The organism is Anabaena sp. UHCC 0451, assembly GCF_034931405.1.
GTDB lineage: Bacteria > Cyanobacteriota > Cyanobacteriia > Cyanobacteriales > Nostocaceae > RDYJ01.
On sequence record NZ_JAYGHA010000023.1, the window covers coordinates 1 to 52,252 of the forward strand.

Annotated in this window: 50 protein-coding genes and 1 pseudogene; 34 read left to right on the forward strand and 17 right to left on the reverse strand. The window is 37.8% G+C overall.

All coding sequences use genetic code 11. The annotated features are described in order from the left end of the window. Positions 1–406 precede the first annotated feature (406 nt). The 9 genes from VB694_RS16460 (at position 407) to VB694_RS16500 (ending at position 11,358) form a co-directional block, all read left to right on the forward strand. Positions 407–2,383 carry a DICT sensory domain-containing protein gene (locus VB694_RS16460; RefSeq protein ID WP_323361415.1) on the forward strand — a complete coding sequence of 659 codons (1,977 nt, stop codon included), beginning with the start codon at positions 407–409 and terminating at the stop codon, positions 2,381–2,383. Between the two features lie 422 nt (positions 2,384–2,805). Beyond that, positions 2,806–4,014 (forward strand): FHA domain-containing protein, encoded by a 1,209-nt coding sequence (locus VB694_RS16465; RefSeq protein ID WP_323361416.1) that lies wholly within the window; start codon positions 2,806–2,808, stop codon positions 4,012–4,014. 40 nt (positions 4,015–4,054) lie between these two features. Then, positions 4,055–4,327, forward strand: coding sequence for a hypothetical protein (locus VB694_RS16470; RefSeq protein WP_323361417.1), 273 nt, complete (start codon positions 4,055–4,057; stop codon positions 4,325–4,327). Between the two features lie 19 nt (positions 4,328–4,346). Continuing rightward, a complete protein-coding gene (locus tag VB694_RS16475) occupies positions 4,347–4,775 on the forward strand; it encodes a tetratricopeptide repeat protein (protein WP_323361418.1) in 429 nt (142 codons plus the stop codon). A gap of 137 nt (positions 4,776–4,912) precedes the next feature. Beyond that, positions 4,913–5,233, forward strand: a complete 321-nt coding sequence (locus VB694_RS16480; protein ID WP_323361419.1) for a hypothetical protein — start codon at positions 4,913–4,915, stop codon at positions 5,231–5,233. 12 nt (positions 5,234–5,245) lie between these two features. Then, a complete protein-coding gene (locus VB694_RS16485) occupies positions 5,246–5,713 on the forward strand; it encodes a type II toxin-antitoxin system YhaV family toxin (protein WP_323361420.1) in 468 nt (155 codons plus the stop codon). 484 nt (positions 5,714–6,197) lie between these two features. Beyond that, complete coding sequence (locus tag VB694_RS16490) at positions 6,198–7,601, forward strand: SecDF P1 head subdomain-containing protein (protein ID WP_323361421.1); 1,404 nt, start codon at positions 6,198–6,200, stop codon at positions 7,599–7,601. A 29-nt stretch (positions 7,602–7,630) separates the two neighbouring features. Next, on the forward strand, positions 7,631–10,726 hold the full coding sequence (locus tag VB694_RS16495) for an ATP-binding protein (RefSeq protein WP_323361422.1): 3,096 nt from the start codon (positions 7,631–7,633) through the stop codon (positions 10,724–10,726). Between the two features lie 29 nt (positions 10,727–10,755). Next, entirely contained in the window at positions 10,756–11,358 is a 603-nt protein-coding gene (locus tag VB694_RS16500) for a hypothetical protein (RefSeq protein WP_323361423.1), read from the forward strand. 28 nt (positions 11,359–11,386) lie between these two features. On the opposite strand, the gene VB694_RS16505 is transcribed toward VB694_RS16500, so the two are convergent. The 5 genes from VB694_RS16505 to VB694_RS16520 form a co-directional block, all read right to left on the reverse strand. Then, positions 11,387–11,647 (reverse strand): hypothetical protein, encoded by a 261-nt coding sequence (locus VB694_RS16505; protein WP_323361424.1) that lies wholly within the window; start codon positions 11,645–11,647, stop codon positions 11,387–11,389. Further along, positions 11,607–11,720: a DUF6972 family protein gene (locus tag VB694_RS25325; RefSeq protein ID WP_416233487.1), complete on the reverse strand. Its 114-nt coding sequence runs from the start codon at positions 11,718–11,720 to the stop codon at positions 11,607–11,609. The genes VB694_RS16505 and VB694_RS25325 overlap by 41 nt, the downstream gene beginning before the upstream one ends. Before the next feature lie 72 nt (positions 11,721–11,792). Beyond that, positions 11,793–12,053, reverse strand: coding sequence for a hypothetical protein (locus VB694_RS16510; protein ID WP_323361425.1), 261 nt, complete (start codon positions 12,051–12,053; stop codon positions 11,793–11,795). 39 nt (positions 12,054–12,092) lie between these two features. Then, positions 12,093–13,322 (reverse strand): transposase, encoded by a 1,230-nt coding sequence (locus tag VB694_RS16515; protein WP_323361426.1) that lies wholly within the window; start codon positions 13,320–13,322, stop codon positions 12,093–12,095. Between the two features lie 273 nt (positions 13,323–13,595). Continuing rightward, positions 13,596–14,576 carry an OFA family MFS transporter gene (locus tag VB694_RS16520; RefSeq protein ID WP_323361427.1) on the reverse strand — a complete coding sequence of 327 codons (981 nt, stop codon included), beginning with the start codon at positions 14,574–14,576 and terminating at the stop codon, positions 13,596–13,598. A gap of 158 nt (positions 14,577–14,734) precedes the next feature. Here VB694_RS16520 and VB694_RS16525 point away from each other — a divergent pair, with 158 nt between their 5' ends. Continuing rightward, positions 14,735–15,151 carry a photosystem I reaction center subunit II PsaD gene (locus VB694_RS16525; protein ID WP_323361428.1) on the forward strand — a complete coding sequence of 139 codons (417 nt, stop codon included), beginning with the start codon at positions 14,735–14,737 and terminating at the stop codon, positions 15,149–15,151. A gap of 143 nt (positions 15,152–15,294) precedes the next feature. After that, positions 15,295–16,806: an anthranilate synthase component I gene (gene trpE / locus VB694_RS16530; protein ID WP_323361429.1), complete on the forward strand. Its 1,512-nt coding sequence runs from the start codon at positions 15,295–15,297 to the stop codon at positions 16,804–16,806. A 48-nt stretch (positions 16,807–16,854) separates the two neighbouring features. Here trpE and VB694_RS16535 read toward each other — a convergent pair whose 3' ends face one another. From VB694_RS16535 to VB694_RS16560, 6 genes are all read right to left on the reverse strand, one after another. Next, the gene (locus VB694_RS16535; protein WP_323361430.1) at positions 16,855–17,217 is read right to left on the reverse strand and encodes a 2TM domain-containing protein; all 363 of its coding nucleotides are present in this window, start codon (positions 17,215–17,217) and stop codon (positions 16,855–16,857) included. 191 nt (positions 17,218–17,408) lie between these two features. Then, positions 17,409–18,164 carry a dual OB domain-containing protein gene (locus VB694_RS16540; RefSeq protein ID WP_323361431.1) on the reverse strand — a complete coding sequence of 252 codons (756 nt, stop codon included), beginning with the start codon at positions 18,162–18,164 and terminating at the stop codon, positions 17,409–17,411. A gap of 123 nt (positions 18,165–18,287) precedes the next feature. After that, positions 18,288–18,737 carry a DUF488 domain-containing protein gene (locus VB694_RS16545; RefSeq protein ID WP_323361432.1) on the reverse strand — a complete coding sequence of 150 codons (450 nt, stop codon included), beginning with the start codon at positions 18,735–18,737 and terminating at the stop codon, positions 18,288–18,290. Next, positions 18,730–19,386, reverse strand: a complete 657-nt coding sequence (locus tag VB694_RS16550) for a DUF488 family protein (protein ID WP_323361433.1) — start codon at positions 19,384–19,386, stop codon at positions 18,730–18,732. Before VB694_RS16550 ends, VB694_RS16545 begins: the two co-directional genes overlap by 8 nt. A gap of 129 nt (positions 19,387–19,515) precedes the next feature. Then, a complete protein-coding gene (locus tag VB694_RS16555) occupies positions 19,516–19,971 on the reverse strand; it encodes a type II toxin-antitoxin system VapC family toxin (protein WP_323361434.1) in 456 nt (151 codons plus the stop codon). After that, on the reverse strand, positions 19,968–20,240 hold the full coding sequence (locus VB694_RS16560) for a hypothetical protein (protein ID WP_323361435.1): 273 nt from the start codon (positions 20,238–20,240) through the stop codon (positions 19,968–19,970). Before VB694_RS16560 ends, VB694_RS16555 begins: the two co-directional genes overlap by 4 nt. 141 nt (positions 20,241–20,381) lie before the next feature. Here VB694_RS16560 and VB694_RS16565 point away from each other — a divergent pair, with 141 nt between their 5' ends. Further along, positions 20,382–20,651 carry a hypothetical protein gene (locus VB694_RS16565; protein ID WP_416233488.1) on the forward strand — a complete coding sequence of 90 codons (270 nt, stop codon included), beginning with the start codon at positions 20,382–20,384 and terminating at the stop codon, positions 20,649–20,651. 11 nt (positions 20,652–20,662) lie between these two features. Here the strand turns inward: VB694_RS16565 and VB694_RS16570 are convergent, their stop codons facing one another. The 4 genes from VB694_RS16570 to VB694_RS16585 form a co-directional block, all read right to left on the reverse strand. Further along, positions 20,663–22,504 (reverse strand): DUF4209 domain-containing protein, encoded by a 1,842-nt coding sequence (locus VB694_RS16570; protein WP_323361436.1) that lies wholly within the window; start codon positions 22,502–22,504, stop codon positions 20,663–20,665. 155 nt (positions 22,505–22,659) lie between these two features. Then, entirely contained in the window at positions 22,660–23,010 is a 351-nt protein-coding gene (locus tag VB694_RS16575; protein ID WP_015136553.1) for a DUF1257 domain-containing protein, read from the reverse strand. A 146-nt stretch (positions 23,011–23,156) separates the two neighbouring features. Then, complete coding sequence (locus VB694_RS16580; RefSeq protein WP_323361437.1) at positions 23,157–24,668, reverse strand: AAA family ATPase; 1,512 nt, start codon at positions 24,666–24,668, stop codon at positions 23,157–23,159. A gap of 95 nt (positions 24,669–24,763) precedes the next feature. Beyond that, the gene (locus VB694_RS16585) at positions 24,764–25,108 is read right to left on the reverse strand and encodes a hypothetical protein (RefSeq protein WP_323361438.1); all 345 of its coding nucleotides are present in this window, start codon (positions 25,106–25,108) and stop codon (positions 24,764–24,766) included. A gap of 263 nt (positions 25,109–25,371) precedes the next feature. On the opposite strand from VB694_RS16585, the gene VB694_RS16590 reads away from it, so the two are divergent. The 5 genes from VB694_RS16590 (at position 25,372) to VB694_RS16610 (ending at position 31,413) form a co-directional block, all read left to right on the forward strand. Beyond that, positions 25,372–25,878, forward strand: coding sequence for a hypothetical protein (locus tag VB694_RS16590; protein ID WP_323361439.1), 507 nt, complete (start codon positions 25,372–25,374; stop codon positions 25,876–25,878). A gap of 277 nt (positions 25,879–26,155) precedes the next feature. After that, positions 26,156–27,310, forward strand: coding sequence for an NAD-dependent epimerase/dehydratase family protein (locus tag VB694_RS16595; RefSeq protein WP_323361440.1), 1,155 nt, complete (start codon positions 26,156–26,158; stop codon positions 27,308–27,310). Positions 27,311–27,322: 12 nt separating this feature from the next. After that, positions 27,323–27,559: a DUF4291 family protein gene (locus VB694_RS16600; RefSeq protein WP_323361441.1), complete on the forward strand. Its 237-nt coding sequence runs from the start codon at positions 27,323–27,325 to the stop codon at positions 27,557–27,559. Further along, complete coding sequence (locus VB694_RS16605) at positions 27,556–28,689, forward strand: glycosyltransferase family 1 protein (RefSeq protein ID WP_323361442.1); 1,134 nt, start codon at positions 27,556–27,558, stop codon at positions 28,687–28,689. Before VB694_RS16600 ends, VB694_RS16605 begins: the two co-directional genes overlap by 4 nt. A gap of 147 nt (positions 28,690–28,836) precedes the next feature. After that, on the forward strand, positions 28,837–31,413 hold the full coding sequence (locus tag VB694_RS16610; protein WP_323361443.1) for a GAF domain-containing protein: 2,577 nt from the start codon (positions 28,837–28,839) through the stop codon (positions 31,411–31,413). 46 nt (positions 31,414–31,459) lie between these two features. Here VB694_RS16610 and VB694_RS16615 read toward each other — a convergent pair whose 3' ends face one another. Next, positions 31,460–31,747 carry a hypothetical protein gene (locus tag VB694_RS16615; protein WP_323361444.1) on the reverse strand — a complete coding sequence of 96 codons (288 nt, stop codon included), beginning with the start codon at positions 31,745–31,747 and terminating at the stop codon, positions 31,460–31,462. An 850-nt stretch (positions 31,748–32,597) separates the two neighbouring features. Here VB694_RS16615 and purC point away from each other — a divergent pair. The 13 genes and pseudogenes from purC (at position 32,598) to VB694_RS16680 (ending at position 46,779) form a co-directional block, all read left to right on the forward strand. Then, complete coding sequence (purC, locus tag VB694_RS16620) at positions 32,598–33,335, forward strand: phosphoribosylaminoimidazolesuccinocarboxamide synthase (protein ID WP_323361495.1); 738 nt, start codon at positions 32,598–32,600, stop codon at positions 33,333–33,335. Positions 33,336–33,417: 82 nt separating this feature from the next. Beyond that, complete coding sequence (locus tag VB694_RS16625) at positions 33,418–35,865, forward strand: BamA/TamA family outer membrane protein (protein WP_323361445.1); 2,448 nt, start codon at positions 33,418–33,420, stop codon at positions 35,863–35,865. Positions 35,866–36,048: 183 nt separating this feature from the next. Further along, a complete protein-coding gene (lpxC, locus tag VB694_RS16630; protein ID WP_323361446.1) occupies positions 36,049–36,888 on the forward strand; it encodes a UDP-3-O-acyl-N-acetylglucosamine deacetylase in 840 nt (279 codons plus the stop codon). Positions 36,889–36,968: 80 nt separating this feature from the next. Then, positions 36,969–37,484, forward strand: coding sequence for a 3-hydroxyacyl-ACP dehydratase FabZ (fabZ, locus tag VB694_RS16635; RefSeq protein WP_323361447.1), 516 nt, complete (start codon positions 36,969–36,971; stop codon positions 37,482–37,484). A gap of 178 nt (positions 37,485–37,662) precedes the next feature. After that, positions 37,663–38,481 carry an acyl-ACP--UDP-N-acetylglucosamine O-acyltransferase gene (lpxA, locus tag VB694_RS16640; protein ID WP_323361448.1) on the forward strand — a complete coding sequence of 273 codons (819 nt, stop codon included), beginning with the start codon at positions 37,663–37,665 and terminating at the stop codon, positions 38,479–38,481. 193 nt (positions 38,482–38,674) lie between these two features. Then, on the forward strand, positions 38,675–39,829 hold the full coding sequence (gene lpxB / locus VB694_RS16645; RefSeq protein WP_323361449.1) for a lipid-A-disaccharide synthase: 1,155 nt from the start codon (positions 38,675–38,677) through the stop codon (positions 39,827–39,829). A 149-nt stretch (positions 39,830–39,978) separates the two neighbouring features. Continuing rightward, positions 39,979–40,950 (forward strand): annotated as a pseudogene (locus VB694_RS16650) (hypothetical protein). Between the two features lie 89 nt (positions 40,951–41,039). Continuing rightward, the gene (locus tag VB694_RS16655) at positions 41,040–42,311 is read left to right on the forward strand and encodes a DNA cytosine methyltransferase (protein ID WP_323361450.1); all 1,272 of its coding nucleotides are present in this window, start codon (positions 41,040–41,042) and stop codon (positions 42,309–42,311) included. A 66-nt stretch (positions 42,312–42,377) separates the two neighbouring features. Further along, positions 42,378–42,575, forward strand: a complete 198-nt coding sequence (locus VB694_RS16660) for a hypothetical protein (protein ID WP_323361451.1) — start codon at positions 42,378–42,380, stop codon at positions 42,573–42,575. A gap of 153 nt (positions 42,576–42,728) precedes the next feature. Next, complete coding sequence (locus tag VB694_RS16665) at positions 42,729–43,289, forward strand: Uma2 family endonuclease (RefSeq protein ID WP_323361452.1); 561 nt, start codon at positions 42,729–42,731, stop codon at positions 43,287–43,289. A gap of 138 nt (positions 43,290–43,427) precedes the next feature. After that, positions 43,428–44,093, forward strand: coding sequence for a deoxyribonuclease V (nfi, locus tag VB694_RS16670; RefSeq protein ID WP_323361453.1), 666 nt, complete (start codon positions 43,428–43,430; stop codon positions 44,091–44,093). A gap of 124 nt (positions 44,094–44,217) precedes the next feature. Then, on the forward strand, positions 44,218–44,763 hold the full coding sequence (locus VB694_RS16675) for an FHA domain-containing protein (RefSeq protein ID WP_323361454.1): 546 nt from the start codon (positions 44,218–44,220) through the stop codon (positions 44,761–44,763). A 48-nt stretch (positions 44,764–44,811) separates the two neighbouring features. Beyond that, a complete protein-coding gene (locus tag VB694_RS16680; protein WP_323361455.1) occupies positions 44,812–46,779 on the forward strand; it encodes an FHA domain-containing protein in 1,968 nt (655 codons plus the stop codon). A gap of 125 nt (positions 46,780–46,904) precedes the next feature. Here VB694_RS16680 and VB694_RS16685 read toward each other — a convergent pair whose 3' ends face one another. After that, positions 46,905–48,128 (reverse strand): glycoside hydrolase family 10 protein, encoded by a 1,224-nt coding sequence (locus tag VB694_RS16685; RefSeq protein ID WP_323361496.1) that lies wholly within the window; start codon positions 48,126–48,128, stop codon positions 46,905–46,907. 453 nt (positions 48,129–48,581) lie between these two features. Here VB694_RS16685 and VB694_RS16690 point away from each other — a divergent pair, with 453 nt between their 5' ends. The 4 genes from VB694_RS16690 to cobD all read left to right on the forward strand — a co-directional run bounded on the left by VB694_RS16690 (position 48,582) and on the right by cobD (position 52,181). Next, entirely contained in the window at positions 48,582–49,307 is a 726-nt protein-coding gene (locus tag VB694_RS16690; protein ID WP_323361456.1) for a GDSL-type esterase/lipase family protein, read from the forward strand. A 200-nt stretch (positions 49,308–49,507) separates the two neighbouring features. After that, positions 49,508–49,942 (forward strand): hypothetical protein, encoded by a 435-nt coding sequence (locus VB694_RS16695; protein WP_323361457.1) that lies wholly within the window; start codon positions 49,508–49,510, stop codon positions 49,940–49,942. A gap of 848 nt (positions 49,943–50,790) precedes the next feature. Then, positions 50,791–51,075, forward strand: a complete 285-nt coding sequence (locus VB694_RS16700; RefSeq protein WP_323361458.1) for an HU family DNA-binding protein — start codon at positions 50,791–50,793, stop codon at positions 51,073–51,075. A 26-nt stretch (positions 51,076–51,101) separates the two neighbouring features. Beyond that, on the forward strand, positions 51,102–52,181 hold the full coding sequence (gene cobD / locus VB694_RS16705) for a threonine-phosphate decarboxylase CobD (RefSeq protein WP_323361459.1): 1,080 nt from the start codon (positions 51,102–51,104) through the stop codon (positions 52,179–52,181). The last annotated feature ends 71 nt before the right edge of the window (positions 52,182–52,252 follow it).

Sequence of the window (52,252 nt, forward strand, 5' to 3'; positions counted from 1 at the left end):
CCCGTGCGGAATGAACACTTTCTTGGTTTTTTTTTAAATATTTGATATAATTTTAACAAATAGGTGTAACTCAATTAAATGCTGAAAAGCAGCCTATTGCAAAAGTTCAAAATTATCTCCAAAAGTCACTAGGGCATAGGGCTTTAAAGCTCAGTTAATGTCCTCCTAGAGGAGTCCCTGAGAAGCTCACACTCACCTGAAAGGGAGTGTGTGGAGTATGTCACGTTAATATCTGGACAGGCGCTTTCTAACCCTCACCAATTGGGCAGCGGTAATGGGTAATAGTTGTGCCACTAACCACTGACTCCTGACCACTGACCACTGACCACTGACCACCTAACAGTTTTAATTTTTACAATCCTTCTGTGAAGTGGATCTTGTCTAGATTGGGCGTTTAACGATATTCATGAGCATTTCGACTTCTGTACTGAGTGATTTGCTACAGTCACTACCCCACCTGCGTCCCCAGTTATATTTCAAGGCTTCACTGACGGCGCTTTCTCATGCAATGGAAGATCAGGTTTTGGCTGTCACCTTGGATCAGCCCCTGATTATTGCTAGTTTCCAACGAGAGCGATTCTATCGCCAAGAAGCTCATCGCTATCAACGACTTTCGCAGCGGAGTAATCAAATATACGTGCTATCTGCGCCGGAAACAGAGTTTGTCAATAGCTCGGAATACTATGAGAAGGTAGCCTTTGAGCCAGATGATGCTTTGAGTCAAGAATGGCATTTAGTAGTAGTCGCTGATAACTATACTACCTGTTTGGTGTGTCGAGAAAGCGTTGGCTCGATTGCCAAAAATCAGGAGTTACCAGAGATTATCCCCAGTTTAGATATGGACACAGCGCGAAGATTTGAGGGGATTTGGACTTCGGAGAGAGAAGTCAGCCTTAAAGCCGCAGAATTGATCTTAGACAGAATTCAGGTTTACAGACCGGATTTAGCAGACAAAATTAATCAAGCACGTCGCAGGTTTGGCATCGGGAAGGGAAAAAGGAATTCTAAAGCAGTATCACTCAATGAATATGCTTGTGATATTGATACTGACCCTTTTGTACAGCGCTTGGTGACTTACTTACAAGCTAGTCAGTATAAATTGCATAAAGCTTATCGTTCTCTCGCCGCCCAAGCTAGAAAAGAACAGTTGATAAATTCAATTAGCATGGCAATCAGGCGATCGCTTGATCCACACGCAGTTCTCGAAGTAGCTGCTCAAGAATTAGGACAACATCTAGAAGCAGATCGCTGTCTAATTTATCGCGCTCAAGCTACCGATGCCCAAACTATAATTGAACACGAATTTTTAAGTCCTGATGTTGTTTCTGTGCAGGGTCAAACTTGGCATTTAGGGCAAAACCCTCTGTTTCAAGAAATTACCCAACAGGGTGAAGGTATTTGTATTACTGATACACTTACAGATTATCGTGTTACCAGTTCTACATCTCTTTCCTTGATTGTCAGTAAATTTACTATTAATTCTTGGTTGATAGAACCGGTTTTTTCTCAGGGACGACTATTGGGAATTGTCGAGTTACATTATTGTCGTTTACCATCCCATGAATGGCAAGCTGGAGAATTGGATTTAGTTAAAGCGATCGCCACCCACGTAGGAGCAGCACTGATTCAAGCCGAAGCTTTTGCTAATTTAGAAGAATTAAACAAACAGCTAGAAGCCCTAGACCGCACCCGCAGCAACCTGATAGCCATTACAGGTCATGAACTGCGTACCCCCCTATCTACTATTCAAGTTTGCTTAGAAAGCCTCGCTAGTGAGCCGGATATGCCCTTAGAGTTGCAACAGGTAATGCTCAGTACAGCCCTGTCTGACTCCGAAAGAATGCGGAAACTGGTACAAGACTTTCTCACTCTTTCTAACTTAGAAAGCGGTCGTGTGGAATGGCATCCAGAATCTTTAACTTTACAAGAATGTGTAGATTTAGCCCTTAGCCGACTGCGTACACGGTCATCAACGGAAAAAATCCCGAAAATTAAAACGCACATCGCCGAAACTTTACCTTTAATTAGGGCCGATGGTGATTGGCTAGTGGAGGTAATAGCCAAACTGATAGACAATGCTTGTAAATTTACACCCTCTCAAGGAGAAATTACCATTAAGGCTACTCACAACCGCAATCATGACGTGGAAGTGACTGTAACCGATACTGGACGCGGAATTGAACCCAACCGCTTAGAAGTAGTTTTTGACCGCTTTTATCAAGAAGAGGGGGCGCTGCGTCGTACTGCTGGAGGTACGGGGCTTGGTTTAGCGATTTGTCGGCAAATAGTCAACGGCTGGAATGGGAAAATTTGGGCAGAGTCCAACGGTAAAGACCAAGGTAGTCAGTTTCATTTCACTATTCCCATTGTTCAAGCTAGTTAAGACCATATTCTGGAAAAAAATATCCAATTTGTAAGCGGTTTATCTAAATCATCGTTGATAAGCCGTTGGACATTTAACTTGCATATTTATTATTCAGTATGTATTAAAACTCCTGTGGGGTGGGCATCTTGTCTGCCCAACGCCCTAGAAATTAAAAGTTTTTCAGCTTAGTTGCTCATATCTGTAAACCGCTTCACCTTTGCACTTTGCTGTTAGAAATATTACAAATTATTTTAATGAGCATAGTTCTGTATGACTTAACACTACTGGTATTGTATTATTTCATAAAGCTCTTGTTTACAACATTTATAACAAAGCCGATTAGTTAAGTAGACGTTAAGGCTACGCATAGTTCCCTTAGCTAATAACTATCAAACTGTTTCACTATTATTCATGAATTACCCATCTATCAACTTATAATCATGCAACTCAAAATCGAACAACAAACAGGTGGAACAGATAAAAATAGAAACTGGACACTTAAACCTAATAGTGAGTGTATAATTGGCAGTGGTTCAAGTTGTGACATTACTTTACCCTATCCTGACATTGTGAGCGATCGCCATCTCCGGCTATATTTTGACAAATACACCCAAACTTGGCAAGCACAGGACTTAGTTAGCAGCAACGGTACATTTATTGATAGTCAGCGTATTACCGACTACCAAATTACCAGAGAAACGCGGATTGCTGTCGGTGGAGGTATTTTTATCACAGTCACACCAGTGGGAAACGTTGCTTCTAACGCACCAGCACCACCACCACCACCTGTTTATACACCCCCTACTCCCAAGCTTCAACAACCAGTGAGCAATGGAGGTAATTATGAATATAGAGATGAACCATCTGTCAGCAGAAATACTAATAGAAATCGATCTTACTCACGCAAAGTATTAAGTTGGAGAGAATATGTAGAGAAACAAGCAGCAAAACTTGAAGGAATAGGGCATTTAGCAACTTGGTTTCACATGATCACAGGGTTTAGAAATACCCCTTGGATAAGTGGGTTTGGTAGTAATGATAAAGGTAATAACTTTAATTCCTTTGATGGTTACATTCTCCCGGACTTTAAAGAATCTGAAAAAGTTGTCATAGATAAGATTGAAGACAGACTCAGTAAGATGCAACAGTATCAAGATACTGATTGTTTTATTGCTCGTTTAACAGATGCTCATATAGCTGATTCGGCTACTCAGTCTTTTTTAGGAGTAGAACTATTTCCTATTCGACGCAGCGAGTCCGATGAAGCAGACTATAGAAGATTTTGTGTTGTTTCTTATCATCGCGTCAGAACTTATTTGTTAGTAGAAAATTACGGTTCAGACCTATTTGTAAGTTGGGTAACTCGCTTTGAACCAAATCCAACTTCAGTTATTATGCGTCTTTGGTTAATACTAGCGATTATTCTTACCCTATTAACCGCACAGAGTAATAACTTCTACATAATTATCACACCATTAACTATATGGAGTGAAATATATTGGCTAACTCCCTTAATTATGGAATCAATGGGGATTGTTCCTAAAAAAGCTAATGCTCTTTTAGTAATGGGTTTGTTAGTTGTACCAACGTTATTTTTAATATCTATAGCGGCTGGTATTTCAGCTTTCCAAAGGTCTTTTTCTTACTAATCATTGATTTACAACAACTATCAAAACATAAATCTCAATCATGGACATATTCAATTGGATTTTGGGATTATTTGGGGGAATTACACCTGTAGTTGGTATTGTCTTATTAATATTCTTTTTAAGACAAAAGAAAGGACAAGAACTAGATATACCACCACTAGATTTAATTGATGCTAAAAAACTAGATGATATGGTATCCAAGCAAGTGGAAGATGTTCTGAAACCATTGTTGCAAAATAAAGGTTACACAGAAGAACAAATGAAGCAAATCTTGACTCGAACATCTTTAGGTAGTAAAACTTTTCGTCGTTGAATATCGGGTTAATTAAATTATGCTGTCCCCAACTGTCTCTTTACAAAAAATCAATCCTAATACATCTGCTACTGAAATTTTGAAGTCTGCGAAATTAAGCCTTAAATTAGGTAGGTTTCAGCAATCACTGATGATTGCTTATAGTGCAGTTCAGCAAGATCCAAATCAACAACAGATGTACAAAAACCATTATATTCAAGTAATGAGATTGGGGGCAGAATTTGCCGAAGAAATTGAGGATCACCACAAAGCTGCTTACTACTGGGAACAGCTAACTAAACAAATACCAAATGATAGTGATGCTTGGTATGGATTAGGAATTGCAAAGGCTAATTTACAGGATTATCAAGAAGCAATTATAGCTTTAAATCAAGCATTAAAATTACAACCAGGAAATCAAAAAATCCGTTCTATGTTGATAGAAATTCAGCAAATAATGGCAGGGTAAATCTATGGAAGATGATCTTGGTAATAAACCTTACAGTCAAATGATGGTACTTGGAATTGGCATAAGTTATAACTTGTGTTATAATAAAATTATATATCTTGGAAAAACTTAGTCAAAACCAGTAGCATAAAAACATTATGACTGATAAAATTTATCCTATTAATCCTGCAAAGATTGGTAATCAAAACGGATTTCGTCTTCCACAATCTTTTTTTAAAGATTATCCACATTTAGCTAATGCTTCAGGTTATGTACAGGTATTATCTGATAACACATTGTTAGTGAAATTAGATACGGATGATATTAATAATGATGAAGATGAAAGTGTGATGTTAAGTTTATTTTTAGATTTTCTCATGCAAGATGCTATGAAAAATCCTGATAAATTGGTGATGTATACCCAGGAAATGAGTGAAGAAATAGATGATTTAGTAGCAGATTTAGAAATTGAGGAATAGACAGTGGGAAATATGGGATCTGCATTTACTTGTAATGGTTGGCAAATATTTTTATACCCACTATTTAACACTCAATGGATAGAATTGCGTGAAAAGGTCAAAAAATTAAAAGATGAATTACCCAAAGAGGAATTTATCAAACATCCAGACGCTAAATTATTAAAAGCCTTAAATATTGGGATTAAAGAAAAAATTTCCCAAGACCCTTTTGCATCATATTTCGTTTTACAGAAACCTTTACAAAAATATGGTCGTCTGAAAAAAATGGGACTACCAGAAAGATATAGATTGTTTTTTAGGGTTTTTAAAGAACAAAAGATAATTATTATTTTGTGGTTAGGTTTTCCGCGCAAAGAGGGAGATAAAAAAGATTGTTACCAAGTGTTTACTAAAAAAGTTGAAAATGGTGATTTTCCTGAAAGCATTGAACAATTTATGATTGAATGTATGAGTGAAGATAATTTAGATAATTCTGAATAGAGATTTGGTAATAAAATGTCTCATAAAAGGTTTTGTTAAAAATTATGTATAAGAGGAATTTCAAAATATTGGTGAAGTTATACTTGTGTATAATCAGGACTTACGTAAAAGGTCACGAAAGTAGGGGTAATTCATGAATTACCCCTACGCAAGAATAAGGTTTTCAGTCACATCTTGCGTAAGTCCTAATAATGAAAACATGGAATTTATTGATGAAAATTGGTTCTTAAATCATAATTATTTACAAAATACCCTGCTTTGTAGGTTGGGTAGAACGAAGTGAAACCCAACAAAAACCCAATCAAAACAGATGAATAAATGTAATGTTGGGTTTCGTTCCTCAACCCAACCTACTATTTACTATATTTTTAGATAAAACCTAGACACTTGCTGATAAAATCCCAGTTTACATCCTGTTAATCCTTTAATCCTGGACATCCTGATTCAGACAACTAAAAATTACATTATTAGGTGCAATAAAACCATGCAAAACAACTCACAAAACCAAACATTACGCGCTGTACTCGCACAACGTCAAGGAAAGGGATTTTCTGAAGTTGAAGCGACTAACATTTTACGTCAACTTCTTCCACAAATTGACCAATTACATCAACAAAATCAAGTACATGGTCAAATTTCTTTAGATACCATTATCCAAAATAATCAACAGATAATACTTATAGCTACACCCACACCACAACCAGCAAATCAGATAAATATACAGCAAGATATTTATGCTTTGGCTATCGTAATGATTGAATTACTCACGGGTAAAGTAGCTAATTTATTAAAAAATGCTGATGGTAGTTGGAATTGGGAAGATGATTGTTTTGTGAGTGACCAATTTGCAGATGTTATTAATCGAATGATTGGTAATTCTGCACAAGGTCGGTTTAATTATATTAGCGAAATTCTCGCAGCTTTCGGATTATCTACACCTGCTCAACCTGTAATTTCATCACCCGTTAATCAAGTTGTTAATAGTCAGAGTAAAAATAAGATTGCACCTTGGAAGTTTGGTTTAATTGGTGTTGGTTCTATGGTTTTGGTAGGGTTAGCAGGTTTTGGTGTATGGAATTTAGTTTCTCCTATGCGCTTATCAGTTAACAAAAAATCCTTTATTTGTCCATTTGATGGATTAGAGTTAACACTTGAGGTTAAACCAAATGAAGAATATACTACTGTAACTTCTGAATTGACAGAACAAGTAGGAAACGTCCTTAGAAAAAGAATCAGTGATATAGGTTTTAAAAAATTAGAAGTCATTCCTATTAGCACTAATCAACTTTTAATTCAATTACCAGAAGTAAAGGAAATGTTACAATATCAAAGATTAATAGGTGATACAGGTCAACTATATTTTCGTTTGCAAAAACCTAATACAGAAACTCAACTATTAGCCTTAAAGGTATCACAAGCAGAAAAAAAAGCACCTTTAAATAATCAAAATATTGAATCTACGACAAATAAAGAGGAATTAGCAAAAACTAATAAAGCTATAGTAGAATTATTTGAAGATAATCAACCACCACTAACTGGAAAATATGTGATAGATGCTTTTGGTGAACCTACTTCTTCCAATGATTGGAATATTGGCTTAAAGTTTAATAAAGAAGGTGGTGAATTATTTGCTAACCTAACAAAGAATTTAGCCGGTACAGGTAGAAGTATTGGGATTTTCCTAGATGATGAACTTCTTAGTTCTCCTAGTGTGGGACCAGAGTTTGCTGCAACAGGTATTACAGGAGGAAATGCAGTGATAACTGGACGTTTTAAAATACAAGAAGCAAATGAGTTAGCAAGTAAAATTCGCTCTGGTGCTTTACCTGCTCCTGTTGTTGTATTAAAAACAGAAAAAGTTAAAAATAATCGTTGTAAATCTAATTAATTCTAATTAATATTACTGGATAAAAATATATGCTATCACAACTCACCAAATGGGAAACCAACACCGCCCCATCCGTCGCAATTGAACCCACCGAAACCCAAACCATCGCCATATTTTGGGGTGCTATAATTCCCGCAATTCCTGACATTATCTCCCTCGAACAGTCCCGCACAGGAATGAGTTATGATACCGCCCTCAATCAAGTGCTACAATCACAACAAAGATGGATACAACAACTACATGGAGAAAGTCGTTTTACCCTCTCTTTACGCTTAATTACTAGCGGTGATACAGAACAAGATTTAATCTTTGGTTTAGTTGGTAAAACCGAAGGACAAAACGAAGCGGAAACCATCAATTCTGCCCGTAACTTTTTTAACAAAGTCCGCGATACCTTCCCTAATAGCTACCCTCTCCAACCTTGTCAAAATGCCGAAGAATTAGCTTTACTGCGTTTACCTTTTTTACCTTCACCCCAAGGACAAATAGGAGAATTTCGCCGCACTGTTACCAAATTACAAACTATCACCAGTGCAGATATTCCCGATGCTTTTGGTGTGCGTATTGACTCTTGGTGTGCTAATAATTCCAACTTTCAAGAATTATTCCGCGCCTTATTATGTCATCCTACCCCCGCAGGTGTAGCCATTAATTTAAAACCTACCCAACTCACAGATAAAGAAAATAAATATTTATCAGAACAAGCGCGGATGTATGCCAATATTGCCAGCATTAGCCGCAGTGAAAATACTCAAAACCGCATCATGTCTAGCGGTGTCACCTATCAAGAAAAACTGGTAGAAGCAGAACAGGCTTCTCAAGCATGGACTAAATTACAAACAAATTGGCGCAGTCCTTGGGAAATGACTATTAGCGTCATATCTGAGTCTGCTTTACCTCAGTCCGTTATTGCTGCATTTCAAACCGCTATTGATGGTAAACCCCAAACCGAAACCCAACTGCGGGGAAGTGGAGAGGTAGTTAAAGCCGAAACCGAAGCGCAAAAAATGGCAGTTTGTCAAAATTGGGTTGACTTAACTGTACACCGTTGGGCAAATAGTTATGATTTAATCCGCTTACCTTGGTTATTTAGTCCTGAAGAAGTACATAGCGTGTTTCGTCTCCCCATTGCTGATAGAAATGGTGTCTGGGGTTTACCTTCCGCACCAGGTGCTAAAGATGCCCGTCGTCCCCAAAAAGTCAGCACCACACCGTCAGAAATTCGCATTGGTTCACTGGAATTAATCAAAAAACAATTAACTCAACATTTATTAATTTGTGGTGTTCCTGGTAGTGGAAAAACCAACACATCTTTATATTTATTAGAAACATTATGGCGGGAACATCGCATTCCTTGGATGGTGTTAGAACCTGCAAAAACCGAATATCGCGGACTGCGTTCTGTGGCGAGTTTAACCAATAACTTATTAATATTTACATTGGGTGATGAACGGGTAGCACCGTTTAGATTTAATCCTTTTGAAGTTGCCCCAACTATAAATTTAGATAGCCATTTAGGGGCATTGATAGATTTATTTTCTGTGTCTATGAGTATGTGGGGACCTTTGCCTAATGTGGTTGAACAATTAATACAGGAAGCATATAAAAGGAAAGGTTTTACAATTTTAGGTGATAACAGTAAATTAAGTCCGCCCCAATTCTCTGATTTAATCAATTTAATTCCTGAAATTGTTCCCAAACTGGGTTATAAAAAAGAAACCACTGATGAAATTACGGCAGCTTTATCAGTGCGGTTAAATAAATTCTGTCGGGGTGCTTTGGGGAGAATGTTAAATACTACTCACTCAGTACCTTTTGATGAATTAATGCAGAGTCCAGTAATTTTGGAAATTAGCCAAATTACTAATACCGATGACCGCGCTTTTATCATGGGTTTAATTCTCAATCGTTGTTATCAATATTGGACAGCGAGAAGACATCAAGCAACGGGAGAATTAAAGCATTTGTTATTAATTGAAGAAGCACATAATTTATTAGGTGATGTAGCAGAATCTAGTAATCAAGAACAAGCAAATCCTAAAGGTAAAGCCGTGAAAAACTTTGCCAATATGTTAGCAGAAGTGCGCGGTTTTGGTCAAGGAATTGCGGTAGCAGAACAAAATCCTAATGGTTTAGTGACAGATGTGATGGTAAATACAAATATTAAATTAGCCCATCGAGTTGTGGAAGCAAAAAATCGAGAAGCATTAAGTCGTTCGATGTTATTAACTCCTCAACAAGAAAAGTCTTTAGCTTCTTTAGGAACTGGGCAAATGTTGTATTATATTGGTGGGAATATTGAACCCAGTATTACTAATGCGCCGAATTTTAAAGATAATACTGCTAATGGTTTTAATCCCCGGTTAACAGATGCAGAAATTCAAAGTTATTTTCAAAGAAGTTTTCAAGCAAAATATCCCCAATTGTACGCTTTACCTTTAGGTTGTCCCACAAATCCATTATTAGCGCACTGTTTAGAACAGGGTGCAGATTTGGTACAAATACTTTCTGAACATCCAGAATATAAGACTTTAAAACCTAATATAATTTTACAATTATTAGCTGCTCCTTTTGGTGTTCCTGTGTTAGATTTGGTTAAGCCAGTATTAGGTAAGATTTTAGTGAGTAGGGGGGTTAATCATTTACAAGTTGAGCAAATTCAAGGAATTTTAAATAGTGCCATTTCTTTGTTAGCATTGGAAGCAGTCCAGGAAAAGGGAAAGGTGCATGGTTGGTTAGGTAAAGATGTGGAATTTGCTCATGGTTTGTTGATGAAGGCTATTTTAAATCCTGGGGATGAGGTGTTAAGTCAATGGGTGAGTATTTGTCAAATTCCTCAACATTTATTGCAGTTGGGTTTACCTCATCCTGAGTATGGTAAACATGAGTTTCCGGGGGTTTTTAGGTATGAAGCAAATATTTTAAGAAATAAAAAGGAAGAGTTTTTCCAGTATTTAAGCAAATCACAAACAACACCAGGAAAGAGTTTAGAAGATTGGATTTCTCAATCTTTACCATTTTTATTTCCAGTTTTATCATCGCAGTTAAGAAAGTCTTTATTTATTGATACTGCAATTGAGATAACTGAAGGTAAGCAAAAGTTTTTAAGTCAGTTTATTGGTTGAAAATTTAGAAAAAATAGGAGAATTAAATTATGAGTAATGACAATAATTTAAAAAAGGCTGTACAAATAGGAATGATTGGTTTAGCTTTTGTTAATGGTGCATCTGAAAATAAAACTATTCCTGAAGTTCCCAATGAACCTAGCTATTCTCAAGTACAAACTACAGAAGCTAAGTGTGATCCTCTTGCTAAACAATCTCAAGATTTAAACAATAAAAATCCTACAGAAATACCAAAATCTACAGGTGAACTTGCAGATGCGAAAGAACAAAGTGATGATCAAAAACGAGATCAAATTGATAAAGATATTGCTGCTGAAAATCAACCAACTATATCAGGATCACCACCTGAATTAACTTCTTGTCCAGTACCATCAGAAGATAAGTATGCCCAATTACAAGAACCCATAACAGCAAGTGGAGTAACTGTTCCTGAATTGAGAGTAAACACTCCAATTCCTGAGCAAACTTTCCCTAAACCTGATATCGCTAGTCTTATTCAAAAACCTGAAACTCATAGCTATAACATACCAAATGATAATGCTGATTTAGCTAATCAATTGCGTAGTGAAACATTTTCTCCATCTTCTCAAAATGAACCGCAAGAAGTAAATGGTGATAATGGAAATATATAGCGCAAATGAGTTTTCAAATTCAGAAATATCAATCCATAACTTCCTCTGCTAATAATCTACCATCAACTCGTTCATAATCATCTTCTAATAACACAGAATGTGCTTGATCGTAGGTTAAATTATCTAATTTTGTCTGATAATTTGCGGCTGGATCATAAATCCCGCACTTACCGTTTTTATCACCCACTAACATCAAAATACGTGGAGGAAAAACAATCAAATCTACCCATAATTCTACAAATTGCCAATCAGTAATTTGTTTTCCGAGGTCTGGTACGTGGGATAACATGATATAAATCTGTTCCTTTAATAATTTTAATTTCAGCGTAATCAAGTAAAATCCTGCTACCGTCTGCTCGCAAATATCTTATTTTCTTGTGTTATTCAATAAACATAAATAGGGGATACCTATTTATGTAATTTTTAATAAATTATCAGAAGCTAGTCACGGAATGACTACGTTTGAGCATAAAGACAGCCAAGATAATACCGACAATTGCTAACCCCGCAGTAGGATAAAAGAAAGCCGTGTAACTGCCGAAAATATCCCTAATTCTGCCAGCTAATAAAGTTCCACCTAACGCACCCATACCGTAAGCGGTGAAGACAATACCATAATTTTTGGCGTAGTCTTGAGGTGGAAACATGATTAAAGTAGAAGTAGGAGCGATCGCTAACCAGCCACCCAAAGCCAAATAAAACAGAGAAAAAGCTACAATTTGACACTCCCCGGTCTAAAGACACGGGGATTCTACATTCATAGTCAAAACTTGCTCAACCAGGTTTGCACCAAGTAGAGTAGAGGCTTCAACTCCTGTAGCGTTACTTTGGGGATGCCCTCCCCTAGTTTCGGCTTCGCTCAACTGCCGAGCTTTTGCAAGATTTAAAATATTAATTGCGGCGTTTATATCTCTATGCAATTCGCATCCACAACTACAATTATGGGTGCGAGTTGATAGAGCCTTTTTGACAATCACACCACAGCTAGAACACTTTTGAGAAGTGTAATGTGGTGCTACAGCTATAACCACTTTGTCGAATTTAACCGCAAAATATTCAATCCATTGCCTGAACAAATACCAACTAGCATCACTAATTGATTTTGCTAAACAATGGTTTTTTACCAAATTTGAAACCCTTAAATCTTCATAGGCTACTAAGTCGTTAGACTTGCATACGTTACGCGCTACTCTCTTAGCGTGTTCAATCCGTTGCCTACTTACTTTTAAGTGTTTTTTAGCGTGAAGTTTCCTAGCTTTTTTTCTACAACTAGAACCTTTCCGCTTTTTGTAAATCCGTTTTTGAGAATGTTTAATTGATTTTTCAGCTTTCCTCAAAAACTTAGGGTTAGGTTCATGATGCCCGTTAGAGTCAGTGTAAAACGACTCAATACCAACATCTAAACCAATTTCTTCACCTGTTTTTGGTTGAACATCTATAACGTTAATACCAATGCAAAACTGAGCATAATATCCATCAGCACGACGGATTAAACGCACTCGTTTAACATCTTTAAGTTCGTAGGATTGAATATCCCATTTACCTAAAAGTTTTAACTCACCGATCCCTTTTCTATCAGTAAAAGTGATGCGTCGCTTTGTTTCGTGTAGCTTCCATCCAGATGTTTTATATTCAACTGAACGGCAGTTTTTTTGAAAACGGGGGAATCCCTTTTTCCCAGATTTTTTAGATTTACAATTGTCGTAAAACCTTGATATAGCAAACCAAGCTCTTTCTGCTGCTGATTGCACAGCCATTGAGTTTAATGCAGTAACAAAAGGAAATTCCTTCCGAAGTTCAGTAGAGTATTTATTAAGAGCGAATTTATCAACTTTTAGCTCACGTTGTGCATCCATCCAATACCTAATCGCCTTGTTACGAACGAATTGGGTAGTCCGAATTGCATCATCTATGGCGTTGTATTGATGTTGTTTTCCCTTGACTTTATACTCTAGAACTATCATTGGTTTATTTATTTACGACCTATTAATATAGTATCATATATAGGATACAAATAGGAGACGACATGAAGACTGAATATATAAGAATTAGGACTACACCGCGCAGATTTCATAAACTAAAGTTATTAGCGGAGCAAAAAGAATATTCTGTAACTAGATTAATAGAGGATTGGATAGATAGTTTACCAGATCCGGCATCAGTGCAGGATAAATCCTGCAACTAGCCTTCATCCCTTGTCTGAAGCACAGATGTGACTTCCTAAGTCAGTCACATCTTCAAGGGTTTTCGGCATTTATCTTATAAGTGAGTACACTTCCCTCACCAGCACTGAGCATCATAATTGAGGCAATTAAAATTAAAACAAAAGAAACAATTGCCCCTAGTTTTGGCGTAAATTTATCAGTGAACCAACCAAAAAACAAACGTCCTGCACCATTAAAAATAGCAAACAGAGAAACTGTATTGGCTGCTGTACCTGCATCCAACTTAATAATTTCCTGTGCTAGAGAACTAGAAATACCAATAGTAGCTAATCCCGCAAACGAGCCAATAGTATAACACAACCACAACCCGTAAAAACCCGAAGTTTGCAGAATTGATCCTGAAGTTGTCGCTTGGGAATTTGTTTGTACAGAAACAGGAGGAGTCCAGCCTTCTGGTTGCCAACCTGCGGGCGGTGTTTTTAATACAGTAGAAATAGCTGTAATAATAGCCGCAAAAGCAATACCTAAAATTACGAAAGTTTGCTTAACTCCGAAACCATCTATCAGATACTTTGCTAAAGGAGCAGTAATTAAAGGTGACAAACCAAACCCAATTACAGTAGCACCAACAGCCAAACCTTTTTGATCAGGAAACCACTTAGCTACCACAACTAAGGGTACACCGTAAGCAATACCCACACCAATACCAGCGATCACACCATAGGTAATAGTTAACATTGGGATATTGCCACCCAGACTAGAGAGAAGATAACCCAAAGCAGTAATTAACCCGCCTACACCTGTAATCCAACGAGTATCAAAACGATTGATGTAAAAGCCAGTGATAGGCATTAAAAGTGCAAATACAACCAGCAACACTGTAAATGGTAACAGGCTATCAGTTGCACCCGCATTTAAGAGTTTTTCCAAAGGCTTTCTAAAGATACTCCAAGAATAAACTGTACCTAAACACAGTAAGACATTTATACTCAGAGGAATCAATAACCAACGGCCTTTTTCAGCGGACATACCAAACAGTTGTACTTTTTCCATTTATTTCAATTATTCTTTCTTTTGCCTTCTGTTCCCTGTTCCCTTCTTTCCCAATCACCAATTTCCTAAAAACTGTTACAGTCTATAACGCGATCGCAATAAAAGGTGGGTTACGGTGTTAGTATGCCCTAAAAACGTTGAGAGAAAACCTTAACCTTATGGCAACTCTAACTGGACAAACTCCCCTCTTCGGCGGTAGCACTGGCGGTCTACTTAAAAAAGCAGAAGTAGAAGAAAAGTACGCTATCACCTGGACAAGCCCCAAAGAGCAGGTTTTTGAAATGCCTACTGGTGGCGCTGCTACAATGCTAAAAGGCGAAAACTTGCTTTATTTGGCTCGCAAGGAGTATGGTATCGCTTTAGGCGCTCAACTCCGCAAATTCAAAATCACTGACTACAAAATTTACCGGATTCTCCCCAGCGGTGAAACCACTTTCATTCACCCTGCTGATGGTGTCTTCCCTGAAAAGGTAAACCCTGGTCGTCAAATGGTTCGCCACGTACCCCGCAGAATTGGTCAAAACCCCAGTCCTGCACAACTCAAGTTCAGTGGTAAAGCTACCCACGACGCATAATGTCTAGGGATTGGTGATTGGGGACTGGGGACTGGGGACTGGGAATTGTAGATAATGATAAATGCTGATAATTTATCATTCATCTTCTATAATCATCCTCACACCCAATCACCAATCCCCAATCCCTAATCACCAGGTTATTTATGATTTTCCCCGATTTCCACCAATTTACAGAACTAGCTCAAAAAGGTAATTTTGTCCCTGTCTATCAAGAATGGGTAGCTGACCTAGATACCCCTGTTTCTGCTTGGTATAAGGTCTGTGCAGATCAACCTTACAGCTTTTTGTTGGAATCGGTAGAAGGCGGGGAAAAACTAGGGCGTTATAGTTTATTGGGTTGTGATCCGCTGTGGATTTTAGAAGCACGGGGAAATAAAACCACTCAAACACATCGAGATGGTTCTCAACAAGTTTTCACAGGTGATCCTTTTACAGTTTTAGCTGATTGTTTAGCACCTTATCACCCAGTAAAATTACCACAACTACCTTCAGGAATCGGTGGTTTATTCGGGTTTTGGGGTTATGAATTAATTAACTGGATTGAACCTCGTGTACCTATTCATCCCCAAGATGAGCGTAATATCCCTGATGGATTATGGATGCAGGTAGACCAACTGTTGATATTTGATCAGGTTAAACGCAAAATTTGGGCGATCGCCTATGCTGATTTACGAGATACTGATAATTTAGCAGCAGCATATCAAAAAGCGAGCGATCGCATTCAAGAAATGGTAAGTAAATTATCCTTACCTTTATCACCAGAAAATACTAAATTACCTTGGACATCTCCCCAAAATAAACCCAAAGCAGGAATAGAAGAATACACCAGCAATTTTACCAAAAAAGAATTTTGCGCGAGTGTAGAAAAAGCCAAAGAATATATTAAAGCCGGCGATATTTTTCAAGTTGTAATTTCGCAAAGATTATCTACAGAATATACAGGTGATCCTTTCGCTTTATATCGTTCTTTACGCCAAATTAACCCATCACCTTACATGGCGTTTTTTAACTTCCAAGACTGGCAAATTATCGGTTCTAGTCCTGAAGTAATGGTCAAAGCAGAACGAGATGAAGAAGGGGGAATTATTGCCACAGTTCGACCCATTGCAGGAACAAGACCGAGAGGAAAAACCACCAAAGAAGATGAAGCTTTAGCAGCAGATTTACTTCAAGATCCTAAAGAAGTTGCCGAACACGTCATGTTAGTAGATTTAGGACGCAATGATTTAGGAAGAGTCTGTAAAAGTGGTACAGTTAAAGTTGATGAATTAATGTTAGTTGAACTGTACTCTCACGTTATGCACATTGTTAGTAATGTAGTTGGTAAATTAGCAGATAATAAAACCGCATGGGATTTATTAAAAGCTTCTTTTCCAGCGGGAACAGTTAGCGGTGCGCCAAAAATTCGCGCAATGGAAATAATTAATGAATTAGAACCAACCCGCAGAGGAGTATATTCTGGGGTGTATGGATATTATGATTTTGAAGGACAATTAAATACAGCGATCGCTATTAGAACAATGGTGTTAAATAATCAAATTGTCACAGTTCAAGCAGGTGCAGGTTTAGTAGCAGATTCCGAACCAGAAAAAGAATATGAAGAAACATTAAATAAAGCTAGAGGTTTATTAGAAGCAATTCGATGTTTACGGTAATTAATACCCAAATCCCTAACTTCTTGGAGAAGTCGGGGATCTAAATCCTTACATTATATAAGCCTTCATTCCATGCAAAAACAAACCTAAACCCCAACCCAAAAGGGGAAAAATAGCCCAAAAATATCCAGGACTTGTGAACAAATTCAGCAAAATCAAAAACCCATTCACCGCAATAAAAGTAATCAAATGTACTTGGAACTCTTTGCGTTTTTGATTATTAGACATCTGATCTTTTTTCACTTCCACTTCTTTTGTTAACCATTCCTGTTCCGCAGCTTTTAGAGATTCTGAAGAAACACCTAATTCTGATGCGATTTCTATAATCTGTTCCCGTGTAAATTCTCCCTGTTGCTTACGTTTAAAAGCAACTTCCAGAATTTGTTGCATTTCTTCTGAATTGTAAGTCATTATCAATACCTAAAATGGTAAAAAATACTTCTCAGATTGACTTTTGCAGCGATAGATACACAACCTTAAAAATATATTTTCCTGTTTTTATCAACAGATGAGAAATATATTTTATCTTTCAAAGATAAACTAATGTAGTATTTAAAAACACAAATTGAGTAATAATCTGAGATCAACAACTTTTTCAAATATCAACTATACCATCCCAATCGTTTAGAAATATCTGTCACATTAATCACAGAAGCAACTAATTTATAACAACATTCTGACTCACTTTGAAATGAAGGTTGAAAAGGTTCACTTAAACTAATAGTTAACCTAAATTTATCAGGTTCAAAATTTTCTAACTTGAGTTTTTCTATTACCTCTTCACAGGAATATATTCCCTCTTCCAAATAATTTAGTTTATCTATCCAAATCGGATCAGTAATTGGTAAATCATAAAAATTACCACATAAACAAAAAAGACATCTACAAGTTTTTTTATTTTGAGAATTATATTTAATTTCCCATTCTAATTCTTCTGGATTTATCATAGCTAATGAAGATTTAAGTGGTGATATTTGCAAATCCTCATAACGTATAAATTTATCGAAATTACCTAATAATTTAGGTTCAGAAGAATTTTGTTTAATTTCTGGTTTGAGTAATTTTTGTGCTTGTTCTAAACTAGCTTTTCCTAAAATCTGCCATTTATAACTATAATGAATTAAGTAATTTTCTGGATGATGACATTGTGGTTCATGTCTCATCAAAGGAATTCTAATAATATCAAATAACTCTGGTTCTCTACCATATTTAGTAGTGTAATGTTCTGGATATAAAGTACCATCTCTTTTATTAGAAATTGGCCGCAACCACCCAGAACCATCAGTTTTCATACCAGCAATACAAATTCCACCATGTTTAGTAGATTTAGCAAGACAGATAATATCAAAGGTCAGCATTTTTTAGTCTCATTAGCACCCTAATTACCTAAGTAATAGTAGAACAAGACAAATTTATATGTGAACAGTAAAATCACGTACTGCTTAAACAAAGAAGTCAGGGATATAAATCTGGAAATATACTCAAAGATGATGAATTTTGATACTTTTATCTAATTTACATTGCAAATATTCAGCTACTAACCGACGATGACAGTTATGGGGTTTGAGTTCACTACACAATAAACAGCTTTTATCTATGATATCTATAGATAATTTATTTTCAATTTGACGTTGTGAAATCAGATGATTAAATTTTTCTTCATAAACATCCCAGGTAATTTGCTTTTTTTTATAAGCATCTAAAATATCTTGAGTTGGTGCTAAATCAAGAATATGGATATATTCAATTTCTCCAATTTTACGGAGAAAATATTCTAAATCTTGCTTTTTTGCAAATCCCGCAAGTTGAGAAACATTATTTAATCGAGTATCAATAACTCGTTTCACACCTGATTTTATTAAAGTTTCAAAAAACTGGTCTGCTTTTTTTTGAGTAAACCCAATAGTAAATAAATCAATTTCTTTATTCATCTTCATCCTTATTTTCAGTATAAGCCACTTTTTCAGCTTGTAATTGATATGCTTTTTCTACTAACTCTGCACGGGAAAGTTGTTTTTCTATAGTTTGTGTAAGTTGCATATCAAAAAGAGAAAGCTGTTTAATATTACTTTGATTTTCGGGTAACATTTTATATAAATTATGTTGTTTTAAAACTCTATTTTCTAAATCTTCATTCTTTTCTAAATCACCATTTTTAAGAATATGGTAGATATCCAAACCAGCACTTTTCAAATGTGGACAAATCAAAATTGCACGATGACAAACAATGGGGTCTTGTTCTGCACACATTAAACTAATTTGATGTTTTTCTGAACCTTGAATTAAACGATTTAACCCAATTCTAAAAGCTTCTGTTGCTGCTATTAAATCATATCTAGCCATTCCATCTACATAGCAGTTTCTATCAATAGGACGAGCGCCTAAATTATCACCAAGGGGGACATAAGCGATATTTACGGTTTTGAGTTCTGCTTTTAATGCTGATTGGTTAAATTGAGGAAATCGCCGACTATAGGGACTAGAACGGACATCAGCTAAAGCGGTAACATCGTGTTTTTGTAACAGTTCAATAAAAGATTCGATTGTGTGGTTGGAATGTCCGATAGTGAATGTTTTCATAATTTGTTATTATATGGAATAATTTATAGGTATTTTAACCGTTATAATATCAATATGCAACCTATACTCTTTGTTAGTTTTCCCTATTGCTTACCCTGTCCAATATTAAGTTTTATTATGTCTTTACAATTATTGATTATCTCTCCAATTTTCTAAAGAAAAACCAATTACACTTTGGATTCTGATAAAATCAGTATCAGCCGAAACTAACGTTAATTGATTACGAATTGCTATTGCTGCTATCCAAAGATCATTTTCATCAAAACCTAATTGAGTGATTTTAGTCGTTTGCCGTTTAGTTTTTTGCTTTGGTCCAAATTTATTAATTAATCCTGCTTTTATTTGTCCATATATTTTAGCAGTTACATCATCTACATAATAAACTCTTATATCTGCGAGAAATTGCTCAATACGAGTTAAATTTTCTTCCTTATAACTAGAATTTTCTGCCATATAAGTTAGCTCACCTACTGTGATAATAGTAGTAGCTATATTTGTTTCTCCAACTTCCTGTATATAATCAAGAACCGTCTGATTTTTCAGAAAAATTAAACTACAATGATTAGTGTCTAAAAGATACATCATTCAAAAGGATTAATACGATTATTAATTTTCACTTTACCTCTAGTTTCAGAGACTAACTTTAGACATTCTTCCAGGTCATCCCCTACCCATGTACCAGCATGACGTAAAATTGAACGTCCTGAAGCTGGCCTATAGTTAGTTTTTTCTGATAAACTTGCTTCTTGTTTATATTTAATAAATTCCACAAATTCATCAATCATTTTTAAATTTTCTGGTGAAATGGTTAATAAATTTTGTTCGATTTTTTGTCTTAATTCAAGAGAGTTCATAATTTTAACCTCCTAATTGCAATTAATATTTTTACTTTTATAAATATTAATTGTTGATTGATATGATATAATTATAGCGTAAATTCGGGTTTCTGAAAACTATAGTCTAAAAACTATCAAATAAAAACAATAAAAAACCAAATGACTACTATCAAGGAACAACTGATTGCTTCAATTGAAAACGCACCAGAACCAATACTGGAAAAAACCCTTGACTATCTCAAAACCAAAATAAATACCTCCACCATCAAATCAAGTAATGTTTCTGTACAAGATGGAGAACCGATATTACGTGGAGCTAAAGCCAAAGATTTGCTACAATTTGGCAAGGTGAGGACTTTGAGAAATGTCTCCAGCTTGTTTACGATACCCGCTCCGAAGCTAAATTCTGATCTATCTTATAGACACTAATCAGTTAAAGTTTATTTTTCTTGATTTTCATTAACCCACAGTTTGTAGCTTGGTACGAGACATAGATACAGTATTAGCCACCACAGATATGCAAGTTGTGGAGCAAAAAATTGATGGTGATCAAATAACCCGTGGCAAATCTCATTTCTGAAATTAGAACCTAAAGATTCAGTTAACAAACATCTGAGAGTGAAAATAGTGTCTTTTGTTAAGGTCTGCTCTAAATCTGATAATTCTAAAACTTTACCAAGGGTATATTCATTCTGAATTCCCAGGTCAGACGTGATATGGCCATTTAGTTTCAAAATGTGACGTAATGAATTTTCCAACTGCGGAATTAATAAATGTGCTGCTAAAACTAAATCTCCTTGTAATCCAGCTAATAAGCCTCGTGCATAAAGAGGTTCACGTCCTTTTGGGATAAATGAATTTTCATAGAAAATAAAGGATAAATCCTCTAATTTTAAATCATGTTCAGAGCAAATTTGATTACAAGCAGGAGCAACAAAATTTAGTCCATACCAACCTTGATAGAATTTTGTATTTTTGAACATATATTCCTGTAAATCATATTTACCCTCTCCACTAATCGCTTTTGTTTTTCCCTCTTGATCAATGTGAGCTTTGGGTATGAAATGTGTTTTGTATGACTCCAGATTCTGCCTTGCTTCTGATTCAATATGATCGTAATTCTGAATCAGTTTATATCCAAACACTAGAGAATATAGAGCATCTTTAAGAGACTTACCCATTACTAATTTTATTGCAGTCTGCTGCATTTCAGGGTCATCAAAATCAGCTGGTTCACCAACAGAAATAGTCACTATCTCAGACATAGATTTTTTCTGATAATCTAGCATCTGTTTATGTAATTCCTGTATACGTTTGGTAGTATCTTCTCTTTTTTTAAAAGTATCCTCAATCTTCTTTAAAAATTCGATTGCAATTTCAAGTCGGCCAGCAGCTACGCTGTAACTATTAGGTTCTTGACTAAGAACAGCTTGCTCGGCGTACCAAACATATACTTCAGCACCAAATATATCTGCAAGACGTTGAGATTCTATATCACCTGCTATTTTGTACCATTCGCTCTCTATATCACGATAAGCTATTTGGCTATCAACAGCTTGATGATAGTTGGGAGATTTCTTTCCTAAAACTGCCTTTTGAGCAGCAATATCCGCATAATTATTTGCATAACTAGAAAGATCACTTTTTTTAATGTCCTTTAGACTTTTTCTTAAATCTTCTTGTAGCACTTGCATTGCACTGCCGATTAAAAATTCATTTTCTATACCTTCATAGCGAACTATAAGATCATCAATATACTCAATAACCTTAGACCGCATTATTGTATTCTTTTTTCCATCAATAAATGATGCTAATTGTGCCGCTCGCTTTAGTCTATCATTGCAATTTATCCAATTCTCTTTATTTTCAAGAATTCTGGCTGACTTCAGGTATGATTCTACCGCTACCTTAGCCATTTGTATTGGTCTAGCTTTTTCTGGATCTCGCTTACAAATCCAGAGTATGTCAGCGACCCTCGCTTTCATTTCAGGATCGTTGATATTTATAACTAACTCTCTCAATATAGGCAGATGATGATCAGATAATTCTGAAGTTATCATCTCTTCTGGCATAGTCTGAGGGTTCATCAAGATAGAAGTAATATCACTCAGAAATGTGAAAACCTCATGAGCTAGACAGTCACCAGATAATTTATACGCTTCGGCTTTTATCCCAAATTTCTCACTGTAATTCTTACATTCTTTCGGATCTGTTTGACTTAATATATCTGTCCATTCATATCTATCAAAGTCTGATAGCTGAAATACTGGCTTATCAAGCATAGTGAGGTTATAGTGTTTCTTATATTCTAATAAGTAATATTATTGTAGTATAAAAGTTTTAAAGTCGCATATTGTAGAAAATACCGCACAAAAAAGCGGGCTAACCGCTAATGCTTGGTTAACCCGTTCAGCTTTGGGAACGCGCAGAGAAATTCTTATTGCAATACCAACTTAACGTTAGCGTTTTGCAAGCCGCGCTGTTTTACTTCAGCCAAAGTCTTGTTAACGGCGTATTTTTGGTTAATAGAGTTGATCAACTCGGTTTGGTTGTGCTTCTTAGCAACGCCCCACAGGTCAGCGATAAGATCAAAAGAACCATCGCTATTGCGAGACCAACCTAAATCGTACTCGCCTTCCAATACAGCAACGATGTCGGAACGTACACGCTGACCGTTATAACCACGAACATCAGCTTCAGTCTTTACGCTAATACCTAAGTCGCGCAAAGAAGCTTTGAGAATTTCGGCATCGGTGATTTTGGTACGCAGAGTGCTAAAGTGAGACATTTGGGTTTCCTCCAATGAGAAGATTGATGAGAAAAACGACAACGGTTTCTTTTTCAGCCAAGCCGCATTAATTGGGAAGCGGCTTTTTTCGTAACCTGTTAGCCTTGTGGCTAACCTTTCCCCCCTGACATTGCAGGAGAAAGCTTTTAGAACTCCATCCGCTGATATTCAGCGACAGAGGACGCTGCTGGTCTAGCACGCTGTCTGGCCCAGTCTCTTAAAGCTGTGACCTGTTCTTGCATCGTTCGTGACAGCGGCAAAGTAGACTTCAATGCAGCAATAATATCTAATTGGGTGAACTCCCGATCTTGGGCGAAAGCTTCATACATCGCCGCCACGATCGCCTGTTCAATTTCTGCCCCTGAAAAACCATCAGACATCTTTGCTAGTTGTTCTAGATCAAATCTAGCAATATCTTCTCGCCGTTTGGTTAGGTGAATGTTGAAGATATCCTGACGTTCTTCTGGTGTAGGCAGATCCACAAAGAAAATTTCATCAAAGCGACCTTTTCTCAAAAACTCACCAGGTAAGCGTTCTACCCGGTTAGCAGTCGCCATTACAAATACTGGAGATTTCTTTTCCTGCATCCAGGTGAGGAAAGAACCAAAAATTCTACTTGATGTCCCCCCATCGGAATCACCAGAACCGGAACTACCCGCAAATGATTTATCCAACTCGTCGATAAACAGAATCGTTGGGGAAATTGATTCTGCTGTTTTCAGGGCGTTCCGCAAATTTGCTTCACTTCGACCCACCATTGAGCCGTCATAAACCCGCCCCATATCTAAACGCAAGATTGGTAAACCCCACAAACGGGAAGTAGTTTTGGCAATCAGTGACTTACCACAACCAGGAACACCGAGAATTAACATCCCTTTGGGTTGAGGCAAACCATACTCTCTAGCTCTTTCTGTAAAGGCGTTAGAGCGTTGTTTGAGCCACCTTTTCAACTCTTCCAAACCGCCAACGGCTTCAATAGTTTCATCTTCTTCGATGTACTCTAAGATACCGTTACGGCGAATGAGTTGTTTCTTTTCCGATAAAACTATATCTACTTCATCTTCCGTCAATCGCCCCGTTGTTACCTGAGCCTTACGATATACTTTCTCAGCTTCATCTTTAGTTAGACCTAAAGCGGCTCTGAGTAGTTTTTCTCTAGCCTCAGTTGTCAAGCGGCGACCACGATTCTGCTCGTGATGGTGAGTTAAAACTTTATTTAACTCGGACATATCCGGCAGTTGGAAGTCGATAACAACAACTTCTTTTTCCAGTTCTATTGGTACTTGCTGCATGGGAGACATCAAAATGATGTTCTTTTGCATACCCTTAAAACTAGCGATCGCATCCCGAAGCGATCTAGTTGTTGCCGGAGCATCAATAAATGGATGTAAATCTTTAAGAATAAATATACCGGGTTCTTTCTGCCTAATAATCCATTCAATCGCCGCCTCTGGTGAAACGGTGTTGTGTTGAGTTGTACTCCGGGGTTGACCGTACTCCACTATACCGTGAGTTACTGTCCAAACATAAACTCGACGTTGAGGCTTTAACAATTGAGCGATCGTGTAGATTGCTTGCTCTGCCCGTTCTTCCTCGGAGGTCACAAGGTAGATTAAAGGGTATTGAGCTTGAATGAGAATATTGAGCTCTTCTTTCATACTATCGACCTACTTGAGACCTTATAGAGACAGTACAATCATCGCCGTTGGTAAAGACTACCGAAACCATGAATTGATCCATTCATAATTCCTAACTAGCAAGGGACTAATTCTTCCTCACCCTTGGGATGGGTTTCTTCTTCCATTTCCTCAATGGACAGGTGTTCCTGACCAATTAGTCCTGGTTGATTACCTAATGCTACTAATTCCCCATTACGTAAAACGAGTGAACTTTCACAACTGGGACAGGAATAAACCCTGTGTGTTTTGCCGTAAGAAGACTCTTCAAATTCTTCTACTAATTCTGAGTTGGTCAGGTAGAAATTGAGCGCCCGTTCTGCAAGATCAGACATTGGTTCTGAGTCTACTGCGGAACGAATCTTTAGCCTTCTGTGCAGTTCCGGCGATAAATACAATGTTACCTTTTGCTTAGTTTGCATATAACTATTTAACGGTCTTACCCGGGTATGTAATTAACGTTATCGGTTCTTTGATTTCTTGTCAAGCCAGTAAGACAGTTTAACGGCTGTTTTGTTACATATCTTAATGTAATTCAAAAAATTCTGATCCACAGGTCACATCCTATTCCTGATTAACAGTGATTTATGTAACAATAACTCTAGTGGATAAAACGGGGCATTAGGGGTTTAGCACTGGTAAATCCCTACTCTAGCGAAAGTCAATTGGGGTAAAGGGTGTAATTATGTCTACTGCGGTCAAAACCTGTAAATTGAGGCAAGTAATTAGTCTGCTGGTCTCTGGTGTTGGCACGGCTATAATTTTTTCAGGGTGTAGTGCTAATGGCTTCTGGTCTTCCGCACAGAAATGGGAGACTTACCGTAATCCCCGTTATGGGTTTGAGTTTCCCTATCCCAGTCACTGGACTTCTCTAGCATCACCAGACAACAACGATGGAGTCACATTTGTTGCACTACAAAATCAAAATACTGTGATTCGGGCTTGGGCAGCTAAAGAGTTACCAGAATTACAAAATCCAGAGACTCTTAAACAGATAGACCATAACTTTGAAACGGTTCAAGGACTATCTGGGTTAATGGTTATAGAAGTTAATCCACAAATCACTTCCATGAAACTGACCATCACTCAAGGGCAGGTAAAATACTATTGGCAAGGACAAACCAACAGTAAAGAGTTTAAAGATCACTATCGCCTGTTTTACTACATAGCTACACAGTACAAGATTAGGTGATTGGGGACTGGGGACTGGTGATTGGTGATTGGTGATTGGTGACTGGTGACTGGTGACTGGTGATTGGTGACTGGTGACTGGTGACTGGTGACTGGTGACTAGGAAAAGTTTCTTTACCCAATCCCCAATCCCTAATCCCTAATCCCTAATCCCCAATCCCTAATCCCTAATCCCTAATCCCTAATTCCCAATCCCCATTCCCCATTCCCATAATTAATCAGCCAGAGGGGACACAAACCTGGTAGATTTAGCTATCAGCGAGTAAAAACTGGTAAAGATGAAAGTCCTGGTTATTGGTGGTGATGGGTATTGCGGTTGGGCAACTGCACTCTACCTTTCTAATCGAGGTTATGAAGTTGGAATTTTAGATAGTTTGGTGCGGCGGCACTGGGATAATGAACTAGGTGTTGACACTCTGACCCCAATTGCACCAATTCAGCAACGTCTCCAGCGATGGCAAGATTTGACTGGTAAATCTATCGACCTATTTATTGGCGATATTACCAATTACGAATTTCTGCACAAAGCCTTGCACCAATTTCAGCCAGATGCCATAGTGCATTTTGGTGAGCAGCGTTCAGCGCCATTTTCGATGATTGACCGCGAACACGCGGTTCTGACTCAGGTAAATAATGTAGTCGGTACATTAAACCTGCTCTACATCATGAGGGAAGATTTCCCAGATTGCCATTTGGTAAAATTGGGAACAATGGGTGAATATGGCACACCCAATATCGACATTGAAGAAGGCTATATCACCATTGAACACAACGGCCGGAAGGATACTCTGCCCTATCCTAAACAGCCTGGTTCGATGTATCACCTCAGCAAAGTTCACGATAGCCATAATATTCACTTTGCTTGCCGGATTTGGGGTTTACGGGCAACTGATTTGAATCAAGGTATAGTTTATGGCGTTCTCACCGAAGAAACGGGGATGGACGAACTATTAATTAACCGCCTTGATTATGATGGTGTATTTGGTACTGCACTTAACCGCTTCTGTATTCAAGCCACAGTAGGACATCCCCTCACCGTTTACGGGAAAGGTGGACAAACTCGCGGCTTTTTGGACATTCGGGACACAGTGCGATGTATTGAATTAGCGATCGCCAACCCAGCCGAACCTGGAGAATTCCGCGTATTTAACCAATTCACCGAATTATTCAGCATTGGCGACTTGGCCTTGATGGTGAAAAAAGCGGGTAACACAATGGGATTGAATGTGGATATTAACCACATAGATAACCCCAGAGTTGAAAAAGAAGAACATTACTTCAACGCCAAAAACACCAAACTGTTAGATTTAGGCTTAGAACCTCACTATCTCTCTAATTCTTTGTTGGATTCACTCTTAAACTTTGCTGTCAAGTATCAGCAGCGGGTTGATAATAACCAAATTTTGCCTAAAGTGTCTTGGCACAGAAAATAAGGTAAAAATTTTGTGCGGCTAGTTACAGAACCCTATCTAAATCAAGTCAGTCGCTGGCCAAAAAATGGTCGTCATATTTTAGCGCAGTATGACGACCATTCTATTGTGGTTTATCAGGCTTATCGTCCAACCATTGCCAACTTTGCAGCAACTCATGGTTATTTTAGTGGTGAGTTTAGCTTTAACCGGATGAGTTGGATTAAGCCTAATTTTTTATGGATTTTGTCTGTACTGAATAGTTTTTTATGAGAATCGCCCTATTCACGGAAACTTTTTTACCCAAGGTTGATGGTATTGTCACCCGTCTACGTCATACCGTTGACCATCTCCAACGGGATGGAAATCAAGTATTAGTATTTGCCCCAGAAGGTGGTATCACAGAACATAAAGGAGCGAAGGTTTACGGTGTTACTGGCTTTCCTTTACCTTTATATCCAGAGTTAAAACTGGCACTTCCTAGACCCGCTATTGGTCACGCTTTAGAACAGTTTCAGCCAGACATTATTCATGTTGTCAATCCCGCAGTTTTAGGATTATCAGGAATTTTTTACAGTAAAGTCCTGAAAATTCCCCTAGTGGCTTCTTACCATACCCATTTACCTAAATACCTGCAACATTACGGCTTAGGAATGTTGGAAAATTTACTTTGGGAATTACTTAAAGGCGCTCATAATCAAGCAGAGTTAAATTTATGTACTTCGACAGCGATGGTGGAGGAACTATCAGGACATGGGATTGAAAGAGTAGATTTATGGCAGCGAGGGGTAGATACAGAATTATTTCATCCTGACTTAGCAAGTGCGGAAATGCGATCGCGTCTCACTAGAAATCATCCAGAAAGCCCCTTATTGTTGTATGTAGGTCGTCTTTCAGCTGAAAAAGAAATTGAACGCATCAGACCAATTTTAGCAGCGATTCCTCAAGCCAGATTGGCATTAGTAGGAGATGGACCAAATCGCCAAAATCTAGAACAGCACTTTGCTGGTACTAATACCCATTTTGTTGGTTATCTGATGGGGCAAGAGTTAGGTTCTGCTTTTGCCAGTGCAGATGCTTTTATTTTTCCTTCCCGTACAGAAACATTGGGCTTAGTGCTACTAGAAGCAATGGCAGCAGGATGTCCAGTAGTCGCAGCCCGTTCTGGTGGTATTCCTGATATCGTTACAGATGGAGTAAATGGTTATCTTTTTGACCCCAAAGCGGACATTCAAGAGGCTATAGATGTTACGATAAAGTTGTTAAAACAACGACAAGAAATAGCAGTTATCCGTAAAAATGCCCGGATAGAAGCAGAAAAATGGGGCTGGACAGCTGCGACAAGGCAATTACAAGATTATTACCAAAAAATAATCTTAAAAAATTCACAAGGGAATAAGTAATAGGGACTGGGAAATGGGGAAAAATATGATCTTTCTTTTGCTTCTTGCCTGTTCCTAATAACAAATGACTAATGACAAATGACTAATGACAAATGACTAACGACTAATGACTAATGACTAATGACAATTTTAAATTTTTAATTGTTTATGACAATCCCCAATGTTGGTAGCGTCTTGGCTACATTAGCTGAACTGACACAAGTTAATCGCACCCAGTCTTTACTCAGTCGCGTCAAAGACCTTTCTGTGAATGAGTTTGTTTGCTTACTAGACTTTATTACGGCTGAGTTTCAGCAATTCTTGAGAGCAATTGATCTGATTAATAATGAAGCTTTAGAAGGGATGTTGGAGAAAGTTCTAGAAGCCATTACACTGAAAATTGGTCAAATTCTCCAAGCCGAACATACAGCTATTTTTTTAGTTGATTATGATAAAGCCCAACTATGGTCAAAAGTTCCCCAAGATAATAATCAAAAATTCTTAGAAATCCGCACTCCTTTAAATGTAGGTATTCCTGGCCATGTAGCAACTACAGGTAAGTATCTAAATATCTCTGAAGCTGCTACTCACCCTCTTTTTAGTCCAGAATTAGAAAAACAAATGGGCTATAAAATCCGCAATCTTTTATGTGTGCCGGTTGTGAGTAGTAAAAAGCAAACTGTAGCAGTTGTACAACTGGCAAATAAAGCGGGAAATATTCCTTTTGATCAAAATGATGAAGAGTCTTTTCGAGATTTTGCCGCTTCTATTGGCATTATTCTGGAAAGTTGTCAATCTTTCTATGTAGCAGCTAGAAATCAACGAGGGGCAACGGCTTTGTTGCGTGCAACCCAGACTTTAGGTCAAAGTTTGGATTTAGAAGCAACTTTGCAAATAGTCATGGAACAAGCCCGAATTCTGATGCAAGCAGACCGCAGTACACTGTTTTTGTATCGTAAAGAAATGGGGGAACTGTGGACAAAAGTAGCAACAGTTAATGATAAAAACTTAATAGAAATCCGTATCCCTTCTAATCGTGGTATTGCTGGTTATGTGGCCTCCACAGGTGATGCACTGAATATCCCTGATGCTTATCAAGATCCGCGCTTTGATCCAACTACAGATAATAAGACTGGGTATGTAACTCGCAATATTTTATGTTTACCAGTATTTAATTCTGCCAATGAATTAATCGGTGTTACTCAGTTAATTAATAAAGAACAAGGTAGTTTTACAAATTCAGATGAAGAGTTCATGCGAGCTTTTAATATCCAAGCAGGAATAGCTTTGGAAAATGCCCGGTTATTTGAAAATGTATTGTTAGAAAAACAGTATCAGAAGGATATTCTTCAGAGTTTATCTGATGCAGTCATTTCCACAGATATGCAAGGTCAAATAGTCACTATTAATGATGCAGCATTGGAATTATTAGGTTGTCCTTTAAAAGCAGCTAACAGAATCGAAAATAAGCTGTTATGGAAAGAAAATTTACTGGGGCGTAAAGTTTGGGAAGTTGTCCCAATTGACAATCTACAAATGCGTTTGGAAGATAGTTTAAATCATGCTTCTAGACATTATGTACCAGAGCAAAACCTGGTAGTGGGATTATATAAATTGGCAAGTGATAAAACTCACTCTTCAGAATTGAAAAATGAGAAGTCAATTTTGGCGATGCGTGATCACAATAATTCCCATATTTTCATTCCCTGGAATCAACTCCTGACTCCTCAATCTGAGTTACTTAGTGCTGATGTCGTTAAAGAATTAGAACGCAGTATCAATCTTACTATCAATCCTTTAACTAATCCCGAAGGTGGTGTTAGAGGTGGCTTGGTGGTTTTAGAAGATATCAGCCGAGAAAAACGCCTGAAAAGCACCATGTACCGCTATCTCACACCCCACGTAGCCGAACAGGTTATGGCTTTGGGTGATGATAGTTTGATGGTGGGTGAGAGGAAAGAAGTCACGATTTTATTTTCTGATATTCGGGGTTATACAACTCTCACGGAAAACTTGGGTGCGGCTGAGGTAGTATCGCTGCTGAATCAGTATTTTGAAACAATGGTGGAGTCAGTTTTTCACTATGAAGGAACTTTGGATAAGTTTATTGGTGATGCTTTAATGGCGGTATTTGGTGCGCCCCTACCATTGACAGAAAATCATGCTTGGCGAGCAGTACAATCAGCTTTGGATATGCGTCGCCGTTTAGAGGAGTTTAATCAGCGTCGGGTGATTCAGTCCCAACCAAAAATCCATTTTGGGATTGGGATTAGTTCGGGGGAAGTGGTTTCGGGAAATATTGGTTCTCCCAAAAGAATGGATTATACGGTGATTGGAGATGGGGTGAATTTGAGTTCTCGCTTAGAAGGCGTGACTAAAGAGTATGGTTGTGATATTATTATCAGCGAATTTACTTATAATTTATGCAGCGATCGCTTATGGGTACGCCAGTTAGATAAAATTCGTGTCAAGGGTAAACATCAATCTGTGGATATCTATGAATTAATTAGCGATCGCTCTCATCCTCTAGATGCCAACACTCAAGATTTTTTATACCATTACGATGCCGGACGTGCTGCTTATATATCACAAAATTTCACCCAAGCGATCGCCAGCTTTGAAATTGCTAAACACATTCGACCCACAGACAAAGCCGTAAATATTCACCTAGAACGTGCTTCTAATTACCAAAAAATACCACCTGCCAATTCCTGGGATGGTACTTGGACAATGTTGACAAAATAGTCAGGTAATAGGCAACAAACAAAAGCCGATTAATTTTTCCCTGTCCCTAATCACTAGCATCACCTTCATCATTAGAATCATTGTCTTGAAAGGGTTCTTCACCTATCCTGAGTTGTTTTCTTGAGCGTTTTAACTGTTTCCACAGCATCTTGATTTGCTCGTAAGCTTCATCTGGAGGTAGTTTACCACCTGTTTCTAAGTTACAAATATAACTTACTTTCTGGGCAAATTCTTGTAAATTTGCATTAAAAACTAAATTCTCCGGCTGTACATGACCGTAGTAGCGACCACGAGGATAGAGAAAATCATCTTTGCTTACCATTTTTCTCTCCATATATTTAATTTTACTCCTGATTTTATTGTTTACAGCAAAATCACTAGTTACTCTTAACTCTATTTTGTTAAGTCAGGATAATGTATAAGATTAAGCTGTGATTATGGTAAAAGATTGCAAAAATTGGTTAACTTCAACTTTGACAACATACAGCAAACGATCACAAAATGTTTATGCCAAAGCTATTAACGAGCAATTAACCACTATATATATTTTCAGGACTTATGCACGAATTACTAAAAATACGGGTTTGAGATTGCTTCCCTGCGGTTGCAATGACGAACATAGATTAATCTTGCGTAAGTTCTCATATTTTGTCAAGCAATATTTATGGCGATCTACCTGACATCAGGATTTTACAACTTCTCCATGTTTATAACTAAATTCACTAAAAAATGATTTTTAATCAAACTATTAATATATAGTTTTTTATGTAGTTTAATCAATATTTTTTACAAAAAGTTACAAAAAGTTAAATAAAAAAATAAATATCTGTTCAGAAAATGACATTGACCAACTAGCAGTTAAATCTTCAAAAACCACAGGATTTACCCAAAAATGACTGGAAAAACTTGATTAACCAGAGGAGAAATTTATGCAGACGCAAGCTTCCCGCAGCATATTGTTCTTAAAGTTTGTCCTAGCTGCATAAGTCTGAGAAGAGTTAAGTAGGTTAGCAAAACCTAGTGTAGTATGTAGTATTGGGTCGCCTGGACAAAGGCACATACTCTTGCTGATAGTGAATAAATTCAACCTCCTACCTTGGCTGATAGCGCAGCATAGCATTAGCCATAGGACTGATAAAATGGTTAAGCTGGAAACCTGTTGTCCTGCAACTGTATCTACCACTATGTCTGTTAATACCAAACTCTACGAAGGCAAAGCGAAAATTATTTACACAACAGACGATCCTGAAGTCTTGTTGGCTGATTTTAAAGATGATGCAACAGCATTTAATGCTCAAAAGCGTGGAAGCATCGAGGGAAAAGGCAGTATAAACTGTACCATTTCTAGTAAATTGTTTGAAAAGTTGGCAGAGCATGGCATCAAGACGCATTTTATTGATTGTCCTGCACCCAATCAAATGCGGGTGAGAGCAGTTAAAATTGTGCCATTAGAAGTAGTTGTCAGAAATATTGCCGCTGGGAGTCTTTGTCAACAAACGGGATTGCCATTAGGTACAATTCTGCCACAGCCTTTGGTAGAGTTTTATTACAAAGATGATCAATTGGGAGATCCTTTGCTCACACGCGATCGCTTACTACTTCTAAAACTAGCTACTGCGGAACAAATTGATAGCATTACCCATCTTGCATTGCAAATCAATGAAGTTCTCCAGGGTTTTTGGCAACAATGTGGTATTACCCTAGTAGACTTTAAACTTGAATTTGGTTTCGACTCACAACAGCAGTTGCTGTTAGCAGACGAAATTAGTCCTGATACCTGTCGTTTATGGGATATCACAGAGAACGATCCTAACCGTCGCGTCATGGACAAAGACCGCTTTCGGCGGGACTTAGGAAACGTAGAAAATGCCTACCAGGCGGTTTTACAAAGGGTATTGCAAGTAGTAGAAAGCAAGAATTAACTGCGTGTACATAGTCCTTTGTCTTATATGACTAATGACTAAATGATTAATGATTTAATTGTGTGTGGTAGTGAAGAGGAATATGAGTAAAAAGCATTTATCTCCTGTATTTCTGGCAGTTGTGGCAATTGCTGCACCTTTGGACAACTCACTGAGTGCGACTGCAAAAACTCCTGATCAAATCCTGCAAGTAACAGAAGTAACTACGGTAGAAACAAACCAGTTACTACCACAGAAAACTGCTCAAAATGATGTTAGTGAAACCCCAGAAATCCCTGTCACCCCAACAGCAGTAGTTATAAAACCAGAATCTGAGTTATCTACACCTGCTGTCAAAATTTCAACAGCTAACTCAACATCAATAGCGACACCAGAACTAATCATACCAACGGTGACAACACCTTCAAAAACGGTACAAGTTCTGAAAGCAGCACTATCTAGCAACTCAGAACAGACAGCACCATCAACAACTGCACAAGTTCTCAGAGCAGCACTATCTAGCAACTCAGAACAGACAGCAAAAGCAGAAGTAATTATCCCAACGGTGACAACACCATTAACAACTGCACAAGCTTTAGAACCAGAAGCAAATCCTGACACCAATTCTAGTCAAGAAAATGCTGAACCACCGACAGTACAACCAGTTCTCCCTGCTAATTCAGAAACAACAGAAACAGTAGAACCCCGTGTACTGGTATCAGAGGTAGCAGTGACATCGCCAACAGGTTCAATTTCTACAGACCTGGAAACCAAAGTTTACCAAGCGGTTCGTACTCAACCAGGACAGACAACAACCCGTTCCCAACTGCAAGAAGATATTAATGCTATTTTTGCTACAGGTTTCTTCTCTAATGTGCGAGCAGTACCAGAAGATACACCTTTGGGTGTGCGAGTAAGTTTTATTGTCGATCCCAATCCCGTTCTCAGTAAAGTAGAAGTAGAAGCTAATCCAGGTACTAATGTTGCTTCTGTATTACCAGCTAATACTGTGGATAAGATATTCAGTGAACAGTATGGAAAGATTTTAAACCTGCGTGATTTACAGGAAGGGATTAAGCAATTAACCAAAGAGTATCAAGACAAAGGTTATGTGCTGGCTAACGTCATAGGAGCGCCAAAAGTCTCAGAAACTGGAGTTGTTACCCTAAAAGTCGCAGAAGGGGTAGTAGAGAATATTAAAGTTCGTTTCCGTAATAAAGAAGGACAGGAAACCGACGATAAGGGACAACCCATTCGGGGAAGAACTAAAGATTATATTATTCAGCGGGAACTGGAATTAAAACCAGGACAAATATTCAACCGCAATATAGTACAAAAAGACCTCCAAAGGGTATTTGGTCTAGGATTGTTTGAAGATGTAAATGTCTCCCTTGATCCTGGTACAGATCCCAGTAAAGTGGATGTAGTTGTGAATGTGGCTGAACGCAGTAGCGGTTCTATAGCTGCCGGGGCGGGTATTAGTTCTGCCAGTGGGTTATTCGGAACAGTTAGCTACCAACAGCAAAACTTGGGGGGTAGAAACCAGAAACTGGGGGCTGAGGTACAGTTAGGCGAAAGAGAACTGCTGTTTGACTTGCGGTTTACAGATCCTTGGATTGCAGGTGATCCTTATCGCACTTCTTATACAGCAAATATTTTCCGTCGGCGGTCAATTTCTTTGATTTTTGAGGGTAAAGATAATACTATTGAAACCTTTGACCCTGGCAATATTACTAATCAAGATGAGCAAGATCGCCCCCGGATTAACCGTTTAGGTGGTGGTATATCCTTTACCCGTCCTCTTTCTCCTAATCCCTATGAAAAGTCAGAGTGGGTTGCTTCAGCAGGTTTGCAGTATCAACGAGTTTCTAGCCGTGATGCTGATGGTAATCTGAGAAAAGATGGGGCAATATTTGATGATAATGGTGTGCAAATTAGCCCTGCTATTCCCCTAACTCAATCGGGAACAGGTGAAGACGATTTGCTATTATTGCAGTTGGGCGCACAACGCGATCGCCGTAATAATCCCTTGCAAGCTACCAGTGGTTCTTATCTCCGCTTTGGAGTTGATCAATCTGTACCTGTAGGACAAGGTAACATTTTCCTTACCAGAGTCAGGGGAAACTACAGCCAATATTTACCAGTAAAATTTCTTGGCTTTGGTAAAGGCGCACAAACTCTAGCTTTTAACCTCCAGGGAGGTACTATTCTGGGAGATTTGCCCCCTTACGAAGCCTTTACTCTTGGTGGTAGCAATTCTGTCAGAGGTTACGACGAAGGCAGATTAGCAACTGGACGCAGTTATGTCCAAGCATCTGTTGAGTATCGCTTCCCTGTGTTCTCTGTAGTCAGTGGCGCTCTGTTTTTTGATTATGGTAGTGACTTAGGCAGCAGTACCCAAGCAGCAGAAATTTTGAATAAAAATGGTACTGGCTATGGTTATGGTTTAGGTGTGCGTGTGCAGTCACCTCTCGGACCAATTCGCATAGACTATGGGATGAGTGATGATGGCGATAGCCGTATCAACTTTGGGATTGGGGAAAGGTTTTAAGAAGTAGAAGATATGGGTAGGGGGCAAAAGTTAGAAAGTTTTTCTCCTTAGTCCCCTTGACTCAAGAGGTTGCTAATTTTCCCATTTACCTTAATACTATTCCCAATACAGGGCTAAACCAAGGTGTCTACTAAACATAGAAAAAATGAGTAATACTAACCCAAATATATCGGCTTCTGGCCTATGCTACAGCAGACTTTAGCTGCGGAAATTACCCAAACGGGTTTGGGGCTGCATAGTGGTGTGAGTAGCAGTGTGCGGATACTACCGGCAAAACCGGGAGACAATCGCTATTTTGTCCGGGTGGACTTGCCAAATTCGCCCATTATTCCTGCTAAAGTTGCAGCTGTTAATCAGACTCTTCTCTCCACTCAGTTGGGTACAGATGAGGTTTATGTCCGCACGGTAGAGCATTTATTGGCTGCTTTATCCGCTATGGGTGTTGATAATGCCCGGATTGAAATTGATGGACCAGAATTGCCGCTATTAGATGGTTCTGCTCAGGTATGGACTAATAGCATTGCTACGGTGGGCTTGGTATCACAATCAGTTAATGATGAATACGCGCCTATATTGATTCTAGAACCGATTTGGGTACATCAGGGTGATGCTTTTGTTTGCGCCCTACCATCCCCAGAAACTCGCTTTAGCTATGGAATTGATTTTGAGTTACCTGCGATTGGTAATCAATGGCATAGTTGGTCATTATCTCGTAATCTAGAAAATACCTTTATTACAGAAATTGCTCCGGCTCGTACTTTTGGCTTATTGCATCAAATTGAATATCTGCAAAAATCAGGATTAATCAAAGGTGGCAACTTGGATAATGCCCTGGTTTGTGGTCCTGATGGTTGGCTAAATCCACCATTGAGATTTGCAAATGAACCAGTACGTCATAAAATTTTGGATTTAGTAGGAGATATTAGTCTGCTGGGACAATTTCCCATTGCTCACTTCTTAGCTTACAAGGCTAGTCACAATCTGCACATTCAACTGGCACAGAAAATTTTAGAATTAAGCTAAAAAATCACTAAAATTTAAGTAAGATTGTCCGCTATTTCCTAGCTTATTTAATTCCATATTCTCAATCAAAGAAAGTACCAATGTCAACTCTTACTCAAGCTAATTCTACTGACATGATTACATCTGAAGAAGATGATCAGGATACTAATACAAAAGAAGTTAAAACAACTTTTACGGTAGAAGAGATTCAGCAACTCTTACCTCACCGTTATCCCTTTTTGCTGGTAGATAAAATTATTGACTATGTTCCTGGAAAATTGGCTGTTGGTGTGAAAAATGTCACTTTCAATGAACCCCAATTTCAAGGTCATTTCCCCGGACGCTCACTAATGCCTGGTGTACTCATTGTAGAAGCGATGGCACAAGTCGGAGGTGTTGTCATGACGCAAATGCCTGATATACCACCAGGACTGTTTGTTTTTGTTGGTATTGATAAAGTCCGTTTTCGTCGTCAAGTAGTACCTGGTGATCAGTTAATTATGACAGTGGAACTGTTATCAATTAAGCAGCGTCGTTTTGGTAAAATGAAGGGTCGTGCCGAAGTTGACGGACAACTAGCTGCTGAAGGAGAACTAATGTTTTCTTTGGTTAGCTAAAATTTTGTTTTAACTGTATGGGCATAGCCGTGAAATGTCCATATTCAATTGCAAGAATAACAGTAACAACAAAAAACCACAACCTTATTTACTGATTTCTAGATTTTCGTTATCCTCACACATAACTTAATTTTGCCCGACAAATTTTTTCACTGAACTCAGTTCTGGAGAGTCACCCTTGAAGACACTTATTCATCCAACTGCTGTAATACATCCTAATTCGGAACTCCACTCAACGGTGCAAGTCGGTGCTTATGCTGTGATTGGAGCGAATGTCAAAGTCGGACCGGAAACTGTAATTGGCGCTCATGCGGTTCTAGAAGGACCTTGTGAAATCGGGGCGCGAAATCATATTTTTCCGGGTGCTGTGATTGGTATGGAACCCCAAGACCTCAAGTATGTGGGAGAACCAACTTGGGTAAAAATTGGGGACAATAATTCAATTCGCGAATATGTGACTATTAACCGCGCTACTGGTCGGGGTGAAGCGACTGTAATTGGTAATGGTAATCTACTGATGGCGTATGTTCACGTTGGGCATAATTGCGTGATTGAGGACTCGGTGGTAATTGCTAATTCTGTGGCGTTAGCCGGTCATGTTTACATTGAATCTCGTGCTAGATTAAGCGGGGTTTTGGGTGTACATCAATTTGTACATATCGGTGGTATGTCCATGATCGGTGGGATGACACGCATTGATCGGGATGTTGCTCCTTATATGTTAGTTGAAGGTAATCCATCTAAGGTGCGATCGCTCAATTTGGTGGGTCTAAAACGCTCAGGAATGTCAGCCAAAGACTTTCAACTTCTCAAAAAAGCTTTTCGCATTCTTTACCGTTCTAATTTACTTTTTAAAGATGCTTTGGCAGAGTTGGAACTGTTGGGAGATACTGAACAATTAGAACATTTGCGGCGTTTTTTGTTACTTTCACAAATGCCAGGAAGACGTGGTTTAATTCCCGGTAAGGGCAGAAAATCCGCAAGTGATGAATCGTGATTTATACGTGATGAATGATGAATCACGCCTAAATTCATCATTCATTTTTAAGACAGGGAACAGGGAACAGGGAATAGGGAACAGGGAATAGGGAACAGGGAATAGGGAACAGGTAAGAGAAAAAAGATATTACAAGCAATTACCCGGACATGATCTAAAATCTAAAATCTAAAATCTAAAATCTAAAATTCAAATGCGGATATTTCTCAGCACTGGCGAGGTTTCTGGAGATTTGCAGGGGGCGTTGTTAATCACGGCGCTTCAGCGTCAAGCTACGGATGCAGGATATAAATTAGAGATTGTGGCATTGGGTGGCGATAAAATGGCCGCCGTAGGGGCGACGATTTTGGGCGATACTAGCGGTATCGGTTCGATGGGCATAATTGAAGCATTGCCGTATTTTATACCTACTATCCAGGTACAACGGCGAGCGATCGCTTACCTCAAGCAAAATCCTCCTGACTTGGTAGTGCTGATTGATTATATGACTCCTAACATCGGTATTGGTAGTTATATGTCTGAGCATTTTCCCGATGTACCTGTGGTATATTACATCGCTCCCCAAGAGTGGGTATGGTCAACAAGTTTTGAGAGAACAAAACGAATTGTTAGCTTTACAGATAAGCTATTGGCAATTTTTCCCGAAGAAGCTCGTTATTATCAGGAGAAAGGGGCTAAAGTTAGTTGGGTTGGTCATCCTTTAGTTGATAGGATGGCTAATGCACCAAGTCGGGAAGTAGCACGAAAAAGCTTAGGAATTAAACCAGAACAAATTGCAATTTCTCTTTTACCTGCTTCTCGTGGTCAAGAGTTAAAATATCTATTACCAGTAATTTTTCAAGCGGCTCAAAATATACAATCTAAATTACCAAAAGTACATTTTTGGATTCCTCTATCTTTGGAAATATTTAGAGATAAAATCGAAAAAGGTATTCAAGATTATGGTTTACAAGCAACAATAGTATCAGGTCAACAACAGGAAGTTTTAGCAGCGGCTGATGTTGCAATTACTAAATCTGGAACGGTTAATTTAGAGTTAGCTTTGTTAAATGTACCGCAAGTTGTTGTTTATCGTCTCAGTCCTTTTACCGCTTGGGTAGCACGTAAAATTCTTAAAGGTTCAATTCCCTTTGCTTCACCTGTAAATTTAGTTGTGATGCGGGAAATTGTCCCAGAATTTTTACAGGAACAAGCAACAGCAGAAAATATTACTCAAGCTGCAATGGAATTATTATTAAATCCTGAAAAGAGACAAAAGACGTTAGCAGATTATCAAGAAATGCGGCAATGTTTAGGAGAATTGGGAGTGTGCGATCGCGCTGCTAAGGAAATTTTAGAAATGCGGTGATTGGTGATTGGTGATTGGTGATTGGTGATTGGTGATTGGTGATAATATTTATTATATTGTTCCCTATTCCCTATTCCCTATTCCCTATTCCCTATTCCCTATTCCCTAATCCCTAATCCCTAATCCCTATTCCCTATTCCCTAATTAATATGACTCGCTTTATACATGATCAGTTTGCTAAACAATATCTGACTGAACTTTTAACACCTTATGGTCAAGTAGAAACCAGCAAAGATATTACAGCAGAAGTTAGACAAATTGATGTATTATTTATCCCATCACCCCAAGCAGTAGAAAATCTAGAAACACTGGGACTGCTAGGAAAAATGGCAGCAAATTATGCTATATTTGAACCATTCCGCAATGCCCGTCAGCAAAAGTGAAATTCGCAGCTGCATGGGTAAATTATTTGATATTCATGCAGACCTAGAGCGTCAATCTAACCGCAATAATACCACCATTAATGAAGCAAAATTACCCCGTTTGTGGATTTTTCTCCCACGACATCAGCGGAACTTATAGCAAGCTTTAATACTACTGTAGATGAAAAAAACTGGGGTAAAGGGATTTATTTTTTGGGAGAAAGCTTAAAAACTGTAATTATTGCTATTCATCAACTACCCAGTACACCAGAAACCCTGTTTCTCAGGATATTAGGTAAAGGGAAAGTACAAAGACAAGCAGTGGAAGAATTAGAAGCACTAGCTAACAACAGTCCGTTTCTTTCAGATATCATAAAATTAGTAAATGACCTGATTGCTGTTTTATCCGCACGTCAACGTCAAGAGCAAGATATAGATAAAGATGACCAGGAGTTGATTATGAAATTATCGGAAATTTATCAACAACAATTAGAAGAATTGAAAAAACAAGAACGACAAGAAGGAATTCAGCAAGGACTTCAACAAGGAATAGAAGAAGGGGAAAAAATAGGAATTGGTAGGGGTATAGAAAGAGAAAGACGCGCAATGATTGAGAGTATTCTACAAGTGCGTTTTAGTGGAATTGATGCAGAATTAGCAACAATTATTGAGAAATTAATTCTCATGAGTCGAGAAGAATTTACTCCTCTGTTATTGCAATTATCCCGTGAGGAATTAATAGCTAGATTTGCCGAATAATTAATATAAAAAAAGAAGTTCGTAGGGGTTTAGCACTGCTAAACCAGTACAATTTATGTTGATAACCAATAACTGATAAATACTGAGAAATGATGAAAAAAAGACCTATAGCAGTTGATTTATTTGCAGGTGCGGGAGGGATGACCCTTGGTTTTGAACAAGCTGGTTTTGATGTTCTTGGTGCTGTAGAATTAGACCCTATTCATTGTGCAGTTCATAAATTTAACTTTCCTTTTTGGAAGGTGTTATGTAAAAGTGTAGAAGATATAACAGGGTTAGAAATTAGAAATAGTAGCGAAATTGATAATCAAGAAATTGATGTTGTTTTTGGTGGTCCACCCTGTCAAGGTTTTTCATTAATTGGTAAACGTTCTTTTGATGATCCGAGAAATTCTTTAGTTTTTCATTTTATTAGGTTGGTTTTAGAATTACAACCTAAATTTTTTGTAATGGAAAATGTCAAAGGAATGACTGTAGGTAAACATAAAGAATTTATTGCAGAAATAATTGAGAAGTTTGAAAATAATGGTTACAAAATCAATCATAATTATCAAGTTTTAAATGCTGCTAATTATGGAGTTCCTCAAAATAGAGAAAGATTATTTTTACTCGGTTGTCGTCAAGATTTAGAATTACCAAATTATCCAGCTAAAATCACCCATCCAACTAAATCAAAAACATCTGCAAAACTACCAGCAACACCTACAGTTTTAGAAGCATTGCAAGATTTACCAACAATAGAAAATTATCCAGAATTATATCACCAAGATTGGGTTGTAGCTGATTTTGGGAAACCTAGTAATTACGGTATGCAAATGCGTAATCTTTGCGTAGAAAAAACCAATTATTCATATTCACGTAAATTTGATAATAACATCCTCACATCCAGTTTAAGAACAAAACATAATCCTGAATCTATTGAAAGATTTGCGTCAACACCACATGGTAAAAATGAACCAATAAGCCGTTTTTATAAACTTGATCCGGAAGGGTTATGTAATACACTCAGAGCAGGTACAGCTAATAATAAAGGTGCTTTTACCTCTCCTCGTCCCATACATCCTTTTATTCCCAGATGTATTACTGTTAGGGAAGCTGCGCGGTTACATTCTTATCCTGACTGGTTTAGATTTCATCCCACAAAATGGCATGGTTTTAGACAAATTGGTAATTCTGTTCCTCCACTTTTAGCGCAAGCTGTAGCAGCAGAAATTATTAAGGTTTTAAATGTGGAAACTGCTCAACCCAAAGGAGTTAAAATTTCGGATGAACTCAGTTTATTAACACTTGATATGTCAGAAGCAGCTAAATATTTTGGAGTTAACCCTCATGTTATAGAACCTAGAACTAGAAAAAAATGAATATTTAGATCATGCTACGAATCATGCTAGTAAACAAAAATTATTTATTACTAAGGAACAACCATAGTGAAAGAAGGTTTATACAACTCTGTTATTATCGGAATTTTCCAACGTTATTACAAAACTGGATTAGAATATTTTGAATTTAACCGTAATGAACTTCCTGAAATTGCTAAAGAGTTAGGTATTCAATCAGCTAAAAATCTAGGAGATATTCTCTATGCTTTTAGATTCAGAAAACCACTGCCTAAAGGGCGAGTATGAATTTAGACTTTTCAAACACCCTCTTATTGCTATGTTTGAACTGACAATATATGAAGGTGAAGTAAAAATTGTCCAAGAGAAACATTATAAACTTGTTACAGCAGATCAAATTTCTGAAAACGATTTACAAAATTATAGGAATTACACATAATCATGACTGTAACCAAACCTTTATCACTAACACTAGAACAGTTTCTGAAATTACCAGAAACTAAACCCCAAAATGAGTATATCAACGGCGAAATTATCCAAAAACCAATGCCAAAAACTCGCCATTCTCGACTTCAGGGTAAAATAATTAATATCGTAAATCAAGTTACCGAAACAAATAAAATTGCTTATGCTTTTCCAGAGTTACGCTGCACATTTGGAGGTAGATCAATTATACCAGATGTGGCAGTTATTCGCTGGGAAAATATCGCATTTGATGAGAATGGTGAACCTGTAGATGATGTTTTAATAGCACCAGATTGGACTATAGAAATTCTGTCCCCAGAAAAAAGTTCTAATAGAGTGACTGGCAATATTTTACATTGTATTAAATATGGTTGTAAATTAGGATGGTTAATTGATCCAGATGATCGTTCGATTTTGATTTTTCAACCGCAAAAAGAACCAGAATTAAAATATGGAAAAGATGATTTAATTATATTAAATGGAATCGGATTAAATTTGACAGTAGAAGAAGTATTTGGCTGGTTAAAAATGAGTTAATTAGTCATATCTCCGACTTCTTGCAAAAGTCATGTATCCTGTAGGTTGCATTCTAACTCATGAATTATTACATAAGTTAAGATATAAGATTAACAGTGAAGATTTCGGAACAGCAACGTTTTCATCACACTTAAAATTATGAATATTTATCAATCTCATCCTTGGCCATCCACCGTTGAGGAAGCTATAGCTATTCAAGAAACCCTAAGAAATCAAGTTATTACCACAGATCAACTCAACACACCTATTCAATATGTTGCAGGTGTAGATATGGGTTTTCTCGAAGATGGTAAAATGAGTCGTGCAGCAGTAGCAGTGCTGAGTTTTCCTGATTTACAAGTTGTGGAAACCAGTTTAGCATACCGTCCTACAACGTTTCCTTATATACCTGGATTTTTATCTTTTCGGGAAATACCCGCTATTCTTGATGCTTTAGAAAAGATTAAAACTATACCTGATATAATTTTGTGTGATGGTCAAGGAATTGCTCATCCTCGGAGATTAGGAATAGCTTGCCATTTAGGTGTTCTAGTAGATATACCAACAATAGGTGTAGCGAAATCATTACTTATTGGCAAACATGAAGAATTACCAGAAGCTAGAGGTAGTTGGCAACCATTAATACATAAAAATGAAACCGTTGGCGCAGTTTTACGGAGTCGTAGCGGAGTCAAACCTTTATATATTTCCAGTGGCCATCGTATTAGCTTACCGACAGCAATTGACTATGTATTACGCTGCACACCAAAATATCGGTTGCCAGAAACTACACGTATTGCTGATAAACTAGCATCGGATAGATAAAGTCTAGATTTTGCCAATTATTTTTTAACTTTGATTTTCAAGACTTGCTAAATAACTACTAATCATGTTAGGAATCGCACAGCATAAAGTTGAATTGATTAAATATTAAAGTTCTCTAAAAACAATGAATGTACTAACTTTACAGTGGCATGAGGCTAGTATAACTAGAACTCAACAAATTTATGAACAACAGTACAGCAAAAATCCTGGTACTTGCCGCATTGGTCGTGATCCATTGCGGTGTGACATTGTTTTAACTCACCCGACTGTATCCGGGTTACACATTGAAATATTTTTTGATTCTCAACAGCAACGTTTTTATATTAGAAATTTACGCGAACCAAACCCCCCGCAAATAGATGGTAAACCATTGATAAAAGGAGAAATATCTTTAAGTGAAGGAAGCATTATTTATTTAGGACAACAACAACTCCAAGTTACTGCTATTTCTGTTGATAGTATTCCCGCTACTATCATAGTCCAACCACCATTGCAATCAGTACATAACCACCATAAACAGTCAATTCCGACACAACCAAATCCGGTTTATGCTTTAGAGTGTCCGAAATGTCATAAAATGTCGCCACCAGAAAATCTACAAATAGGTTGTCCTTGGTGTGGTACATCTTTAGCAGCGGCTGTCAGCGTCCTATTAGCACCAAGTCATTAGGTGTTAGGTGTTAACAATTAGGAAGATGGGGAGAATAATTAATAACAAATGACAAACTTACAAATTCAATTAAGTTGGGAAGATCCAGCAACGGGAGAACGTCGAGAACCTAAGTTAAATGTCCCTATTGCTTTTGGTCGAGAATTTGCAAAGTTACCAGTAGAAATTAGGGGTCAACGTGTTTCACGAATACTGCTAAATAGTAGTGAAGTTTCTCGCTATCATGCTTTAATTGATTGGGAACAAGATTGGGAACAAAATAATTTTGTTATTATTGATCAAAACAGTGTTAATGGTATTTTAGTTAATGGTCAACGTCAAACACGCTGTCAGTTAGCTAATGGGGATACTTTGCAAATTGGACCTTATATTATAACTGTGCAGTTTGGTATTAATACTGTAATTCCTACTCCTAATAATCCTTCGACTATTCAATTCAATCCCAATACAAATCACCCAGATCCGAATTTATCTCCAGTTGCTTCTGTCACACCTTTAGGAAGTAATTTTCCACCGTCTGAATTTCAGAAAAACAAAGTTGATTTACAGGCTATTCATGCGACTGGTTTACCTGTTGATGAATGTGATTATTTAGCAATTGGGGCTGGTTTAGGTAGTTTTATTTGGGTTGATTTATTAAGAATTAGTGGTATTAAAGCCGAGAAAATTATTGCTGTGGGATTAGAAGCAGAACCTTATGCAAGATATAAGCGCCTGTGTTTAAATTCCCAAATTCCTTTACATGAAAGGTTGCGTTCTAATTCTGATTCTTGTCCTGATAATATTTGGGGTTGGCCTAGTTATGCTTTAAGAGAATATTGGCATGATTTAAGTCAAGGTAAGATAAATTCAGCATTTAAATATTTATGGCAAGTTTTTAATGAACCAACTTTTGCGGAAACTTATACTCCTCGTGCTGGAAATGTTTTTGATTCTATAGATAGGGAAACTAAACGTATTGGTTGGAATCAAATTTATCGTTATGGTAGAGTTAGATCAATTAGAAAAACTGAAGATGGTAGATATTGTATTGCTTATTCTCGCAGTCCGGGAAATTATGCTTTTTTAGTTTGTCGTTATTTACATTTAGCTACGGGATATCCAGCGATTCAGTTTTTGCCAGATTTACAAGCTTATCGGGAAAAATATCAAGATTTTAAGTCTGTGGTCAATGCCTATGAAGACCATAATCATGTATATGAACAGTTAGAAAAACAAGGTGGTACGGTTTTAATTAGAGGACGGGGTATTGTAGCTTCACGGATTTTACAACGCATTTATGAAGCGAGAAAGCAAAATCGTAATATTACAGTTTTGCATTTAATGCGATCGCCCAAACCCCAAGGTAACAAATTTCAAAAAGCACAACGCACCGTCAAAAATCATTACGAGTTTCAACCCTTTAACTGGCCTAAAGCCTGTTGGGGTGGTGAACTCCGAGTGATGTTAGAAAAAGCTACCCCAGAAGAACGTCAACGTTTATTAGCAGACTGGGGTGGAACTACTACCGCAGATCGTGTAGACTGGCAACGTATCACTGAAGAAGGTATTAAAGAAGGTTGGTATCAAATTACTTTTGGTCAAGTTGTTGGTGTAGAAAGAGATGCACAAAATCACACTATTACCCACATCCAAGAAAAAGGTTTTGGGGAAATGAAATTAACTGCCGATTTTATTATTGATGCTACCGGACTTGATGCCAAGGTAAATGCTAATCCCCTATTAGAAGATTTGGTAACACATTACAATTTGCCTTTGAATCATTTAGAGCGTTTAGTAGTAGCAAACAATTTTGAATTAGTTGAAATGCGTAATACTAAAGGTCAAATGTATGCAGCCGGGGCAATAACTTTAGGTGGTTCTTATGCAGCAGTTGATAGTTTTTTGGGTTTACAATACACGGCTTTAGTTGCTGTTGATGGGCTATATACTGCCCGTGCGCCTGGAGTTGGAAGTTTGAATACTTTTAGTTCTTTAAATCAGTGGATAAAATGGGTTTTCAATCAGTCACCTTAGTAGGCAAAAGGCAAGAGGCAAAAGGCAAAAGTTATGAATTTTGAATTTATTTTTCCCCAATTACCCATTACCCAGTCCCCAGTCCCCAGTCCCCAGTCCCCAGTCCCCAGTCCCCAATTACCAATCTATTCTGCTGCTAATCGTAAAGCGGGATAGGGGAAAAGAGTTTTAAATCCTGCAAGACGGTCTTTTAATGACTCTGAAGAATTATTCCAAAGAGTTTCATAATAAAAGAACACTACACCTAAACCTCGCTGTTGGGCTGCTCGCACTTGAGATTTAATTTGTCGCATTGGTACTTGGCTAGTTCTTAATCCTGCCATTATTCCCACTCCAGTGGGAATTCGTTGTTGTACTTCTTGCATTTCTGGACGAACAAGTTTAGTGGTAAAGCTTTCTAGATTATTGCGATAAACTTGTACAATTAATTCATCTACTATGTTTAATCTTACCCAATTTAGCCAGTCTTGTAATTGTAGTTTGTAAGCAAAATCGTAGTAATTAGGTGAAACTGAAAAAATTGCTTTTGGTCTTATTTGCTTAATTCTTTGGTTGAGTCTGACCATGAAATCTGTGATTTTATTTGCCCTCCATCTTACCCATTCTGGGTCTTGAGAATCTGCTGGGGGATTTTTTTTGGTTTCTTGCCGGTATAAAGCAACTGTATATTTATCGTAGCCAAATTCATGAGGTAAACTTGTATGATCATCAAACTGGATACCATCAATATCATAGTTACTGGCGAGTTCTACAAGCAGATCAGTAATAAACTGTTGTACTTCTGGATGGAAGGGATTTAACCATGAAACTTCACCAGCAGCACTAATAGAAGTTTCCCCACCGTTGCGCTTTTGTGTTAACCATTCCGGCTTATTTAATGCTAGTTCCGAAGTTGGAGGAGCCATAAAACCAAATTCAAACCAAGGAACGACAAGTAAATTTTGACGATGAGCTTGATTAATTACGTCGGCAAGAATATCATGTCCATCTGAACCACGAAACACAAAAGGTTGAATATCTAAACGTTTAGCTACGTTGCTAGGATACATTACATAACCAGAATTCCACACTACGGGATAGATGGTGTTGAAGTTTAGCTGACGCAGTTTTGTGACAGCATCGTTAACTTTGGCTCGATCTTTAAAGATGTTTAGATCATTGTTAGTGATCCACACACCGCGAATTTCTTGACGAGGTATTTGGGCGTTAACTGGTGTAAATGTATTTGTGAATAAGACTGTGACAAAGGAAATTAAAAACAACAACGGCAACAGTCTTTTAAATAATTTATGATGCCAATTCATTGTTTGCCTATGCTGCCAGCCTGAAGAAAAAAGATTTAATTTCATCATTTGGTAAGATGTATTAATTAACCATTTATGCAGCCGCATAATATTTTGATTGTATCTACGAGTAATATTATCTAAAAACATTAGGAACTATGAGTTGGTAGTTGTGTAGTCAAGGCGGCGCATTGTCTTTTGCTGGAAAATTAATCCCCGCTGATTGAGTAAAATTATAATAGTTGACGTGCCTACTTAAAACTAGTGCCAGGGTAGACTATAATTTCTCTAGATTAAAATAATTCATATTTCAAATGTATAAATTAAAAACTCCAGCCCCCAGCAAAACGACTTTGTTCAATTTTGACCTTAGAGTATGAATTTAGACTTTTCAAACACCCTCTTAGCCTTAGTTACAGAAATTCCTGACTTTTAGGAAAAAAAGATAAAAAAGATACCATATAATAGTGTAACAGTATATAGAATATTGTAAAGATATAAATTACACTACTGTTTAAGATGCAAACTGTGAAACCCTCCTCAAAGTTGTCTGTAGCGCCAAAAGTATGCCAGCCTTTAAAAATTGTCGCTTTGGGAGATAGTTTAGTATATGGATACGGCGATCCAGAAAAAGGCGGTTGGGTGGAACAACTGCGTCGGTGGTGGATGTTACCGGATAGTGTGGGTCATGTGCTTTATAATTTAGGTGTAAGGGGCGATCGCACTCAGCAAGTTTACCAACGTTTAGAAATTGAATTTCGTCACCGGGGAGAAATCAGAAACCGTTTACCAGACCTCATCATTTTATCCATCGGAGTCAACGACACACCCCGCTTAGGCCGTCCCAACGGCAAAAATTATACCGATTTTGCTCAATTTGAAGCAGAAATAGCTACATTATTAGACCAAGCACAACAACTTTGTCCTGTGGTTTTTGTGGGTATGGTTCCTGTAGATGAAACCAAAATGCCATTTCTCGATTGTTTATATTACAATCATGCTGACCAATACCGCTACAAAGAAGCAACCCGTCAAGCTTGTAACCAAAGACAAATTCCCTACTTAGATATTTTTGACCAATGGATGTCACATAGTGAAACTTGGAGAAGTGAACGCATCACCGCAGATGGACTTCACCCCAATACTCTCGGTTATCAAGATTTATTAGAAGCTGTCCTCAACTGGACAGAAATAGCTAAATATCATTGTCAATTAGATTATCAACTTAAATTAGAAAACACTTAATATATAGAATCCTGACTTCTTAAATAAGTCGGGTATCTATCTTATAGCCGTTCTCATGTTAGTGAAGTACAAAGTTTTTTCGTTTTAGGGAACAGGGAACAGGGAATAAATTGGTGTGTACTTCATTAGACTGGGAAACGCTATAAATCAACAAATTCATGATTTTATAAAAAATCTGACTCCTGAATTCTTGAATTTTTATGACTCCAACTTTATTTGGTCGTTGGCAAACTCGATTATTACTATTAGCAACTGTTGGTGTATTAGTATCCATACCTTTTGCTATTGGTTTAATAGGTTTGGGTGCTAATAGCGTTTATTTTTGGATACTTGCTTATGTTGCTATTTTTGGTTTAGTTTGGGATGTTGTTTATAACTATCTGCAAAAATCACGCTGGGATAGGGACTGGCCAGCAGCTTATCAGCTTTTGGCGGGTATCTGGGAAATGATATTTGTGTTTTGTGGAGTTAAAATTTTTGGTTTTTTGCCTATACCTCTACCGAAAAATGAACTACCAATAGAGGCGTTTTTTTTACATTATTCTTTAGTTTGGTTGGCGGTTTTTATTAGTTCGCAAAGTTTAATGAGAATTATTTTTCCTCGGTGGCGTTTTCGTGGTGGACAGTGGTTTTAAAAGATAGAGATTTTTTATCAGGCAGAGACACAGAGACGCAGAGGAGTACGCAAAGTTTAATGGTTAAATGTTTATGTGGGTTATCTAAAATTTTAGGTTCTTCGGTACTTGTTATGCTAAACTATTAACCTGGTTGTGCCACATTTAGGGCAGGTAGCAAACGACTTTTCTTGTTCAATTTGTAAAATCATCCCAATTCCAGTGTGAAGGCGATGTGATATAACTTTTACACCACTCAAATCCAGAATCTCTGTTAGAATTTTAATATCTTTTTTACCAGTCATAACTTTAAGTTTATCTAAAAATAATTTGGATTGTATTTATAGTTAATAATAAATGCTCGTTATATGTCAACCCCTACGATACTTTTAATCATTTATTGATACATTTTTAAATATTATTTAGTGAATATATCTAATATTTTGGCATAATTGGCATAACAAGTACCGAAGAGCCATAATTCTTTAGTCATAGTCTAGTATTCTATGCTTGTATAAGTCAATATAGCAGAAGAAATGCGAGAAGCAGCGTTAGGAAGATCAAACTTTAACCAGTCCCCAATCTCCAGTAAGTATTAATGCTTAAAAATAGGGTGTTTCTACGGCAACAATGCAGCAAAAAACACAATAAATCCTGAAATCTATATAAATTAATGCTTTCATCTATCCACTTCTGGCTACAACACCTTAGAATGATTCATTGAAAAGTCGAGCCAATCTGATTTACAGCGGTTTTGAGTGTAAATACTCTGAAGGGACGATTTTTGTAATTCTGCCAACAGAGATTTCCGTGAAGATGGAACAAAGTACATCTTGAACAAATCTCAAGTAAACCTCAAGGAGACTGATATGAACAAAGGCGAATTAATTGATCATATTGCTGAAAAAACTAATGTTACCAAGAAACAGGTTGACCAAGTTTTGAGTGCTGCCATAGACACTATTATCGAGGCTGTGGCCTCTGGTGATAAAGTCACTCTGGTAGGTTTTGGTTCTTTTGAATCACGGGAACGCAAAGCTCGTGAAGGTCGCAATCCCAAAACCAATGAAAAAATGGAAATCCCAGCTACCAAGGTTCCCGCCTTCTCTGCTGGGAAACTATTTAGAGAAAGGGTAGCACCCCCAAAAGAGTAAGTTCTGTTCTAGGGAGTCTATTTTTGATGCGACAACAGGCACACGGGGGAAATTTGGCTTGGGCAGCGGCATTAGCTGGTTGTTCCCCGGATGCTATTGTCGATTTTTCTGCCAGCATTAGCCCCTTGGGACCGCCAAACAGCGTTATTGCTGCGATTATGTCCCAACTTGGTAATTTGAAACACTATCCAGACCCAGATTATAGTGAACTAAAACTAGCTCTGGGTCACTTTCATCAACTACCATCTGACTGGATTTTGCCTGGTAATGGTTCAGCAGAATTACTGACTTTACTAGGTAGGGAATTAGCGCAATTAGTGGCAACTGTTTTACTTACTCCAGCTTTTGGCGACTATTACCGCACCCTAGCGGCTTATAACGCTAAAGTGCTGGAGTTTCCTGTGGATTTGGGGACTGGGGACTGGGGACTGGGAAAAATTTATTCCTCATTTTCCTCAGATACCCCGTCTAAAAATTGTGGTTTGCTGCTAAATAATCCGCACAACCCGACGGGGAAGCTATTTTCACGGGAGGATATTTTGCCCTACCTGGAAGATTTTGCTTTGGTGGTGGTGGATGAAGCGTTTATGGATTTTCTGCCTCCTGAACAGGAACAGAGCCTAATTGGGTTGGTACAGGAATATGAGAATTTAGTGATATTGCGATCGCTCACCAAGTTTTACAGTCTACCGGGGTTAAGGTTAGGATATGCGATCGCTCACCCTCACCGTTTGGCTAAATGGCAATCATGGCGAGACCCTTGGCCTGTAAATACCCTAGCTGCGGCCGCAGCCATAGCAGCACTCCAAGATACAGACTTTCAACAACTCACCTGGAAATGGCTACCACAGGCACGAAATCAACTATTTCAGGGTTTATCTTCAATTAATGGATTACGACCCCTAGAAGGCGCTGTTAACTACTTACTGGTAGAGTCCAAACAGTCTACATCTGAGTTACAAACAAAATTACTCCAACAGCACCAGATTTTAATTCGTGATTGTCTTAGCTTTAAAGAATTAGGCGATCGCTTTTTCCGCGTCGCTGTCCGTTCAGAAGCTGACAACCAACGCTTACTCATAGCCTTGAAGTCAGTTATCAGGTGACAGGTGACAGGTGACAGGTGACAGGTGACAGTATATATTTTTCTGTTCTCTGTTCCCTGTTCCCTGTTCCC

Bases quoted from the DNA above. Each gene is read 5' to 3' on its own strand.
- VB694_RS16460 (WP_323361415.1), top strand. From the start codon at position 407: ATGAGCATTTCGACTTCTGTACTGAGTGATTTGCTACAGTCACTACCC.
- VB694_RS16465 (WP_323361416.1), top strand. From the start codon at position 2,806: ATGCAACTCAAAATCGAACAACAAACAGGTGGAACAGATAAAAATAGA.
- VB694_RS16470 (WP_323361417.1), top strand. From the start codon at position 4,055: ATGGACATATTCAATTGGATTTTGGGATTATTTGGGGGAATTACACCT.
- VB694_RS16475 (WP_323361418.1), top strand. From the start codon at position 4,347: ATGCTGTCCCCAACTGTCTCTTTACAAAAAATCAATCCTAATACATCT.
- VB694_RS16480 (WP_323361419.1), top strand. From the start codon at position 4,913: ATGACTGATAAAATTTATCCTATTAATCCTGCAAAGATTGGTAATCAA.
- VB694_RS16485 (WP_323361420.1), top strand. From the start codon at position 5,246: ATGGGATCTGCATTTACTTGTAATGGTTGGCAAATATTTTTATACCCA.
- VB694_RS16490 (WP_323361421.1), top strand. From the start codon at position 6,198: ATGCAAAACAACTCACAAAACCAAACATTACGCGCTGTACTCGCACAA.
- VB694_RS16495 (WP_323361422.1), top strand. From the start codon at position 7,631: ATGCTATCACAACTCACCAAATGGGAAACCAACACCGCCCCATCCGTC.
- VB694_RS16500 (WP_323361423.1), top strand. From the start codon at position 10,756: ATGAGTAATGACAATAATTTAAAAAAGGCTGTACAAATAGGAATGATT.
- VB694_RS16505 (WP_323361424.1), bottom strand. From the start codon at position 11,647: ATGTTATCCCACGTACCAGACCTCGGAAAACAAATTACTGATTGGCAA.
- VB694_RS16515 (WP_323361426.1), bottom strand. From the start codon at position 13,322: ATGATAGTTCTAGAGTATAAAGTCAAGGGAAAACAACATCAATACAAC.
- VB694_RS16520 (WP_323361427.1), bottom strand. From the start codon at position 14,576: ATGGAAAAAGTACAACTGTTTGGTATGTCCGCTGAAAAAGGCCGTTGG.
- VB694_RS16525 (WP_323361428.1), top strand. From the start codon at position 14,735: ATGGCAACTCTAACTGGACAAACTCCCCTCTTCGGCGGTAGCACTGGC.
- trpE (WP_323361429.1), top strand. From the start codon at position 15,295: ATGATTTTCCCCGATTTCCACCAATTTACAGAACTAGCTCAAAAAGGT.
- VB694_RS16535 (WP_323361430.1), bottom strand. From the start codon at position 17,217: ATGACTTACAATTCAGAAGAAATGCAACAAATTCTGGAAGTTGCTTTT.
- VB694_RS16540 (WP_323361431.1), bottom strand. From the start codon at position 18,164: ATGCTGACCTTTGATATTATCTGTCTTGCTAAATCTACTAAACATGGT.
- VB694_RS16545 (WP_323361432.1), bottom strand. From the start codon at position 18,737: ATGAATAAAGAAATTGATTTATTTACTATTGGGTTTACTCAAAAAAAA.
- VB694_RS16550 (WP_323361433.1), bottom strand. From the start codon at position 19,386: ATGAAAACATTCACTATCGGACATTCCAACCACACAATCGAATCTTTT.
- VB694_RS16555 (WP_323361434.1), bottom strand. From the start codon at position 19,971: ATGATGTATCTTTTAGACACTAATCATTGTAGTTTAATTTTTCTGAAA.
- VB694_RS16560 (WP_323361435.1), bottom strand. From the start codon at position 20,240: ATGAACTCTCTTGAATTAAGACAAAAAATCGAACAAAATTTATTAACC.
- VB694_RS16565 (WP_416233488.1), top strand. From the start codon at position 20,382: ATGACTACTATCAAGGAACAACTGATTGCTTCAATTGAAAACGCACCA.
- VB694_RS16570 (WP_323361436.1), bottom strand. From the start codon at position 22,504: ATGCTTGATAAGCCAGTATTTCAGCTATCAGACTTTGATAGATATGAA.
- VB694_RS16575 (WP_015136553.1), bottom strand. From the start codon at position 23,010: ATGTCTCACTTTAGCACTCTGCGTACCAAAATCACCGATGCCGAAATT.
- VB694_RS16580 (WP_323361437.1), bottom strand. From the start codon at position 24,668: ATGAAAGAAGAGCTCAATATTCTCATTCAAGCTCAATACCCTTTAATC.
- VB694_RS16585 (WP_323361438.1), bottom strand. From the start codon at position 25,108: ATGCAAACTAAGCAAAAGGTAACATTGTATTTATCGCCGGAACTGCAC.
- VB694_RS16590 (WP_323361439.1), top strand. From the start codon at position 25,372: ATGTCTACTGCGGTCAAAACCTGTAAATTGAGGCAAGTAATTAGTCTG.
- VB694_RS16595 (WP_323361440.1), top strand. From the start codon at position 26,156: ATGAAAGTCCTGGTTATTGGTGGTGATGGGTATTGCGGTTGGGCAACT.
- VB694_RS16605 (WP_323361442.1), top strand. From the start codon at position 27,556: ATGAGAATCGCCCTATTCACGGAAACTTTTTTACCCAAGGTTGATGGT.
- VB694_RS16610 (WP_323361443.1), top strand. From the start codon at position 28,837: ATGACAATCCCCAATGTTGGTAGCGTCTTGGCTACATTAGCTGAACTG.
- VB694_RS16615 (WP_323361444.1), bottom strand. From the start codon at position 31,747: ATGGAGAGAAAAATGGTAAGCAAAGATGATTTTCTCTATCCTCGTGGT.
- purC (WP_323361495.1), top strand. From the start codon at position 32,598: ATGTCTGTTAATACCAAACTCTACGAAGGCAAAGCGAAAATTATTTAC.
- VB694_RS16625 (WP_323361445.1), top strand. From the start codon at position 33,418: ATGAGTAAAAAGCATTTATCTCCTGTATTTCTGGCAGTTGTGGCAATT.
- lpxC (WP_323361446.1), top strand. From the start codon at position 36,049: ATGCTACAGCAGACTTTAGCTGCGGAAATTACCCAAACGGGTTTGGGG.
- fabZ (WP_323361447.1), top strand. From the start codon at position 36,969: ATGTCAACTCTTACTCAAGCTAATTCTACTGACATGATTACATCTGAA.
- lpxB (WP_323361449.1), top strand. From the start codon at position 38,675: ATGCGGATATTTCTCAGCACTGGCGAGGTTTCTGGAGATTTGCAGGGG.
- VB694_RS16655 (WP_323361450.1), top strand. From the start codon at position 41,040: ATGATGAAAAAAAGACCTATAGCAGTTGATTTATTTGCAGGTGCGGGA.
- VB694_RS16665 (WP_323361452.1), top strand. From the start codon at position 42,729: ATGACTGTAACCAAACCTTTATCACTAACACTAGAACAGTTTCTGAAA.
- nfi (WP_323361453.1), top strand. From the start codon at position 43,428: ATGAATATTTATCAATCTCATCCTTGGCCATCCACCGTTGAGGAAGCT.
- VB694_RS16675 (WP_323361454.1), top strand. From the start codon at position 44,218: ATGAATGTACTAACTTTACAGTGGCATGAGGCTAGTATAACTAGAACT.
- VB694_RS16680 (WP_323361455.1), top strand. From the start codon at position 44,812: ATGACAAACTTACAAATTCAATTAAGTTGGGAAGATCCAGCAACGGGA.
- VB694_RS16685 (WP_323361496.1), bottom strand. From the start codon at position 48,128: ATGAAATTAAATCTTTTTTCTTCAGGCTGGCAGCATAGGCAAACAATG.
- VB694_RS16690 (WP_323361456.1), top strand. From the start codon at position 48,582: ATGCAAACTGTGAAACCCTCCTCAAAGTTGTCTGTAGCGCCAAAAGTA.
- VB694_RS16695 (WP_323361457.1), top strand. From the start codon at position 49,508: ATGACTCCAACTTTATTTGGTCGTTGGCAAACTCGATTATTACTATTA.
- VB694_RS16700 (WP_323361458.1), top strand. From the start codon at position 50,791: ATGAACAAAGGCGAATTAATTGATCATATTGCTGAAAAAACTAATGTT.
- cobD (WP_323361459.1), top strand. From the start codon at position 51,102: ATGCGACAACAGGCACACGGGGGAAATTTGGCTTGGGCAGCGGCATTA.